Below are 57671 nucleotides of genomic sequence, written 5' to 3'. Positions count from 1 at the left end.
CGTCAAGAAAATCGCCACGCGCGTAAGCTACGGCGAGGCCCTCGTCGAGCTCGCCAACGAGCACGATGACTTTGTGGTCCTCGACGCCGACCTGGCCGCCGCCACGCAGACCGGTAAGTTTAAGGCCGCCTGCCCCGACCGTTTCTTCGATGTGGGTATCGCCGAGAGCAACCTGATGGGTGTTGCCGCCGGTATCGCAACCACCGGTCGCGTTGCCTTCGCGAGCACCTTTGCCATGTTCGCCGCCGGCCGCGCCTTTGAGCAGGTCCGTAACTCCATCGGCTACCCGCACCTCAACGTTAAGATCGGTGCCACGCACGCCGGTATCTCGGTGGGCGAGGACGGTGCTACGCATCAGTGCTGCGAGGATATCGCCCTGATGCGCGTCATCCCCGGCATGACCGTTATCGTTCCGGCCGACGATGTCGAGGCCCGCGCCGTGACGCGCGCCGCCTACGAGTGCGACGGCCCCGTGTACATGCGCTTTGCCCGTCTGGCCTCGCCGGTTATCAACGACCCCGAGACCTACAAGTTCGAGTTGGGTAAGGGCATTGTCATGCGCGAGGGCGCCGATGTGACCATCATCGCCTGCGGCCTGATGGTCGGCGAGGCTCTCGAGGCCGCCGAGCAGCTTGCTGCCGAGGGCATCGATGCCGAGGTCATCAACATGCACACCATCAAGCCCATCGATGCCGACCTGATCGTCAAGAGCGCCACCAAGACCGGCCACGTCGTGACCGTCGAGGAGCACTCTGTGATCGGTGGCCTGGGCAGCGCCGTTGCCGACGTCCTGTGCGAGCAGTGCCCGACGCCGCTCAAGAAGATCGGTGTCAACGACACCTTCGGCGAGTCCGGCCCGGGTGCCGAGCTCCTGCACAAGTACGGCCTGGACGCCGCCAACATCGTGGCGACCACCAAGGAGTTCTTGGCATAAGGCAAGACGAGGCAAAGTATCGTCTCAACAACCACATCCAAGCCAGAACAGGGGTATCCCCAAAGAGGGCGCCCCTGTTTTTGTTGAATTTAAATTAGAGTCCTGCCAAGCAAAGGTCCCATGGGGAAACGGGCCCATCCCAACAAAGTGCAATTCAGACCCTTCCAACTTTGTATGCGCAGCATCTCAAGTTGGTGCGTCGGCCCCATAGTAGCCGCAGGCCGGGCGCAGGGTTACCTCCCAAATCTTTCCGCAGCGCATGGCCGGCGTTTGTCCGCAGCTCCGCAGGAGCAGGACAAATGCCGGCCATGCGCGAGGACGATTTGGGAGGTAACCCTGCGCCCGGTCGGTGAGACCCAAACCCCGCCATGCTTCTTATGTGCAGCAAAGCTAATGCTGCTAAAATACAAAGCGCTCATGTAGTTTAAACGCACGACGATAAGGAGCACCAGTGGGTAACCACTTCCGTACCTCCGGTGCGGGCGATGATGCCCCCAAGACGCAGACAGGCGTCCAGGGCAGTCGTTTCGCCACTCCGGATTCAGAGGGCCAGCCTGTTGCTCAGGCCCCCGCTCAGCCGGCAGATCAGGCACAGCCGGCATCCGATCCCTTTGCCTACAATCCCACCAGCGATGTCGCGCTTTCCGGCACGGCGGGTTTTGAGCCCGTTCAGGCCGTGACCGCTCGCGTGGAGCAGCCTCAGGCTGGCGCCGCCACGCCGCAGCCTACCATGGCCGGCATTCCCGACCCCATGGCCCCTGCGACGCCGGTTCCTCAGCCTGCGCAGTCCGGTCTCTTTGCCGCTATTCCCGATCCCACGCAGCCTGCTGCCCCGGTGGTCGAGAGCGATCAGGCCGCCGAGGTCGCAAGCCTCGATAACGCGCTCAACAACCCCGATTTTACGTCGGTGTTTGCGCCCATCGATCCGCAAGCCAGCCGCAAGAAGATGGCCAAGCAGGCCGGTGTCGAGCCCGTCATCCTTATGGAGCATGTCACCAAGATCTATCCGGCACAGCCCAACAAGCCTGCACTCGACGACATCAACATCGAGATCTATCCGGGCGAGTTCGTCTTCCTGGTCGGTCATTCCGGCTCGGGTAAGACCACGCTGCTGTCGACGCTCAACCGCGACGTCAAGCCGACGAGCGGCCGCATCTTGGTTGCCGGTCAGGACCTCATGAAGATCAAGAACCGCAAGGTTCCGTTCCTGCGCCGTCAGATTGGCGCCGTGTTCCAGGACTTTAAGCTTCTGCCTCAAAAATCCGCCTACGAAAACGTGGCGTTTGCCCTGCAGTGCATCGGCAAGCCCAAGGGTGTCATTCGCAGCCAGGTTCCCGAGGTGCTGCGTCTGGTCGGCCTGGCCGATCAGATGGACTCGCTGCCCGATCAGCTTTCCGGTGGCGAGCAGCAGCGCGTTGCCGTTGCCCGCGCCATGGTCAACCGCCCGCCGCTGCTTATCTGCGACGAGCCCACGGGCAACCTCGACCCGGCGATCTCGCTGGGCATCATGAAGCTGCTCGAGCGTATTAACCGCACCGGCACCACCGTGATCGTCGCCACGCACGACCGCGAGATGGTCGATAGCATGCACCGTCGCGTGATCGCCCTCGAGGGCGGCCACGTTATCCGCGACCAGGAGAGGGGAGGTTACGGCAACTATGGCACCAACTAACGTGGGCTACTCCTTCAAAGAGGCAATCAGTCACTTCTTCCGTAACTGGACTACCTCGCTCGGCGCCGTCATCACGATCTTCCTTTCGCTGTTTATCATCGGCCTGTTCATCATGGGCTCCGCGATGCTGAACTCCGTGATCGGCACCGTCGAGGATCAGGTCGTCATCAACGCCTTTATTAGCGATGACGCCGATCAGGCCGATGTTCAGGCTTTTGAGGCTGAGCTCAAGACGTGGAGCAACGTCAAGTCCGTGACGTACAAGGACAAGGACGACGCGCTGGCCGAGTATACGAGCAAGATGTCGGGCAACGCCGACGCCACCATGAGCGCGCTCGATGGCCAGAACCCGCTGCCGGCTTCGTTTGCAATTGAGATGGACGATCCGTCCAAGGTCGAGAGCACGGCCCAGAAGCTCAAGAAGAACGCCGACTTCCAGAAGATCGCGGATGACGGCGACGTCAACGCGAGCGTGCTGTACGGCCAAGAGGAAGTGAGCCGCCTGTTCCAGGTGACCAACTACATCCGCATCGCCGCCGTGGTGCTCGTTGGCCTTTTGACCTTTATCGCATTCATCTTCATCAACAACACGATTCGCCTGTCCATCACGGCGCGTCGTCGTGAGATTGCGATTATGCGTCTGGTCGGCGCCAGCAACGGCTTCATTCGCGGCCCGTTTATCACCGAGGGCGTACTGCAGGCCATTTTGGGCTCGCTGCTTTCCATCGGCGTTCTGGAGCTGCTGCGCAATCTGATGATTCCGCGTTTGCAGGAGAGCATCGGCTGGATGTCGTTTGCCCTGCCGATGCAGTACTACCTGGTGACCTATGCTGCGCTGATTCTGGTCGGTGTGATTATCGGTCTCTTTGGTTCTGCCATAGCCATGCGCCGCTACCTGCGCGTGTAGGCATGCCTGGAATTCATCCCTTCCAACGGGTCGTCTCTTATGGGGCGGCCCGTTTTTTGATCTCTAGGGGACGGCAGGAAAGCGAATCATTTGGGTAGACTCTTTGGAGTTCGTCATCGATAGCAAGGAGGCGCCATGGGGCGCAATAACAAGCATAAGCGCGGTGCTCGCAATAAGCGTGGGCCGGTGCGCAGCGAACGCCGTCCGAGCCTGACCGGGCGCGTGCAGCTCCATGAGCATGGCGCCTATGTCATAACCGAGAGCGGCGACTACAAGGTTATGGGCCGCGGTAAGCGCGAGATCATGGACGGCGACACCGTTGCCGTGAGCATTAAGAACAGCCCGCACGGTGAGCGGCGCGCCGTGATCGAAGGCGTGGTTGAGCGCGCAGCCATAAGCGTGGTGGGTACGTACCAGACCGCTGGTCCGCTCGGTGTGATCGAGCCGCTCGATTCGCGCCTGAAGGCCGACTTCTTCATTCTGCCCGAGGATACCTCGGCGGATCGTCTGGGCGTCCACCCGGGTGATGCCGTTGTCGCGCGCATTTTGACCTACCCGACGCGCCTGGAATCGGGCACCGTGACGATCGAACGCCGCATTGGCGGAGATGACGCGCCCGATTTGGGCGTTCAATACGTGATGGCGCGTTACGGCTATACCGATAGCTATCCCGAGGCCGCGCTGGACGAGGCCGAGGGGCTTTCGCTCGATGTGTCCGCGGCGCTTAAGGACCCGCTCCGCCGCGATCTGCGCGACCGCTTTGTCATCACGATCGACCCGGTCGACGCGCGCGACTTTGACGATGCCATTTCGCTTGAGCGCACGCCCGAGGGTGGCTACAAGCTGGGTGTGCATATCGCTGACGTTTCTCACTATGTGGCTTGGGACGGGCATATCGATCTTGAGGCTCGCCATCGTACGACATCGGTGTATCTGGCCGATCGCGTGCTTCCCATGCTGCCCGAACGCCTGTCCTGTGACCTATGCTCTCTTCGCCCTGACGAGGACCGTCTTGCGTTTACCGTTGACATTGAGCTCGATGCGCAGGGTCGCGTGCGGCATTACGATCCGTACCCCAGCGTGATTCGCTCGCGTGTGCGTATGGACTATGACGGCGCCGAGGCGCTGCTGGTGCGTGCCGACGCTGTTGAGTATTCGGTGCTGGAAGGCGCCGCTGAGGATGTTGCGGCTGCTGAGGCCTCGCGCGAGGAGGCGCTTGAGCGCGGTCTTGCGTGCGAGGAAACTGCTCGCGGCTATAACGTCGACCTCGGCGATTTCCTTGTCGCCGCCAACGAACTCGCCGAACTTCGCCGTCGTATTCGTCGTGCCCGCGGCTCAGTCGATTTTGACACGGCCGAGATTCGCGCTCTATTGGATGAGGACGGAGTGCCCGTGCAGATTGTGGCGCGCGAGCGTTCGTGTGCCACGTCGCTTATCGAGGAAGCCATGCTACTCGCCAACGAGTGCGTTGCAGAGTGGCTGGCAGACCGTGATATCGAGGCCTGCTATCGCGTGCATGAGGATCCGAGCCCCGATAGCCTGCACGGTGCCGCCGTTGCGCTGGCGCAGCTAGGCATCATCGACGATCGCCGTGCTGCCGGTATCGCCCTGGGGAGTCCCGATGAGCTACAGGCTGCAGTTGATGCTGCCGCCGGTACGGCCAACGCACCGCTCGTCAACACGCTGCTTCTGCGCAGCATGCAGCGCGCACTGTACAAGCCGCGCAACGAGGGTCACTTTGCGCTCGCCGCGCCGTGCTACTGTCACTTTACGAGTCCCATCCGTCGCTACCCCGATCTGGTGGTGCACCGCGTGCTCAAACTGCAGTTGGCCTATGAACAGCTCGGCGGCAAGGACGCCCTGGTCCGTACGCCGCGGCTGATCGGCAAGGGGCGCGAGTCGCTGCCGCGCATTCTGCCGCAGATCTGCCGCGCATGCAGCGATGCGGAGCGTGCGGCCGATGCCGCCAGCCATGCGACGCAAAAGATCAAGATTGCCCAGTACTATGAGGACCGTCTGGGCGAGCGCTATGCCGGAACCGTCTCGTGGGTTAGCAGCATGGGCCTCTTTGTGCGCTTGGACCTGACGCAGGTCGAAGGCTTGGTTTCGATCAAGAGCCTGGGCAACGAGTGGTTCGAGTTCGACGAGGATGCGCTTACGCTGACGGGCGCCGACACGGGGACTCGCTATGAACTGGGCCAGCGCGTGATTATCGAGGTCTCGCGCGTCAATACCACGCGTGGGCACTTGGACTTTAAGCTTATCCATTAGCCAAATCTCGACTCATGGCGGGAGAGCGGAGGGCGGTCTTTCGGGGCCGCCCTCCGCATTTGGATCATGGCTACCTTGCCGTCTGCTCGGCCGCCCGCTTACCTGCTATTTGAGAGGTAAAACCTACCAAAATAAACCTGTCCCTTTTTGGCAGGTTTACAAGAAAGCGGGGATGAGATGGCGACGGTGTATGGTTATGCGCGGGTGAGTTCGCGCGATCAGAATCTTAATCGGCAGCTGGATGCGCTGGGCGCCTATGGCGTGGGCTCGGCGAATATTTATGCCGACCATGCGAGCGGCAAGGACTTCGATCGACCGCGCTATCGCGAGCTGCTGCACGTCCTGGGAGACGGGGACGTGCTGGTGGTGCTTTCTATCGACCGACTTGGTCGTAATTACTCCGAGATTCTTGAGGAATGGCGACGCATTACCAAGGAGCTCGGGGTTGCCATTGTGGTGTTGGACATGCCATTGCTTGACACGCGCGCCAGGGCAAGCGGCACGCCGGATGTGACCAATACCCTGATTGCCGATATTGTGCTGCAACTGCTGAGCTACGTGGCGCAGGTGGAGCGCGAGAATATCCATCGGCGCCAGGCGGAGGGAATTGCAGCGGCGCGGGCGCGAGGGGTTCGTTTCGGTCGACCTCGCAAGCCGTGCCCTCCTCAGTTTGATCTGGTACGCGATAGCTATGAGGCGGGCGATATTACCCGCAGCCAGGCAGCAAAGTGCCTGGGCGTGTGCGTGGGGACGTTCGATCGCTGGATGCGCGAGGCGGGGTAGGGGTTTGCGTCGCTTTGTCGCTTCCTGTTGCGATTCAAATTTTGATACGGTGGCGATGTCATTCGGGGCTACACTCGCTGATATTCAAAAAAGGAGGTAGGCCCTTGGCGCGCGTAAAACAAATAATCGGATGGACCGCGATCGTTCTGTTCGCTGCAACGCTGGCGGGCATCTGGGTGCTGACGGAGCAAAATGCGGTGGAGACGTCGTTGCTGAGCGAGTCCACCGCGCGTGTGGTGGAGGGTCAGGCTACGGGCGTACAGGCTGCCGATGTCGCGGGTGAAGCTCAGGCCGAGAACGGGATGACAGGGGGCACCGATTCGGCTGCTTCGAATGTCCGGTCTGGCCGACTTGCTTCCATTCGCATGTGGGTGGGCACGAACGTCCGTCGCGTTGCCCATACCGTAGAGTTTTTCTTCGTCGGATTGTTCGCCTCGGTGGTCGTGGTTTGCTTTTCCAGGCGTCCGTGGAGCGTATGCTCCCGTTGCGTGCCCGTGTTGCTCTTTTGCGCCGTCTGCTCCGTTGGCGATCAGGTACATAAGATCTTTGTTCCCGGCAGGCATTTCGACGTTATCGATTTAGGATTCGATGCTGCGGGCTATGTCACCGCCATGCTGTTGGTATTGCTGGTCTCCGCATGGGTGCACCACGAGACGCGCCCCATCGGCGCCCATGCGAGGCGCTAGCCGGTAACAAACCCGTTTCTGATCATGCGACCTTGTTGAATTATTTTGTGTCGCGCGTATTTCCGAGCGGTCGGATTTGAGGGGCGAGCGGTAGAACGCTCGTCCTTTGTGCGCCACGATGCGGCACAATGTACCGTAAAAGCTGTTTGTATCCGGTACGAATCGTTCGTTGGTCTTTAATTCTTCTCAACGGAGGTGTTTGAGATGGCAAACGGATTGCTTTTGCGGCTTCGCGAGCGTGAGCTCAGCGCGAGCCCGGCGGAACGCAATGTCATCGCATATGTGAGCGCTCATCCGCACGAGGTGGTCGGGCTGTCCGTCCGCGGTCTTGCCGATGCCACGTTCTCCTCGCCCTCGAGCATTTTGCGCTTTTGCAAGCGTTTGGGTTTTGCGGGCTACAAGGAGTTCCAGCGCGAACTGATTGCCGAGCTGGCGCTCTTAGGTGACAAGAAAGACGTAGCCCTCGAGGACATCTCCATGGATGACAGCGTCGAACGTATCGTGGGGAAGGTGATGAAAAGCAACGTGCGCACGATCGAAGCGACGGCGCGAACGCTCGATTACACCGTCTTGGAGCGATGCGCGGCCTATCTTAAGCGGGCACGCGCAGTCAATCTGTTCGGTATCGGTGCCTCTCGTTTGGTCGCGCACGATCTGGCGCAAAAGCTCATGCGTGTCGACAAAGAGTGCCATCTGTACGACGACTGGCATGATCAGCTCTTGTGTGCCAAGAACATGCATGAGGGCGATATGGCAATCGCCTTTAGCTACTCGGGCTTGACGCAAGAGGTGCTGGACTGCACCGCCGAGGCCCAACGTCACAACTGTCCCGTTGTGGCCGTGACCAAAGTAGATGGATCATCCAAGCTTGCCACCATGGCCGATGCCGTGCTCGGCGTCGCTGCGAGTGAGCCCTTGGTCCGCAGCGGTGCCATGGCTTCGCGTATGGCCCAGCTTATGGTTGTCGATGCCCTGTACGCTGCTTACGTTGCCAGCGACTACGAACGGGCGACGCATGTCATTAAGCAAAACTACATCGAGAAACAGGAAAGATGAGGTGAATGAAATGCTCGATTTAACAAAATTCACGACCGAAAAGCGTAATCAAAGGTCTATGGACCTCGATACGATGACATCGCTGCAAATCGTTACGACGATGAACGATGAGGATCTTCGTGCCGTCCAGTCGGTCACAAAAGTGTTGCCCCAGGTTGCCACAGCAATCGACTGGGCTGCTGAGGCACTCGAGCGCGGCGGGCGCGTCTTTTACATGGGCGCAGGCACCAGCGGTCGTCTGGGCGTACTCGACGCTTCGGAGTGTCCGCCCACGTTTAGCGTGTCACCCGATCTGATTGTCGGGCTCATTGCCGGAGGCGAGACGGCGTTTATCAAGGCTGTCGAAGGTGCCGAAGACAGTGAGGAGCTCGGCGCGAGCGACCTGCGGGGGCGTGGACTCTCGGACAAGGATCTTGTCGTTGGCCTGGCGGCAAGCGGTCGTACTCCCTATGTGGTGGGCGGCCTTGTATACGCCAAGGCAACTGGGTGCAAGACGATCGCAATTGCCTGCAACCAAGGGTCGAAGATCGGGGAGAGCGCAGATCTTGCCATTGAACCCGTGCCCGGTCCCGAGGTACTGACCGGCTCAACGAGGCTCAAGGCGGGAACGGTTCAAAAGCTCATTCTCAACATGATTTCGACCGGTGCCATGGTCAAGATCGGCAAGGTATACCAAAACCTGATGGTCGATGTGCAGCAGACGAACGAGAAGTTGGTGGTGCGCGGCCAGAACATCGTGATGGAGGCGACCGGCTGCACGCGCGAGCGCGCTATTCAGGCGCTTGCAGATGCCGGCGGCCACGTAAAAACCGCTATTGTCTCGGTACTGCTGGACTGCGATGCCGAGCAGGCTGCGGTAGCTCTTGAGCGAGCGCGAGGCCATGTCCGTGCTGCGGTGAGTGGCCATGAGAAGAGCGATGCCGATGCCCAATAGGTGTGCGGCGTGAGCTGATATGACATCCAGACGAGATACCCAATACAAGGAGGAGTTATGACGAACAAAGAGCTGGCTCAAAAGCTGCTGGACCTTTTGGGCGGTAAAGACAACGTGCTCGCAAACGCGGCGTGCATGACGCGCCTGCGCGTGACCGTCAAAGACGCGGGCAACGTCGACACGGAGGGTATTAAGGCACTCGACGGCGTGATGGGCCTGGTCGAGGACGACACGATGCAGATCGTGCTGGGGCCGGGCAAGGTGAATAAGGTGCTCGAGGAGTTCTCCAAGCTCACTGGCCTTGCGAAAGGCGTTGCCGACGAGAGCGTGGTTGACGCTGCGGCCACAAACAAGGCCGCGCAGAAGGCCAAGTACGAGTCTAAGCCGGTTCAGGCCTTCCTCAAGAAGATTTCCAATGTCTTCGTCGCCCTGCTTCCCGGCATCATTGCGGCTGGCCTCATCAACGGTATCTGCAACGTCATCAACGTCTCGACGGCAGGCGCGCTTGCAGGCGAGTGGTGGTACCAGGGCATTCGTTCCATGGGCTGGGCCCTGTTTGCCTATCTGCCCATCTTGGTGGGCTATAACGCGGCACGTGAGTTTGGTGGCTCCGCTGCGCTGGGCGGCATCGCCGGCATGATGTGTATCGCCAACAGTGCCATGCCCCTGCTTGCGCCTGGCGCGGCCGATCCTGCCACTGCCATTCTGCTGCCGCTCACCAATGCGCAGTACAACCCCGCAGCGGGCGGCATGATCGCGGCTCTTATCGCCGGCGCATTTTTTGCCTGGATGGAGCGTCAGATTCGCAAGGTTATGCCCAACGCACTCGACACGTTCTTGTCCCCGCTGCTGGTGCTCATCATCGGCGCCTTTGCTCTGATGCTCGTCATCCAGCCGGTTGGCGCATGGCTGACGACTGCCATCTTTAGCGTTTTGACCTTTATCTTCGAGAAGCTGGGCGTCCTGGGCGGCTATATCCTGTCGGCAGGTTTCTTGCCACTGGTGTCTGTCGGCCTGCATCAGGCGCTCACGCCGATCCACGCTATGCTCAACGATCCCGACGGCGCTACCAAGGGCATCAATTACCTGCTTCCCATCCTTATGATGGCTGGCGGCGGTCAGGTCGGTGCCGGTCTGGCGCTGTACTTTAAGACCAAGAACGCCAAGCTCAAGAAGTACGTCGCCGAGTCCATTCCCGTTGGAATCCTGGGTGTGGGCGAGCCTCTGATGTATGCTGTTGCGCTGCCGCTCGTTCGCCCGTTTGTGACGGCCTGCCTGGGTGCCGGATTTGGCGGCGCGCTCGCGGCGCTGCTTCACATCGGCACGGTTTCTCAGGGCGTTTCCGGTCTGTTTGGCTTGCTGATCGTCGTTCCTGGCCAGCAGCTCGGCTACGTTGCCGCTATGCTGCTTGCCTATGCCGCCGGCTTTGTCCTGACGTGGTTCTTTGGCGTCGACGAGCAGAAGATCAACGAGTTCTTTGGCGAGTAGTTTGATATCGCGAGCCGTGTTGCTCAGAGCTCGCGGCGCGCAGCAGATTTCTTGATGCTATGGTTGTGCCGGCGGGGCTAACTGCTCCGCCGGCCTTTTTTAAAGGAGCGTTGAAGCGTGAAAACGGGTATTTCGATTTATCTTTCCAGCCCTCTGCAGGATATTGAGCGAACGATTGAGCGTGGCGCCGCGGCGGGTGCACGCTATGCGTTCACCTCGCTGCATATTCCCGAGGATGGGGGAGCGGCGTATGCCGATAAGGTCCGTCATGTACTGTCGCTGCTTTCCGCCCGCGGCATTGCGCTCATTGCCGATGTGGGACCGCGCACGTGCGATTTGCTCGGGCTTGAGCGCATCGAGGACCTGCGCGATCTGGGGTTGGAATACCTTCGTTTGGACTATGGCTTTAGCGCCCGGCGGGTCGCGGAGCTGTCCGGTGTATTTCGCATTGTGGTCAATGCATCGACGGTGAGTTCTGATGAAATCGCATCGTGGCGTGAGGCCGGTGCCGATGTGACTCGTTTTGCCGCCTGCCACAATTTTTACCCTAAGCCTTATACCGGTTTAGCTCTGGAGGACATTGCTCGGACGAATCTTCGTCTTGCGGCGCTTGGATTCGAAATCATGGCTTTTGTGCCGGGTGATGCCAACGTTCGCGGGCCGGTATTCGAGGGACTTCCGACGGTCGAGGCACATCGCGGTCGCGCGTCAAAGGTTGCCCTCAACATGCTTGAGCTCGCACATGGCGCCGATTGCGACATTGTGTTGGTCGGCGACCCCGATCTTTCCGATGCGGGCTGGGCGCAGTTTGCTCAAGTTTCCGCCGGATACGTGGACCTGCAATGCGAGCTTGAGTCCGGTTATGCCTATGTACGTGGGCAGATTCATCACGACCGGCCCGATTCGAGCGTCCTCATCTTTAGGTCTCAGGAGTCGCGCACGACGCTTAAGCCGGATTCCGTGCCGACGGATGCCGGAGCCGGCCTGCCGCGAAAGGCGGGGTCGATCGCTGTGAGTAATAGCGGCTATGGGCGCTACGAAGGCGAGCTTGAGATTGCGCGGGTCGATCTTCCCGGTGGCGAGCGCATGAACGTTGCGGGCCATATCACGCCCGAGGCAATGGAGCTGCTGCCGTTCATCAAACGCGGATTCGGGGTACGGTTCGTTTAGCGTGTGACCCGTGGGCTACAATTGGCCCATCATACGAAGGCGCCTCGTGTGGCGTGTGCCTGCGTTGGCCGATCTATATTCGGAGGATTCCCATGACCGTACTGTTTGTTGAATATCCCAAGTGCTCGACCTGCAAGAAGGCCAAGGCATGGCTGGACGAACACGGGGTAGAGTATATCGACCGCGATATCGTTTTGGACAATCCCACGGCTGATGAGCTTGCGACCTGGATTGCTCGTTCGGGGCTGCCGGTGCGGCGCTTCTTTAATTCGTCGGGCATGAAATATCGAGAGCTGGGTCTGAAGGCGCGTCTGGATGCGGGCATGACGGATCAGGAGTGCTACGAGCTGCTGGCGACCGACGGCATGCTGGTTAAGCGCCCACTGCTGGTGGGCGACGACTTTGCGATTCCCGGCTTTAGGGAATCGGCTTGGGCCGAGGCGTTGCTGTAGCGGCTGCGGAAAGCGCGACCCGTTTTGAGTGCTCAGGGTGGGACGTGTTTTCCATCGGCGGGCTCGCTCGGCTCAATCCTCGAGCTGTGCCCATTCGTGCGGATTGTAGACCTTTACGTGCTTGTTGGGCTTGCCGCTCCAGTACTCCTCGTCCATAAAGGGCAGATATGCCTGAACACCGGGGCAGATAAAGGGAATCCGCTGCTGTTGCAGTCGCTCGCGCTGTCGCTGCTCCAGGTGCGCCTCGGATATGACAGTCGGCATACCGGACAGCTCGACGAGGCTTGCCTGGATTCGCTTAAGGTCGGGGAGTCCCGCGTGCCATGACATCCGCATGATCAAAAAGGATGCACGGCGGTATTTTGCCTGCATCACCGTGATGGCGGGGCGCAGGGTGGGATGGATTTTGTCCCGTTCGGGCCAAAGGTCAGCAGTGATCTCGAGGCCCAGGGTCTCCCATAGGTAATCAAGCTCTTCGTCCATGGCGCCTCGATATCTACGTGATCATTGATACTTCGATTGTGTTGCCTGGTGCTATCGTTTTCGCGGTAGAATCTGCCAACGGTTGACGGCTACCGCTCGCGGCGTTTTGCCCTTCGTGTGCAGCGGTCGACTTCACAGGTCCTTCACGTGTCGGCCGTATTTGACTGAATTTCAAAAAATTCAAAATTGGGGCTTGCGTCACGGCCGGACTTCCCGTATATTTCTTTCTTGCGCAAAGGCACAGCCGAGCGCAGCGATGCAGTCATTGGGATGTCGTCTAATGGCAGGACAGCGGATTCTGGTTCCGTCAATGGGGGTTCGACTCCCTCCATCCCAGCCATTGCATTTGCTACATATGGCCCGTTCGTCTAGCGGTTTAGGACGCCGCCCTCTCAAGGCGGAGATCACCAGTTCGAATCTGGTACGGGCTACCAAAATTGAACGCCCGGGCCTCGTAAGAGACCCGGGTTTTGTGTATTGACCGATATTTAAGGCGCGCGTTGAGTCTGCCGCCCGGACCGAGGAGTTGTCATGGACCTGCCTATCAGCTTGGAAGACATCACGTATGCCGAGAACTATCTGGCGCAGGGCGACCTGGCTACGGCGACGCCGCTGCTTGAGCGTCTGGTGGAGCTCGCCGAGGAGTATATCGACGCTGAGTGCAAGACGGAGGAGAAGCGCCAGTACTTTAGCTTCGACAGCAAGTTTGAGCGCCTGGCCTATCGCCGCGTGGAGAAGGATCCGCGCGAGCTGGTGCAGGTCGAGGTTCCCTTTGACCGCCTGTACTCCGACATGGCGTTTGCCTACATCCGCCAGCAGGATTATGTGAGTGCTCGGAATGCCCTGATGCAGGCCGTGCGTTGGGATCCCATGAACTGCAACTATCGCTTGGACTTGGCCGAGCTGTTCCGCGCGCTCGAGGACAAGCAGGAGTGGGCATCGCTCTCGTTCTCGGTGCTGGAGCGCGCGAGCGACGGTAAGTGCGCCGCACGCGCCTACACCAACTTGGGTCAGTACTTCTTGGAGCCCGAGACCGAGAACATTTCGGCTGCCGTGGGCTGCGCGCGTCTGGCGCTGCGCCTGGCGCCCAACGATGCGCATACGACGCGCCTGCTCAACAAGATCCATACCACCTATCCGGATGCCGCGGACGAGAGTGACGACCATGTGATGGGTGAGCTCGCCCTGCAGGGCGTGCCGACCTCGCCTTCGGCCGAGATTGCCATCTGCCTGATCATGTGTGCGACCGACGCTGCGAGCGACGGCGACAAGCAGGAGGCTACGCGCCTGACGGTCCGTGCCCGCGACCTGGTGGGCGAAGAGGCGTGCGCGGCGATTATCAAGCTGGTGCGCGAGAGTGATGCCGAGCTTAACGCCGAGCGCAAGGCAAAGCGCGAGGCTGCGGGCTCAAACGCCGATGGCGCCAAGGAGGCCGGCGATGCCCAGTAAGCGCGAGCGCAAGCTCATTTCCAAGAATCGCTCGGCTCATCACGAGTACTTTATCGATGAGACGTTTGAGTGCGGTATTGAGCTGAGCGGTACCGAGGTCAAGTCGATTCGCGAGCGCGCGTGCCAGATTACCGATACCTTTGCACTGATTCGTGGCGGCGAGTGCTGGCTCGTGGGCCTGCATATCCACCCTTATAGCCATGGTGGCGTGTGGAACCGCGACCCTGATCGCCGCCGTCGTCTGCTGCTGCACCGCAAGGAGATTGACTTTCTCGACGGTAAGCTGCGCAACCGCGGCTATGCGCTGGTGCCGCTGGAGCTCTACTTTAATACCGACGGCCGCGTAAAGCTGCTGCTGGGCCTAGGCCGCGGCAAGAAGCTTTACGACAAGCGCGAGGATATGGCCAAGCGCGATGTCCAGCGCGAGATCGACCGCGCCCTCAAGGAGCACAATCGCTAGGCGTTCTGTATAAGTTGCGGTGGAATACGGACTGTTTTGCCTGTTTGAGGGGCTATTCAGTCCCTATTTCACCGCAACTGCGGGCGTCTCATCTTTCTTACTGTTCTGACACATATGTCTCAAAGGCGGCATCCGTTATGGGCGCCGCCTTTTTTGTGGGTACATACATCCATGAGGTTCCAACCCGGGTTAGGGGAGTGATCGTTATGGACAAAACTGCGTTCTTTACCATGCCGAGCGGTCTGTACGTGGTGAGCGCCGCGGCAGACGGGCTGCGCGCCGGCTGCGTCATCAACACTGCGGTGCAGGTGACGTCCATGCCGCCGCGCATTTCGGTTGCCGTGAACAAGGACAACGTCACCTCGGGCGTCATCGCATCGGCCAAAGCGTTCGCGCTGACCGTGATCGATCAGACCGCCGACATGCTCTACATCGGTAACTTTGGGTTCCGCACCAGCAGCGATTATGACAAGTTTGCCAAATACGAGACCCGCGAGACGGCTCTGGGCATGCCCTATGTGCCCGAGCACGCGACGGCCCTGTTTAGCTGCCGTTTGATCGACACTGTGGATGTGGGCACGCATCTACTGTTTATCGGCGAGGTCGAGGATGCCGAGCACCTGAGCGACGAGACGCCGCTCACCTACGATTACTACCATAAGGTCCTGAAGGGCAAGACGCCTCCGAAGGCGTCCTCGTATCAAGGCTAGAAATGTTCTAAAAATACTTGCATTATATTATTGATAACATATACTAATAAGCGAAGTACATCACCAGTCGCGTTCGAGAGGAGAACATCATGGCTGAGGAGAAGAAGACGTATAAGTTCGTGTGCATCGTTTGTGGCTACGAGGTTGAGGTCGACACGCCCGAGCTGCCCGAGGACTACGTGTGCCCGGTCTGCGGCGTCGGTCCCGATCAGTTTGAGCTCGTCGAGGAGTAGCTCGCAGACACACGGCGAAAGCCGAACATAGCTCTGTCCAAGGGCCTCGGTCGAATTCTCGCCCGGGGCCCTTTTCCTCCGCCCCCAAGGGATCGCGGTTGCTGTTGGCCGATCCTGTCTGTTGTGAGTCCGGCCGACCTTTTGTCTCAATCTGTAACATCTAACGGTGGAAATTTGGCCCACTTGTTACAGATTGAGACAAACGGAGCTGACCCTCGGAATGATCTCGATCTGTAACATCTAGACATCAAAAGCGGGTCTAGATGTTACAGATCGAGACGTTTGCCTGAGTAGGTGCCCCGCCCCATTACATCCCTGTCAACAACACGACATCGAGAATCGTCACGATGGCACCGATCCCTACGAGCAGCGCGTTGAGTGGACGCGAATTGGCGTATTTGCCCATGACGCGGGGTGAACTGGTGAGCCGTATGAGCACAAAGACCGTAATCGGTAGCTGAAGCGACAGCAGTGCCTGACTCCAGATGAGACCTTCAAAAGGATTTGGGACGACCAGGCACGCCGTCACTGCGCCGACGAAACAGGCCGCCACCCCGATCGAGGAATGTCGGTCGTGGATATCGTATTCCTCGTCGAACATGCCCGCAGTGATGGTCCCCGCCGCCATGCCCGCTGTCACGCTGCTCGATAGTCCCGCGAACAGCAGCGCTACCGCAAAGATGGTCGAGCTCGCCGGGCCCAGAATGGGGGAGAGCGTGGCCGCTGCGACGGCGAGGTCGTCTACGACCTTGCCGTGCGCAAAGAAGGTCGTTGCGGCCAGGATGACCATGGCCGAGTTGATTGCCCAGCCCACGCCCATCGAAATGAGCGTGTCGAAGAGCTCGTAGCGCAGACGCTCTTCGATAACCTGCTCGCCTTGGCCTTCGAAGTGCATGGATTGGATGACCTCGGAGTGCAGAAAAAGGTTGTGTGGCATAACGACCGCACCCAGGACACTCACGATAATCGCGGCAGAGCCAGTGGGCATACTGGGCGTGATCCAGCTTGCGGCGGCTTGCGGCCAGTCGACCTTGACTAGTGCAAGCTCGGCCAAAAACGAGAGTCCTACCACGCCTACGAAGGCGATGATCCAGCGTTCGGCTCGCTTGTAGGAGTTCGTCATGAGCATCGCCATCGATACTGCCGCCACGATGACGCAGCCCGCACGCACGGGCAGCCCAAAGAGCATTTGAAGGGCAATCGCGCCGCCCAGGACTTCGGCCATGGCGGTGGCGATGGTCGCGAGATAGGCGCTGCCGAGCACCGCGCGTCCCACGATGCGGGGGAGAAAGCGGGTCGTGGCCTCGGCAAGGCAGGCGCCCGTGGCGATGCCCAAGTGCGCCGCGTTGTGCTGCAGCACGATGAGCATAATCGTGGACAGCGTGACGATCCACAGCAGCGCGTAGCCAAACTGCGAGCCCGCGGCCATATTGGAGGCCCAGTTGCCCGGGTCGATAAAGCCGACGGTCACGAGCAGCCCGGGGCCGATATGCCGCGCAATGTCTAGGCCTCCGTGACCACCGGTGCGTCGGGAGCCAAAGTGCTGTTTGAGATGGTTGAGCATGGTGCGCTCCTGCGTATGGGCGGCGTGACGTCGCATCTGGGTCGTGCGGCGCCACGCGTCGGATTTGGGTTGGGGCTACTTGTGCGCTTTGCCCTGATTGGCCACGGCGTCGATCTTGGCGGCGATGGTCGCCGGGTCGCCGATGTAGCGCTTGTCGAGGACATTGAAATCGGTATCGAAGGTGTAGACGAGCGGCACGCCGGTGGGGATGTTGACCTTGAGGATCTCCTCGGGCGTGAGGTGCTCGAGCTTCATGACGAGTGAGCGCAGGGAGTTGCCGTGTGCGGCGATGAGTACGCGCTTGCCGGCGAGCATCTGGGGGCGAATCTCGTCTTCGAAATAGGGCCAGGCGCGGGCGATCGTGTCCTTGAGGCACTCGGTATAGGGCAGCTGATCGGGCGCGACATCACGGTATTGCTCCTGGGTGTGGGGATCGCGCGCGTCGTCCGGCTCGAGTGCCGGCGGGCAGACATCGAAGGAGCGGCGCCAGATGAGCACCTGCTCGTCGCCGTGCTCCGCTGCGGCATCGGCCTTGTTGAGACCCTGCAACGCTCCGTAGTGGCGCTCGTTGAGCTTCCAGGATTTGATGACGGGCAACCACTCGCGATCCATTTGGCCGAGCACGATGTCGAGGGTGTGAATTGCGCGCTTGAGACGCGAGGTGTAGCAGACGTCGAAGTCGAAGCCCGCTTCTTTGAGGGCTCGACCGCCTGCGGCGGCTTCTTCGCGGCCCGTGTCGGTGAGCTCAACATCGGTCCAGCCGGTGAACAGGTTGAGTTTGTTCCACTCGGATTCTCCGTGACGGATAAGGACAAGTTGCATTGCCTGTCGGTCTGCTCGGTGCGCCATAGGGGCCTCCTTGATCTGGCACGGTGTGCGTGCCGTTTGCTTGACGCCGCAAAGGATACCCGTTTTAAGCTTAAAAGTTAACCAAGACTAACAAAATTGTTGTATTTGAATAGGGTGATGAAGGGGGGCTGCGAACTGTCTTGATCTGTAACAACTAGGGATGGAAATTGGGCCTAGGTGTTACGGATCGAGACAGGAAGAAATGGTCCTATGGAAAATCTCGATCTGTAACAGCTGACCGCCAAAGCCGGCCCTTCGTGTTACAGATTGAGACATTCGGAACCGTCTCTCAAAAACATCTCAATCTGTAACAGTTAGTCGTCGTAATTGGGCCTTCCTGTTACAGATTGAGATGTTTGAAGTGGTGAGCTAACAGGCCGAACTTGGGGCCTATGTTGTCGCCCTTGAGGTCGGCGGTGTCCACTCGTAGGGCGTGCGTTACGCGATTGTTTCGAAACGGGCGGGAAACACAACGATGCCCTGATGCTCCTACTATGCCTATTCAACTGACTGTCTAAATATCTAGGGGAGGATCGCGATGCAGGCAGATTCCGCTCAGCAGCAGGGCCTTTATCGCCCCGAATTCGACCACGATGCATGTGGCATCGGCGCGCTTGCCGATATCAACGGTGAGCGCCATCACCAGATTCTGGACGACGCACTGTCCATTCTGGTCAACTTGGAGCACCGCGGCGGCACGGGACTCGAGAAGAACACCGGCGACGGTGCCGGTATCCTGTTCCAGGTTCCGCATCACTTTTTCCGTAAAGAGGCTCAAAAGTGCGGTCAGATTCTGCCGGCAGAGGGCGACTATGGCGTGGCCATGCTGTTCTTCCCGCAGGACGACAAGGGCGTAGAGGATGCCCGCCGCGTGTTTGAGGAGGGCTGTGCCGAGGCCGGCGTGCCGCTGCTCTTTTGGCGCGAGGTGCCCGTCGACCCGCACGACCTGGGCGAGACGGCCCGCGCCTGCATGCCCACTATCCTGCAGGCCTTCCTGGGCCGTCCGGACGACACGCCCGTCGGCGATGCCTTTGAGCGTCGCCTGTACGTGTGCCGCCGCACCATCGAAAAGAAGGCCGATGCCGAGTTTGCCCTGCGAGACAAGATCTTCTACGTGTGCTCCATGAGCTCGCGCACCATCGTGTACAAGGGCATGCTGGTCGCCACGCAGATGCGCCGCTTCTTCATCGACCTCAACGACGCCGCCGTCAAAACGGCCGTGGCGCTCGTCCACTCGCGCTACTCCACCAACACCACGCCCAGCTGGGAGCGTGCGCACCCCAACCGCTTTATCATCCATAACGGCGAGATCAACACCCTCAAGGGCAACGTCAACTGGATTCGCGCCCGCGAACCCAACCTGTACAGCCCCGTGCTGCAGCACGATCTTGAGCGCGTGATGCCCATCATCAACCGCGAGGGTTCCGACTCCGCGATTCTGGACAACGTGCTCGAATTCTTGGTCATGAACGGTCGCCCGCTCACGCGTGCCGCGTCCATGTTGCTGCCCGAGCCGTGGGACCACAACGATAGCCTGAGTGAGGAGCGCCGCGCCTACGACGCTTACCAGTCCATGCTCATGGAGCCCTGGGACGGCCCGGCGGCCATCGCCTTTACCGACGGTCGCACGCTGGGCGCCGCCCTCGACCGCAACGGCTTGCGCCCCGCCCGCTACTACGTGACGCGCGATGGCCGCTTTATGCTGGCAAGCGAGGTGGGCACCATCGAGGTGAGCCCCGAGAACATCCTGACGAGCGGCTGCCTGGGACCGGGCCAGATGCTCGAGGTCGATTTTGCCCGCGGCCGCGTGATCTACAACGACGAGCTGCGCGCCCGCTATGCCAAGGAGAAGCCCTACCGCGACTGGATTGCCGAGGAGACACTGACCGTCGACGCGCTCGATGAGCCCGCCGCGCCCGCGCCCGCCGAGGATGCCGAGGTGCCCGCCGCCGTGCGCATGGCCAAGCTCGGCTATCACTGGGATGATGTTGACGAGGTCGTGCGCCCCATGGCCCAGCAGGGCAAGGCCCCGCTCGCCTCGATGGGTATCGATACGCCGTTGGCCTGCCTGTCCAAGAAGACGCGTTCGTTCTTTGACTACTTCTATCAGCTGTTCGCTCAGGTCACGAATCCTCCGATCGATGCCCTGCGCGAGCACATGGTGACTTCGACCACGCTCTACCTGGGCAACCACGGCAACCTGCTCGAGGATTCCCGCACGGCCTGTCAGCTGGTGCGCTTGGAGCGCCCATTGCTCAACGAGGAAGAGCTCGAGCATATCTGTGCCATCGACCGTGTTGGCTTTAAGACCCGTCGTTTCCGTGCCGTCTACCGCCGCGATGCCGGCGAGGGCGCGCTGCAGGCTGCGCTCAAACAGCTTGCCGAGGACGTTGAGGCTGCGGTCCGCGACGGCGTGAACATTGTGGTGTTGAGCGATCGTGCCGCTGCGGGCGAGGTGCCCGTGCCGTCGCTGCTCGCCGTGGGCTGTGTGCACAACCACCTGATTCGCGCTGGCGTGCGTACCTTTGCCGACATCGTGGTGGAGTGCGGCGACGCCGTGTCCCCGCACGACTTTGCGGCACTGGTGGGCTACTCCGCGAGCGGCATCTATCCGTACAACGCACATGCGTGCATCCGCGATCTGGCGGCACGCGGCGACCTGGACGTGACGGCCGAGCAGGGCATCGCCAACTACAACAAGGCTGCGACCGCCGGTATCGTCTCCATCATGTCCAAGATGGGCATCTCCACGGTGCAGAGCTACCATTCGGCGCAGATCTTCGAGGCCGTGGGCTTTACGCCGGAGTTCGTCAACGCGTACTTCGCCGGCACGGTGAGCCGTGTGGGCGGTATGGGTGTCGAGGACGTTGAGTGCGAGCAAAACGAGCGCTACGACGCCGCGCTCGCTATCCTTAAGAGCCCGGCTCCCGATCAGCTGCCCACACTGGGTCTGACCAAGTGGCGCCCGCTCGGCGGCGAGGATCACCTCATCGATCCGCAGACTGTCTACTTGCTGCAGACCGCCTGCCGTGAGGACAGCTACGACACCTTTAAGGAGTACAGCGCCCGCCTGCACCGCACCGGCCGCGCCGTGCGCCTGCGCGACCTGCTGGACTTTGATGCCAGCGGTCGCACTCCGGTGGCACTCGACGAGGTCGAACCCGCACTCAACATCGTCCGCCGCTTTAACACCGGCGCCATGTCGTATGGCTCCATCAGCAAAGAGGCGCACGAGTGCATGGCCATCGCCATGAACCGCCTGCACGGCCGTTCCAACTCCGGCGAGGGCGGTGAGGACCCGCGTCGCGAGACCCCGCTGGCTAACGGTGATTCCAAGAACTCCGCGATCAAGCAGGTGGCAAGTGCGCGCTTTGGCGTGACGAGCCGCTACCTGTGCAGCGCCTTCGAGATTCAGATCAAGATGGCCCAGGGCGCCAAGCCCGGCGAGGGTGGCCACCTGCCCGGCAAGAAGGTCTACCCCTGGATTGCCGAGGTCCGTCAGTCTACGCCCGGCATCGGCCTGATCTCGCCTCCGCCGCATCACGACATCTACTCCATCGAAGACCTGGCCGAGCTCATCTTTGACCTTAAGAACGCCAACCCTGGCGCACGCGTGTCGGTCAAGCTGGTCAGCGAGGCCGGCGTCGGCACCATCGCCACCGGTGTGGCCAAGGGCGCTGCCGACAAGATCTTGATCAGCGGCCACAATGGCGGCTCGGGTGCCGCTGCTCGCGATTCGATCTGGCACGCCGGTCTGCCGCTGGAGCTTGGCCTTGCCGAGGCCCAGCAGACGCTGCTGCAAAACGGCCTGCGCTCGCGCGTGGTGCTCGAGGCCGACGGCAAGCTCATGGACGGCACCGATGTTGCCGTCGCCTGCCTGCTGGGCGCCGAGGAGTTTGGCTTTGCGACCATGCCGCTCATCTCGATGGGCTGCCTCATGCAGCGCGACTGCCAGCAGGATACCTGCCCCGCCGGCATCGCCACGCAAAACTGCCGCCTGCGTCGCGGCTTCCGCGGCAAGCCCGAACACGTCGAGCACTTTATGCTCTTTGTTGCCGAGCAACTGCGCGAGGTCATGGCGAGCCTGGGCTTCCGCACCGTCGACGAGATGGTCGGCCATCCCGAGTGCTTGCGCCAGATTGAGGTCCCGGGCAACCGTAAGGCCAACCTGCTCGATCTGTCGCCCGTGCTGGCGAGCGCGACCTGCGAGTTCGGTGCCCATATCCCGGGTGCCGACGGTCGTCACTTCCTGCCGCAGATGGCCGCGGACAGCGAGCTCGACAAGACGCTCGACTCCACGCTGTTCGTGCCCTATACGGCCGATGCCCGTGCGCACCTGCGTCCGATTCGCTTCCGCGCCGATATAGCCAACGTCAACCGTTGCGTGGGCACCATCCTGGGCAACGCGGTGACCAAGGCACATCCCGAGGGCTTGCCCGCCGGCTCCATCACCGTCGATTGCGATGGTTCGGCCGGTCAGAGCTTTGGCGCGTTCCTGCCGCGCGGCATTACGCTCAACGTGTGCGGCGACGCCAACGACTACTTTGGAAAGGGCCTTTCGGGCGGCGAGGTGTCGGTGCGCCCCAACCCGCATGCGACCTACAAGTTCGACGAGAACATCATCGTGGGCAACGTTGCGTTCTTTGGCGCCACGAGCGGCCGCGGCTTCATTAACGGTCTGGCAGGCCAGCGCTTTGGCGTGCGCAACTCCGGTGCCACCGTGGTGGTCGAGGGCTGCGGCAACCATGGCTGCGAGTACATGACGGGCGGTCTGGCGCTCATCTTGGGCGAGGTCGGGCAGAACTTCGCCGCCGGTATGACGGGTGGCGTGGCCTATGTCTTTGACCAGTACGGCACGCTCAGTGCCCGCGTGAACCACGAGAGCGTGGAGCTCAAGGCCCCGACGGCCGGCGAGCTGGCACAGATTCGCGAGCTCATCCAGGAGCACGTGGACGCGACGCAGAGCCCGCGCGGCATCAAGCTGCTCTACAGCTTTGAGACGATGAGCAAGCACTTCGTGAAGGTCATTCCGACCGAGTACGAGCGTGTGCTGGCGATTGTCGCCGCCGCCGAGGCCGTCGGCAAGACGCATGCGCAGGCAGAGGAGCTGGCGTTTGACATCGTGACCGGTCGCGCGAGCGCTGCGGATCTCGCTCGCTTCGATGCTGCGGGCGGTGCTGCGGGCGCTGCGTCCGTGGCTGCCAGCCCTGTTGCTTCGACCAAGAAGGAGGCGTAAGTGCCATGGGTAAGCCCGGTGCTTTTCTTGATATCGATCGCGTGACCCACGAGCTGCGTCCCGTGGAGGAGCGCAGTCATGATTTTGATCCCCTGTATGTGGAGCTCGATGACGACGCACGTCGCGCCCAGGCGAGCCGCTGCATGATGTGCGGCGTGGCGTTTTGCCAGATGGGCGCGAGCTTTGGCAAGGCACGTCCGAGCGGCTGCCCGCTGCACAACTTGATTCCCGAGTGGAACGAGCTGGTGTACCGCGGCCGCTGGGACGAGGCTGCCGAGCGTCTGTCGCTCACCTCGCCCATGCCCGAGTTCACGAGTCGTGTGTGCCCGGCGCTGTGCGAGGCCGCGTGCAACCTGGGTTCGGTCGATGGCCAGCCCACGACGATCCATGACAACGAACGTGCGATCAGCGACCACGAATGGGCAAATGGCGGTCCGCGTCGCTTTGAGCCGGCGGGGGAGGACGCGCCCTCGGTCGCCGTGGTTGGTTCTGGCCCGGCTGGCCTGGTGGCTGCGTGGGAGCTCGCGCGTCGCGGTGCCCGCGTGACGGTGTTTGAGCGTGACGACCGCCCGGGCGGCCTGCTCATGTACGGCATTCCCAACATGAAGCTCGAGAAGTCCGTGGTCGAGCGTCGCGTGGCGCTCATGCGCGAGCTGGGTATCGTCTTTGAGCTGAGCGCCGATGTGACGGACCCTGCGGTGGCAGCCAAGCTCAATGGCTTTGACGCCGTTGTGGTGGCTGCTGGTGCTCGTGCGCCCCGCGGTCTTTCGGCTACGAATGTGGATGCCCCGGGCGTGGTGTATGCCGTGGATTACCTGACGGCTTCGACTGTGTCGGTACTCGACGGCGGCGAGCCCGCTATTGACGCGCGCGGCCTGGACGTTGTGGTCATTGGCGGTGGCGATACGGGCAACGACTGCGTGGGTACCGCCGCACGTCAGGGCGCGCGCAGCGTGCGTCAGTTTGAGTTCTTGCCGGCGGCGCCCGATAAGCGTACGGCGAGCAACCCCTGGCCGCAGTGGCCCAATGTGAAGAAGACCGACTATGGCCAGCAAGAGGCCATTGCCGCCATGGGTGGCGAGATGCGCGCCTGGGGTGTGGATACCCTCGAGGTGTTGCTGGACAAGAAGGGCGCGGCCGCGGGTCTGCGCGTAGTCGATCTAGATTGGTCGGCCGGCAAGCCCGAACGCATTGCGGGCTCCGAGCACGAGGTGCCGGCGCAGCTGGTGCTCATCGCCTGTGGCTTTACGGGTCCCGAGCATGGCGTGTTCGATGTGGTGAGCGTGCCTGTTGCCACCGCTGGTCGTCCGCTGCCGGTGATGGCTGCCGAGGGCTCGCACCTCGCGGCCCGCGTGGATGGCGTTGCTGCGGATGCCGCGCCGGTGTATGTGGCCGGCGACGCCCGCAACGGCAGCTCGCTCGTGGTGAGTGCCATGGCCGATGCCCTGGCCTGCGCTGCCGAGGTTGCCGAGGCACTGGAACTGTAAAGTAGTCACGGAGATATTCAACAATCGAATCGGCAAGGGCTGTCCCTAACTGCCGGCACAAAAGGAACGTCCCTAAGTGCCGACAGTTAGGGACGTTCCTTTTGTGCCGGCATTCGGGGACACTCCTTGCGGATTTGCGAGCAGTTTGCTCGTTTGTCGACGTGCGGGTGTTCATTTGTCGACTTCTTGGGCTGTGGTCACCTGTTGTTTCTGTGGTGGCTGCGGGCATCTGGCTCAAAAGGGCGGGTTGGCCGTCTATGTTTGCCTGCGGTTTTGTTGCGGTGCGCATTTTCGGTCAAGCTTTTCGTCAAGTGTTTGGTCAGCATCTGGTTTGCAGCCGGAGGCCTATTTTGCCCGCGCTGGTCGTGGCTGCCCACCCTCCTCGTAAGCTCAAATTGAGGTCCATCAGTTTGAGGAGGATGCCATGACTGACCACGCTTTTGACCGAGCAGAGCTTGCTGAAGCCGTCGGCAACGATATTGCCGACATGGCTCACTTTTGGATGCTGCGGAAGTTTCAATTCCTGGAGCCGGCACGCGAACAGTTCGAGGTCATTGTCGACCCGTGGCTCAGCTATTGCGAGGGGCCTTCTCAAAACGAAATCATGGCCTACAACATGGCGTTTACCGATTGGCTGCTGTTTGAGCGCCCCTATCGCCATGGCAAAACGCTGCTCGAGCTATATGTTGACGAGCCGCCGGCATCGCTTTCGCCTGCCTCGCTCAAGCGGCTCGAGCAGGTACGCGACACGCAGTATTTCTCGCGCTTTGGCATTTTGGACAAGAATCCTGCGTCCGGCATGGTCGTGCTGAAGGACACGCGCACCGATCATCGCTTTGATGTCTACGACCCGCATATCGTGCAGAAGGAGCATTGGAACGACGGCGCGATTGCGGTGCGCCTCGCCTGCGTCGACGATGTCTGGCTTACGGCGGGACAGCTCTACCTGTATGACATCGCGCGCCTGAACGACACGGCGGTCGACGGACCGGGTGCGGTGCATCCCGAGGATCTGCAGGACGGCTTTGACACCTCGTGCATCAGCTTCTTCTTGCGTCTGGTCCGCGACATCATGGGCGCCCAGGGGCGGTACGTAAAGTCCCTCAACATCTACGAACAGGAATGGGGGTAGAGGATGGGCGGTTGTCGCCTGCCTTGCCTTCTGCCCTTTTGTCTCGATCTGTAACGTTTGGGGACAAAAACCAGTCTATCTGTTACAGATCGAGACGAATGCTTGGGCGCCGCTGGTTTGTCTAAATCTGTAACGTTTAGGGGCCTGGAGAACGTCTTACTGGTACAGATCGAGACGTTTGGCACCTGGCTGGGGGGGGGGATGTCTCAATCTGTAACATCTACAGTCCAAAAATCGGTCTTCCTGTTACAGGTCGAAACGTTTGTCGGCGGAGGCAACGGTGACGATGGTCCATTTGTCCGATGTGGTGGTGATGGAAGTGTCTAATACCGTTTTCAAGCACAAGCATACGACTCGCAACACGTTGGCGCGGAATAGGATGCTCGCGCGACTCACGGAGGCGACCGAGCAAGGTGCGCTGCTCGCAACGCATGACAATGCCGAGCTCATGTGGCTGCGGCGTCATGTTGGAACCGACGATATCGCGGAACCCGAGCCGTATTTGTTCTGCTTTCAACATGATTGGGGTGTGCTGACGCCGGCGGAGCGAACGCTGCGTACCATCAAAGGGCTTGCAGAGTTTCATCCCGATTGGGCGTTTTGGGGCTATGACGCGGCGCTTTTGTGGGGTCTGGAGGTGCCGAATGATCTGCTTGGGTCGCGTTTTCTTGTTAAGACGGGTTGTTCGGTGGCGTTGAGCGGCGGGTGCAGGTTGTTGCGTCCGCAGATGGCGGGCGCACTCGAGCATGTTGATGGCGTGCGGGTGACGTCGTTTTGGCGCACGGTGGAGGATTGTCTACTGCGTGCGCCGTTCTCCTACGGGTTGGCGATTGCCGATTCTGCACTGCGGGCGAAAGGCGTATCACGTGGGGATTTGTGCGAGCGCCTCCGCGCCGATTGCGAGGGCAGGCGAGGGTATCGCAGGGCACAGGTGATTGCGTCGTATGCGGACGGGCTGTTTGAAAACGGCGGCGAGTCTCGGTTCCGAGCATTCTTTATTGCGTACGGCTTTCCGGTTCCGGAGCTGCAGGTGGAGTTTCGCGACCCGCTCGATCCGAGCCAGGTGTTTCGCGTCGACTATTTTTGGCGGCTCGAGGACGGGACGTGTGTCATCGGCGAGCTCGACGGAAAGGGGAAGTACACCTTGCAGAGCGGCGAGGGTCGGGAGTCGGTTGACCCATTCGTGGCAGAGCGTCAGCGGGAATCTCATCTGACAATGCTCGGGCATAAGGTGCTTCGGTTTACGTTTAACGAACTCAAGAACCCGGGGAACCTAGTCGAGAAAATGAGGCTGGCGGGTATTCCTCGGCAGGTTGAATTGGCTGAGGAGTGGAGATGCCAGTGGTATGGGCGCTGAGAGGTTTTGTCTCGATCTGTAACGTTTAGAGGTTGTTTGAGCTCGTAATTGTTACAGATCGAGACAAGCCGGTGAAACGTCGACCGAATGTCTCGATCTGTAACATCAGGGGGCCCAATAACCCTGTACCTGTTATAGATCGAGAGATTTCCCTAGTGCCGCTGGGATGGGACTGCAACGTATTCCGTCCCCCACATCCTCTCTTCCTTCCGTTAACCGATGCGTCTGCAGCAATCCAGCGGGACTAGGTGATAATGGACAAATGTTCAAGTTAATCGTGAGGGAGGAGCTCGATATGGCATCTGCCGATCGTTCCACGTTGTTTATCAATGCGACCATTCTGGATGGTTCGGAGCATATGGAGCCGCAACCCGATATGGCCGTGACTGTTGAGCGCGGCGTCATCACCTGGATGGGGCCGAGTGCTGTGGCGCAGGCGCCTGCAGGTGCCGAGGTTATCGACCTGGGTGGTGCGTATCTCATGCCCGGTCTCATCAATATGCACGTGCACCTGTGCGGTTCGGGCAAGCCTGTCTCGGCCGGCGATGCGGGAGCGCTGATGAAGAAACTCGATAATCCCGTGGGCCGTGCCATCGTCCGCCGCATCCTCAAGGGCAGTGCCCAGCAGCAGCTGGCAAGCGGCGTGACCACGGTGCGCGGCGCGGGCGACCCGCTGTTTGCCGACATTGCCGTGCGCGACGCTATCGACGCCGGCAAGTATCAGGGTCCGCGCCTGGTAGCGCCGGGAACGGGCGTCACGGTGCCGGGCGGCCATGGCGCGGGCTTGTTCGCCCAGGTGGCCAACAGCCCCGTCGAGGCAGCCGAGCAGGTGCGAGACCTGTATGCGCGCGGTGCCGATGTCATTAAACTGTTCGTAACGGGCGGCGTGTTCGATGCGACTGAGGTGGGCGAGCCGGGCGTGCTGCGCATGTCGGTCGATGTCGCCGCGGCGGCGTGCAAGGCGGCGCACGAGGTTGGGCTTCCTGTTATGGCTCATGTCGAGAGCACCGAGGGCGTGAAGGCCGCGCTTGAGGCCGGCGTTGACACGATTGAGCACGGCGCTCCGTTGACGCCCGAGACCCTGGAGCTGTACCGCGGCGCCGCGGGTACACAGCTTGAGGGGCGTGCGCCCAGCGTGACCTGCACCATCAGCCCCGCACTGCCGTTTGTATTGCTCGATCCGGAGAAGACTCATTCGACTGACACGCAAAAGAAGAACGGCGACATCGTATGCTCGGGCATTATCGAGAGTGCGCGTGCGGCGCTGGAAGCCGGTATCAAGGTAGGCCTGGGCACGGATTCGAGCTGCCCGTTCGTGACCCAGTACGACATGTGGCGCGAGGTGGCCTATTTTGCCAAGTACGTGGGCGTGAGCAATGCGTTTGCGCTGCATACGGCCACGCAGGTCAATGCCGAGCTGCTGGGCCTGGGCGGCGAGACCGGCACAATCGAGTGCGGTAAGGCCGCCGATATCCTGGTGACGCGCGAGAACCCGCTCGATGACCTGTGCGCTCTGCGTGAGCCAATGCACGTGATGTGCCGCGGTGATCTGGTGCGCAAGCTCAAGGTGAAGCGTATCCCCGAGGTTGATAACGAGCTCGACACGATTATAGCCATGCCGGCTGAGGTGCTGGCCGAGGAGCTCGCCCGCGACGGCGTAGCTTAGGCGCTGGCGCGACGGGGCGACAGCTTTATCGAATGATGTCGCCCCATGCAAAAAGCCGAGGTCTCAGTGTGAGGCCTCGGCTTTTATTTTGTCCTATGGTGTAGCGGCTAGGAGCGCGTTTCCATCTTGGCGTGGCACTTGGGGCAGGTGACGCGGATCTTGCCCTTGCCCTTGGGGACGGACAGCATCTGGCCGCAGTTGGGGCACTTGAGGTACGCCGTGGTCTTGCGGCCCTTCCACATCTTCTTGGCCGTTCGCTTGGCGCGCTCAAAGTCTTCCTTGCTGGTGCCGGCCGCGCGCGAGGCGTTGGAAGCCGCAGTCCCGCCGCCTAAGCTGGCGACGAATTTGCCCAGGCAGGGGACGTTGGCAGTCGCGGCAACGAAGGAATCATTTTCCTTGCGGCGGGCGTCGATGTTTTTGGACAGGCCACGCAGCACGCCGAGTACGATGACGGCGATGGCGATCCAGCTGAGCCACTGGATGCGGGCTATCGATCCGATCATCGCGATGATGATGCCGGCAAAACCCATTACGATGGTGAGTTCATCGGCGCCATTGCGACCCTTCATAAAGTCATTCATGCAAATTGCCTTTCGTTCGATATGCTGCACGCCTTTATACCCGATTTAGAGCAAGGGGGACAGGTTAATCTGCACCAATGTGGTGCAAACATACCTGTCCCCGGAACACCAAGACGGTGCAAAGAAGTCTGTTTCCAATGCCCCAATTACTTGGAGAGCTTGTCGACGACGCGTTCGATCTCGGCGAGCTTGGCGGCTTTGAGGTCTTCGTCGCCCGATTCGATTGCCGAAGTCACGCAGCCCTCGATATGTGCCTTGAGCACATCGGCGTTAATGCGCGCGAGGAGCGCCTGTGTGGCCATGAGCTGCGTGGAAATATCGACGCAATAGCGGTCCTCATCGACCATCCGCAAGATGCCGTCGATCTGGCCGCGTGCCGTCTTGAGCATGCGGGTCACCGATTTGTGGTCTGCCATCATGGCGGGTCCTCGTTTCTGGTCGATGGGGTCGAGTGCTTCTGGTAGCTGCTACGCGGCGGTCACGGACAGGGCGTGGAACTTCTCGCCCGCGGCCTCGACGGCGGCGGCGAGCTGCTCGGCGGTCACGGTGTCGGCGCACTCCACCTGGACGGTCTGGGTCTCGTGATCGGCGTCGGCGTCGGTCACGCCGACCACGTTGAGCAGTGCCGTCTCGACAGTGGCGTCGCAGTGGCCGCACATGAGGCCGGAAGTTTTGATTGTGTAACGCATGGGTATTCCTCTCTGTTGTGTCGGCTTTCCCAGGCACCCGACCTTGACCTTCAAACCGTCGATCGCGTACCAAAGTACGCGTCGCTCCTCTTTCGGGCCAATCTCGGGCACCTGGAAAACCCGTTCTAAATGGACTTAGTGGTGAGCCTATTTTGCCACTTTAGGCTTAAAGGATTTCAGGCGCAGCGCGTTGCTTACGACGCAGACACTCGACAGGCTCATGGCCGCGGCGCCAAACATCGGCGAGAGTTGCCAACCGGTGAGGGGGAAGAACACGCCCGCGGCGAGCGGAATGCCGATGCCGTTGTAGAACAGTGCCCAGAACAGGTCCTGCTTGATGTTGCGGATCGTGGCGCGCGAAAGCTCGATGGCGCGTGCGACGTCCATGAGGTCACTGCGCATGAGCACCACATCTGCCCCTTCTTTGGCGATGTCGGCGCCGGTGCCGATGGCAAGGCCCACGTCGGCGCGCGCCAGGGCGGGGGAGTCGTTGATGCCGTCGCCCACCATGGCGACCTTGCCGCCCGCATCCTGCAGCTCGCGGACGTGGTGCTCCTTGTCAGCGGGCAGGACGTCGGCGATGACCTGCTTGCTGTTCAGTCCCACGCGGCGGGCGATTGCCTCGGCTGTCACGCGGTTGTCGCCGGTGAGCATGCGCACGTCGACGCCGAGCGAACGCAGCGCGGCGATGGCCTCGGCGCCCGCCTCGTCCGCCTCGTCGGCCACGGCGATGGTACCGACGAGCTCGCTGTTCTTGGCAAAGAACAGCGGTGTTTTGCCCTCGGCGGCGAACTGTTCGGCAAGGCCGGCGGGCACCTTCGCGCCTAACTCGTCCATCAGACGCACGTTGCCGGCGGCGATGACATTTTGACCCTCGCGCGCCGTAACGCCACGACCGGGCACGGCAGCAAAGTCCTCGACCATGCGCGCGACAATTCCGCGCATCTCGCACTCGGCCATAATCGCCTCGGCCAGCGGGTGCTCGCTTGAGCGCTCCAATGCGGCGGCCAGCTTGAGCAGCGCCTTTTCGCTCATGGCGGGCGAGCCGTCGGTGCGCGTGGCTACCACGATATCGGTCACGGCAGGCTTGCCGCGGGTGACCGTGCCTGTCTTATCGAGCACCACGGTGCCCACGCTGCGCAGGTTCTCCAGCGCCTCGGCGCTCTTAAACAGAATGCCCATCTCGGCGCCCTTGCCGGTGCCGACCATAATGGCGACGGGCGTGGCCAGGCCGAGCGCGCACGGACAACTGATCACCAGCACGGCCACGGCAGAAGTGAGTGCCTCGTTCACGCTGCCGGTCAGTGCCATCCAGACTGCAAAGGTCACGGCCGAGATCGCGAACACCACGGGCACGAACACACCGGCGACCTTGTCGGCCATGCGGGCGATGGGCGCCTTGGTGGCGTTGGCGTCCTCGACGAGCTGGATAATTTTGGCGAGCGATGTCTCGGCGCCCACACGCGTGGCGCGGAAGGTAAACGAGCCGGTGCGGTTGACAGTGGCGGCGTTGACGGTGTCGCCGGCGGTCTTTTCCACGGGGATGGACTCGCCGGTGAGCGCACTCTCGTCCACGGCCGAGCTGCCTTCGAGCACCACGCCATCGACGGGGATGGACTCGCCGGGGCGCACGCGCAGGACCTGGCCGGGAAGGATGCTGTCGACGTCGACGGTGGTCTCACTGCCGTCCTCCGCCACGACGGTCGCGGTCTTGGGCGCCAGGTCGATCAGCGCTTCGATGGCGCCGCCGGTTTTGGACTTGCTGCGCGTCTCGAGATATTTGCCTACGGTGACGAGCGACAGGATCGTGCCCGCGCTCTCAAAATACAGATTGTCCATGCCTGTCATCATGGCCTCGTGCACCTGACCTGCGGTTAGCTGGTCGGCCATGATGAACATGGCGTAGAGCGACCAGGCGATGGACGCGGTGGCCCCGACGGCGATGAGGGCGTCCATGGTGGGCGCGCCGTGCGCGAGTGATTTGAAGCCATTGATAAAGTACGCGTCGTTGACATAGATGATGGGGATGAGTAGGACGAGCTCGGTGAGGGCGAGCGTCATGCTGTGGGTATGGTCGGTGAAAATGCTGGGCAGCGGCCAGCCAAGCATGTGCCCCATGCCTATGTAGAACAGTGGGATAAGGAATACGATCGAGATGATGAGGCGGGTTCGCATGGCAGAGGCGGCGGCCTCCAGCTTTTTGGTTGGCGACTCCATGTGGGCGGCGCCGGACCTGGCTTGCGCGTTGCCGTTTGAGCCGGCGGCACCGGCGCTCGCATCGACGGGCGAGGCCGAGTAGCCGGCACGATCGACGGCGGTGCAGATATCGTCGGGGGAGACCTGCGCGGGGTCGTAGTCGACCATCATGGAACCGGCGAGCAGGTTGACCGCGACGCTTTGGACGCCGTCGAGCTTGCTCACGGCGCGGTCCACGTGCGCCTGGCAGGCGGCGCATGTCATGCCGCCCACGTCGAACTTATCTTGAGCCATGGCTTCTCCTTTCTGTGGTTCGGTGTTGGAATTGTTAACCTGCCGATACTATACACCCATACCCCCTGGGGGTGTCCAGTAATAGTTGGAATGTATGACTTTTCATTACAGATGAGGGCGGCTGCTCAATCGGTGGCCGTCTCTGCCAAACATCTCAATCTGTAACGTCTGAACCGGTTTTTGAGCCGTAACTGTTACAGATTTAGACAAACAGTTGACGGGAAACTTAATGTCTCAATCTGTAACATCTAGCAGCAAATATGACCTCTAACTGTTACAGATCGAGACAGAGCGTCCGCGGTCAACTCAAATGTCTTGATCTGTAACATCTAGAGAGTTTTTTGACCCCTTACTGTTACAGATTGAGATGTTGTCTCGCGGGGTTGGGTTTTGTCTCGTTCTGTAACATCTAGATCTGTATCTGCCGAGCTAGTGTTACAGAACGAGACAATTGCCGGGGAGGGGTCCCGTCACGGCAAGACGCCCGCTCCCTAGATGCAGAACCCGGGGATCACGCAGGTTCGCTTGCTTGGCTTTTCCGCAGGCGTTGCGTACGTAAAGACGTCGCCGTCGTGCCCCACGCGGTTCATATAGAGCGTGCCTTCGCTCTCCGATGTGTCGGGGCTCACCGTGCGCTCCCACCAACAAGTGTCCTTGCCCTTCCACTGGCGGACCATCGTCTCGTTCGTGGAATACGGGCTCACCTTGAGCTCGCGGAAGAGTTGGTACTCCTTGCCCTCGCCGTTGTAGATGTCTGCCAGGTAGTGATAGTCCTCGGCAAACGAATCGGGCGGTTGCGTACCGCACAGCTCGACCATGGCGGGCAGCCAAAGGGTTGCGGGCAACTCGCTCAGACACGATGCACTGTTGGCGGCGCCAACGTTATTTGAGATCTTTTTGACGGATTTGATGAGTGCGCGCAACTCGTTGGGCAGCAGCTTAAGGCCGTCGCCGTTGAGCCATTCCCGCAGCTCGCAATCTGCCCAGCCGGCGCTCGGCGGTTCAGCCGCAGCGTTGCGCTCGGCAATACCCGCATCGAACATAAACGTCAGTCCGGCCTTGCCTGTACCGTCCAGAAGTTCGTCGTGGCGGATGCCCACAAGCTGAGCGCCGACCTCCAGCCCGTTGGCGAGCTTCACACGCTTAGTGCACGGATAGGGGATATGCCCATCAGCGTCGAGCAGGTGGTAGCGCTTGGCAATCTCGCGTGCCTCGCTACGGGTCTCGGCGGCCTTAATCTTGAGCGAAATCTCCTGCAGCTGGTCCCAAGTGTAGTCGTCAAGCGAACCGCGGATGCCGTCCAGGTAGTCGGGGATGCCAAAGCCATGGGTTGCCGCGCCAACGACGCCGAGCCCCGCAACGACCGCAACGACGCCGCCGATAATAAAGCGACGGCGGGTCATGGCGTCGTGCCGGGCCTGCTCCAGGATCTCTCGCGCGCGCTCGCCGGCGACGTCGACCTTAAGGTGCGTGCCAGAATCGATATCAATTGCGGCCTCGTCTCCTGCACCCTCGCGGTCCTCAGATTCTGCAGCGGGGAGGTATGTCGAGAGCACCTCGAGCATCTGCTGCTCGGTAGGGCGATCGCCCTGTTCGACCGAAATGCCTTTCATGATGATCTGGACAAGCGCTTTGTCGCCCTCGCAGCGCGGCTCGAGCGGCGCCGGCTTGGTCTTGGTCTTTATGAGGTAGAACGAGCCGGTCGCCGCGGCACCCGTCGACTCAACATCGAACGGCTTGCGACCGCTGTAGAGCTGGTACAGAATGCTCGAAAGCGCATAGACGTCGATCGCGGGCGAGCGGCGAAGGGCCGCGATGCCTTCGATATCCTGCGTGAGCATTTCGGGCGCGGCGTATGCGGGCGTGGCAAAGCGCCAGATGTCGGCGCGCCGGGTGATCGTGTCGTCGCCGAGGGCCATGGTCGCGGAGCCCATGTCGATGAGGCAGGGGTCAAAGGAGCAATCGGCAATCTGCTGCTCGAGCGTTCGGCTGGTGGTGCGGAACATGATATTGGCAGGCGACAGGTCGCGATGGATGACCGGATTCACGAGGCCTTGGGTCATCAAGAGCGCGCGAAGTACGGCGTTTCCGACGGCGGCGACCATCTGGGTGGTCAGCCCGCCCGAGGCGTCGTGCGGAAGCAAGGGCAGCGCCTGCTTGAGCGAGGTGCCCTCGACCCACTCCATGAGGATGAGCGGGTCGTTCTCGCACGATCCGTAGCCATAGACGCGCGGAAATCCGCGCAGGTACGAGACGGTACACAGATGACGGTACTCCTCGAACAGCGCGGCGGTGCTGGCCAGGTGCGCAGCCGCTTGCTCGGCAGAGCGATCGGGCGTCTGGTCGGAAAGGATGGCGTTGTCCTTGAGCAGCTTGACGGCAAAGACCTCGCCGCTCGTGTTGGTCGCGCGCAGCACGTGCCCGATATTGCCGCCGTCACGGTATGCCGTCTGAAGAATAAGCGTCATAAACCGGCGCTTGGCGTCGTCCTCGGCACTGGGGTCGACTGCCACGGCGGTATCGAACGTGTCGAGACGGATGAGTTTGTCGCCATAGGCGCTATCGGTAGTATCCATGGCGTTCCTTTGTCTGGCATGGGTTGCCGCGCGTATACGTGAGCAGTGCGGATATCGGTAAAGTACCATGATAACCGCACTGCCCACGTATACCGCTGAGTATTGTCGTTTACGACGCAGAAGGTAGAAGACAAAAGACGGACGGCGGCCGTCTTTCGATCGCCGTCCGCGCTAGTCCACAATGACAAGGAATGTCGTATAGAGACCCAGATGGAGCCTGTCGCTGTTTTCGATTTCCACCGGGGGATAGATCTTGCCGGGCTCGCGTTGGTCGCGCGGCGGCTCAATCACAATATCGCCGTCGCCTGCACCCGATTCGAGCGCTGTGCCGTTGGTCGACCCAAGGCCCTGGGCGTACCAGCGTCCGCCTTCGAGCCAAATGCGGAGATGCTCGCGCGATGCGTCGGCGCCTACATCGGTGATGCTGGGCGAGGTTTTGGGCAAGGACCCAATTACCGTGCCGCGCGGGTCACGCGTAAGGGGGTGGATCTGCATGTCAACGCAGTTGTCGGCATGTGTCCTGAGCAGACCGAGGTTGGGGGCGACGGTGCGCGGCTGCTCCAGGCTGCCAGTAAAGCCACGTCCGACGGTAGTTTCGGTGGTGCCAAAGTGCCCGCCTGTCTTGCTGTCGCAAAAGCGCTCGACGGTAGCCACGCCTTGGATGGGGTCGGCGAGCGCCCCCGTTGCCACAAAGAGCATAAGGTAAAGCGTACTCTTCTCGCGCACGGCATTGCCGTCAAAGTTGTCGATGTGATTGAGGGCATTTGCATATAGGCGGCTGTCCAACTTGTAGCTGGCGAGAGCCGACATCATTTCGTTGGCGGCCGGGCCGCGATAGTGCTCGGCGATTGCCTGATAGGCGGACTCGCCGCCGCCGAGCTTGCTGCAGATTGCCGCGGAAAGATTGAGCGTGGTGACGGCAAAGTCGCTGTAGATGGCGGGCGCGCACTGGTCAGGCTCGCGATGGACGATGTAACGGGTGAGATACGAGCGGTTGGAAGAGCATTTCTCGAGCAGGGTACTGCCGAGATAAGAGTTTCCATTGATGAGCATTCGGGCGATCTCGAGATGTTTAAGACCGCCGAACGAGCGAATATCGTTATAGAGGACCGAGCAAGGCGTCTCTGCTGCCACGGATACCTCCTTTGATTGCTTCCTGGCCAATAAGGCGATAGGAATTAATGGCCCCCGGTGGGCGACGTATTAAATGGCTGCGCAATATGTAGCGTAACCAAAGCAACATTATAGGCCACATGTTCGAAATTGCAGGAAGAGCGAGAGATTTGGTTTGGACTGGACGGAAATCCCCCTCTGTCTTGATCTATAACAATTGGGACCGATTTTGCTCCGTAACTGTTACAGATTGAGACGTTTGTGAACCGTGCCGACCGTTTGTCTCGATCCGTAACATGTAGACCCGGTTTTGCTCCGTAATTGTTACAGATTGAGACAATCGGTCCGGGCCCGCCCCGTCATCTGTGGTTTACGTGGGGGCATGCGAAGCGCGGGTATACTAACCGGCGGCGAATCTGCTCCATCGCTTAGGGCCGCTGCGTCTGGACGGCGCGTGATAGGGCTGCCAAAGCGATCGCCAGCGTGCTGAGCAACGTCCTCTCTGTGCGCACCTGTTTTTGTATGTATTAGCGCACTACCAAGCACGCTCGCGCGGCCGCATGCCGTGCCCATAACGCGTGCAGATAAGGAACAACAACATATGCGTAATTCTGTATCCGACGTCACGGACGCCGAGATTCTGGACGAGGCCCGCGAGGCCATGACCCAGGCTGCCTTCGATGCTGCCGACGAGGCCAGCGCCGCCGAGACCGTTGAGTCCGCGACCGAGAGCCTGCCCGCCTTTGACGAGCTGGGACTTTCGGACGAGATGCTTCGTGCCATCGAGAACCTTGGCTACACGGCGCCCACGCCTGTCCAGGCTGGCTCGATTCCCGTTGTGCTCGAGGGCCGCGACCTGCTTGCCGCCGCTCAGACCGGCACCGGCAAGACGGCTGCCTTTTTGCTGCCGACCATGAACAACCTGGAGCACATCGCTCCGCCCAAGCCCGTGCGCGAGCGCGGAGGCCGCAACCGCCGTCGCGGCGCCAAGAAGCCCGAGGGCAACGGTCGCGGTCCCTTGATGCTCGTCATCACCCCCACGCGCGAGCTTGCCCAGCAGATCGACGAGGTCGCGAGCAAGATCGCCGACGTTACCGGCCATGTTGCCGTGACCGTCGTGGGCGGCGTGAGCTACAAGCCCCAGACCGCGGCGCTCAAGTACGGCTGCGACATCCTGGTCGCCACGCCGGGCCGTCTGGTCGACCTGATCGAGCAGGGCGCCTGCCACCTGGACGAGGTCAAGGTGCTGGTGCTCGACGAGGCCGATCGCATGCTCGATATGGGCTTTTTACCCGCCGTCCGCCGCATCGTGCGCGAGACGCCGGCCGAGCGCCAGACGCTGCTGTTCTCGGCTACGCTCGACGAGGAGGCCGTGGGCGAGATCACCGACCTGGTGAGCGACCCGGCCCGCGTGGAGATCGCGCCCGCTACATCGACCGCCGACACCGTCGACCAGTTTGTGTTCCCGGTGTCCATCGAGGCCAAGAACAACCTGCTGCCCGAGTTCCTCAAAAAGGAGGGCCCGGAGCGCACTATCGTCTTTATGCGCACCAAGCACCGCGCCGACAGCTGCTGCCGTCGCTTGGAGCGTAAGGGCATCAAGGCCGCCGCGATTCACGGCAACCGCAGCCAGGCGCAGCGCGAGCGCGCGCTTTCGGCCTTCCGCGACGGCACCGTCGACGTACTGGTGGCGACCGACGTGCTCGCCCGCGGCATCGACATCAGCGACGTGCGCTACGTCGTGAACTTTGATGTGCCGGCCGAGCCGACCGACTATATCCACCGCATTGGCCGTACGGGCCGCGCCGGCGAGCTGGGGTGGGCCATCACGTTTGTGACCGAGCAGGATGTCGATGAGTTCTACGAGATCGAGAAGCTCATGGACAAGACGGCCGACATCTACGGGGCCGGCGACCTGCATGTGGGTCCCAACCCGCCCGCGGTTGACCCCGAGCGCGACCCTGCCGCCTTTAAGGTGAAGAAGAAGACCAAGCGCGGCAAGTCCAAGAGCAAGAAGAAGCTTGAGCAGGCGCGTCGCGACGGCAAGCGCAACGGCGACGATTACGGCGATGTTGCCGGTCGTTCCAACCGCGGTCGCGACGAGCGCCGCAGCGACGGCGAGCGTCCGGGCCGTCCCAAGCGCGGCGGCAAGACCCGCGTGCGCGAGGGCGTTCAGGCTCGCGTGGACGAGGCTGTGGAGAGCGTGGCCCGCGAGGTAGCTGCCGAGGAGCGCGGGGGTGCTGCTGCCGTCGAGCAGACCCCACGCGGCAACCGTGCCGAGCGCCGTGCCAAGCAGTTCCAGGGCGAGGCGCATCGCCGTCGCCGCGAGGACGAGGACCGTGGTGGCCGTCGTCGTGTTGAGCGCGAGGACGAGGGCCGCGGTTCGCGCGGCGGCAAGCGCGGCTCGGGTGACCGTCGTCGTTCCGGTCGCAATGACGAGCGCAGTGGCCGTGGCGGCGAAGGCCGTGGTTCGCGTGACGAGCGCGGCGTCCGTGGCGGCGAGCGTCGCGAGGGTGCTCGTGGCAACGGTGGCCGCAGCGGCGCCGGTCGTTCGAATGAGTCGCGCGATCGTCGCGACCCGCGTGCCAGCCGCGATCGTCGCGATGATTGGCGCAACTACGACGACACCCGCGAGGAGCGCCGTGGCGGCTACCGCGGCGGGCGTGGTGACAACCAGGCCGGTTCCCGCGGCGGTCGCGCCGGCGGTCGCGATAACCGTGGCAGCTATGGTAACAATCGTGGCGGCAATCGCGGCGGCAGCTCCCGTCGTCCCGGCGACGGCGGCGGCAAGCGCAGATAACATACGCATCGCACGCTAGCGTGAGACAAACAAAAGGGCCCGAGCAAACAACGCTCGGGCCCTTTTGTTTACCGTGTCCATCGCTAATCCAAACGCGATTTTCTCGGGAATGCATCTGGGGGATGCCGAGGACCTATTTTCTGTCATGCGGCAATGGGTCCCATGGGGTGCGTCGTGCATTTTTTGGAGTATTCAGCAGCTCTAGTTGGTTGCATACGATTCGGTATTGCCAACGGCGGCCTTCGGATATCCCTAGCGAGCGTTCCGAGTCAGATTTCGCCGTTTTCCGGAGCAGGGGCGCGTCATTCTCGCCATGTCGGGACTTAGAATGATACGGCGCCCTACAGTTTTGCCCACCCGCGGCGGTGCTGGCGCGGTCACGTTGCAGAATACTCCGTTTTTTGCACGGGCCAGGATGGGGTACCTCAGGAGAACACGGCGGTATCCCGTAAATATATACAATCTGTACCGTAATTAATACAAAACGAAGAGGCAGACAGCGTAGGGTGGGTGCATTGGGGTGTTTGGTGCACCAAAACGTGGATCCCACGTACCGTATACTCTGGCTGGATGTGAAAACGGCTTGACGCGTCGCCAGGCGTAGGGGGAGGGTGCCTCGATGGACGTATTCGAAATTGTGTTTAGTCCGACGGGTGGAACGCGGAAGGTGTCTGGCCTTGTGGCCGGGGCGCTGGACAAAAATACCGTTACCGTCGATCTGACCGATAGCGGGCTAGATTTCAGCGCCGTCTCGATGACTGAGGACGACGTGGCCGTAATCTCTGTGCCGGCGTATGCCGGTAGAATCCCGGCTGTGGTGGCTGACCGGTTGGGCATAGTGCGCGGCAACGGGGCTCGGACTGTTTTGGTTTGTGTATACGGAAACCGCGCGTTTGAGGACACGCTCGTAGAGTTGGAGGACGTTGCGAAGCGCGCCGGATTTAGGGTGGTCGCAGCGGTTTCTGCTATTGCTGAGCATTCCGTTGCTCGTCAGTTTGCTGCTGGGCGACCGGATGCGCAGGATGCGGCGCAGCTCGCAGAGTTTGCGCAGCAAATTCAGCAGAAGCTGTTGGCTGAGGATGCATCCGAGCCCTCTATTCCCGGCAATCGTCCTTATAAACAAGCTGGAGGTCACCGCATGGCACCCGAGGCAACAGAGGATTGCGTCTCCTGCGGTGCATGCGCCGCGGCGTGCCCCGTTTGCGCTATCGACAAGGGCGACCCCAAGCGAGCAGCTGACGAGGCGTGTATCTCCTGCATGCGCTGCATCGCCGTATGTCCGCGAGGCGCTCGCAAGCTTGATCCCAACAAGCTATCCGCTGTTTCCCAGATGCTGAGCAAGGTTTGCGTCGTGCGGAAGGAATGCGAACTCTTCATCTAGCGCATACGAAATTGGTGCAATGGGGCCAGAGCAAGGAGTGTCCCTGGGTGCCGGCAGAAAAGGAACGTCCCCAAGTGCCGCTTAAATACCGTTTATCGAAGAAAAAATACCGCTCACCGGTCATAATGATTGTTCTGGCTTTGGGCTTGTCTACAATAGCTCCCGTAAAAAGAAATGCGGAAGGTTACCGAGTCCCTCGGACGTGGGCCTAACCAAAGTCTTTGAACGGATGTGTCTCTATGGACGCATTCGCTTGATTTTGGTTGGGCTATATTTATGAAGGGACATGCCACCATGGGTTTCTTTTCTCGCCTGATGGGCGGTTCGGATGAGCAGAAGACTGCAACTTCCGAGTTCGAAATCCTCGCTCCCGTTTCCGGCGAGCTTGTTCATCTGGAAAAAACCAATGACCCCGCTTTTAGCAGCCGTGCCGTGGGCGATGGCGTTGCCGTGGTTCCCCAAGAGGGAACGGTGTGCGCTCCTGTCTCCGGTACCGTCGCGGCGCTGTTCCCGACCGAGCACGCGCTGGGTATCATGTCCGACGACAGCTCTGCTCAGGTGATGCTGCATATCGGAATCGACACTGTTAAACTTGAGGGCAAGGGCTTCCATGCGCTTGTTGCTCAGGGTGACCATGTCGACGCGGGCCAGCCCCTCGTCGAGGTCGATTTCGACGCGGTCCGCGCCGCCGGCTTCGATCCCACGGTCTTCGTTATCGTGTGCGAGCGTTCGGAGAACTCGACTCTTCGTGAGCACGCTTCCGGCCCTGTTGCTGTTAAAGAGCCTGTCGTCTGGCTTTCCGAGTAAATTCTTGTGGTGGGTACCGTGGTTATCAAGCGAGTTTTTAACAACAACGTCGCAATGGTCACTTCGGACGATGGCTCCGAGCTCATCGTCATCGGTCGAGGTCTCTGCTTTGGCCGTCATGTCGGTGATGCCATCGACGAGGCGTCGATCGAAAAGACCTACGCGTTGCAGGAGGGAACTTCTCAGGATTCGCGTACGATTGACCGCTTGGCACATCTTTTGGAGTCCATCCCCACCGTCAACCTCGTGATTTCCGAGGACATTGTTCAGATGCTCCGTCGAGAGCTCAATGTTGATATCAACGACAAGATTCTCATTGCTCTCGCAGACCATATCAGTCTTGCTTTGGAGCGCGAGCGTAAGGGCGTCCCCTGCGAGAATCCGTTGCTGCTCGAGATCCAGCAGTTCTATCGCAAGGAGTACGCGCTTGCGGGCCGTGCGCTGCAGATTATCAAGGAGTATATGGGCATCCAGATGAGCGAAGAAGAGCAGGGTTTCATTACGCTGCATATCGTCAACGCCACTATGCCGCAGCGCTCTGACCGTCTGATTGTTTCGGTCCAGCTTGTTCGCGACGTGCTCGCGATTGTTTCCGAGCACTATGCCACGACCCTTGACGTCACCTCGTTGCCGTACGAGCGTTTCGTTCGCCATCTGCAGTTTTTTGCGCAGCGAGCGCTCGATCCCGCGGCGGGGCAGGTCAATGGCGACGCGCTGTTCCGTATCGATGAAACGGCGTATCCGAGGGCGTTCTCGTGCGCGGAGTCAATTGCCGACCACTTGGCGTCTACCTATAACGTTGTCGTTACCGATGCCGAGAAGAGTTATCTCGCATATCACATTGTTAACCTGCTTGGAGAACCTGGTCTCTAGGCATAACGTGCCCACACATCGATTGATATAAGGCAAGGCTCACGGTCTTGTCTAGGGCACACCTATCTCAATTTGCGGAAAAGGAAGGGGAGTACCGCTATGACCGCAAAAAAGAAGTTCAATTTCAAAGCGCCGTTGGAGGTGTTCGCGAAGTCGATCGTTCAGCCGATGATGTATCTCTCGGTTGCCGGCATCCTGCTCATCGTGGGCATCATTCTGACCAACAAGACCATCTGCGCCGTGGTCCCCGTGCTGGGCTCCGGTCCGTTCCAGCTTGTGGGCGCCGTTGTCTATCAGTCGCTGATGTTTATCATCAACAACCTCTCGATTCTGTTCTGCGTGGGCATCGCCGGCGCCATGGCAAAGAAGAACAAGGGCCATGCTTCGCTGATCGCCCTGATGTCGTTCTTCCTGTTCCTGCAGGCTAACAACATCGTGCTCAACGCCACCGGCTCTCTTGCCGAAGCGAGCGGCATGCTCGGTCTTACCGGAACCGGTCAGAGCACCGTTATGGGCATTCAGGTGCTCGACACCGGCGTGTTTGGCGGCATCATTCTTGGTTGCATCACCGGTGCCGTGTTCAACAAGTACTCGAACAAGCAGTTCCCCATTGCCCTTTCGATGTTCTCGGGCGTTCGTTTTCCGTTCCTGATCATGATCATCATTTCCTGGATCATGGGTGCTGGCTTCTGCATCGTTTGGCCTCCGGTTCAGGGTGCCATCTCCTCCGTTGCCGGCATCATTAAGGAGTCGGGCAACATCGGTCTGTTTATCTACGGCATGCTCAACAAGCTGCTCGTTCCTACCGGTCTGCATCACCTCATCTACACCCCGTTCCAGTTCTCCGATGTGGGCGGCACCCTGACGCTGGGCGATCAGGTTATCGCCGGCGCCTATCCCATCCGTGTCGCCGAGATGGCAATGACGGGCCAGCCCTTCTCCGATAGCACCTACTTCAACAGCTACACCTTCAACAACCTGTGGCCCTACATCGGTATCGGTCTCGCCTTTATCTTCACCGCTTACAAGGGGAACAAGGATAAGACCAAGGCCGTTATCATCCCGCTGATCATCACCGCCGTGCTCTCCTGTGTCACCGAGCCCATGGACTTCCTCTTTGTCTTTGCCGCTCCCGTGCTCTTTGTCGTTCACTCGGTTCTTTCCGGTATCTTCCTGGTCCTGCTCAAGGTCCTCTCCGTGCCCGCTTCGACTGCAGGCGGCATCATCAACATCGTGGTTTCCAACCTGGTTCTTGGTGTCGATAAGACCAACTGGCCGATGATGCTCGTGCTCGGAGTCGTCAACGCCGCGCTGTACTTCTTCCTCTTCACCTTCCTTATTAAGAAGCTCAACCTCCACACGCCTGGTCGCGAGGAAGAGTCCGAGCTCGCCGAGTCCGTTGCCGAGGGCGAGGCCGCCGCGTCTGTCGCGGTGAAGCAGGGCGCTGTTGCCGCAGCTCCCGCAGAGGGCGTCGATGCAGGTATTGCCGACCTGGTCGCAGGTCTTGGCGGCAAGGACAACATCGAGGAGCTCGAGAACTGCTTTACACGTCTTCGCGTGAACGTTAAGAACCCGGACCTCATCGATGAGAGCCTCATCAACCACGTGCCCAACAGCGGCATCAACCGCAACGGCAACAATATCCAGATCATCTTTGGCATGAAGGTTGCCGAGATGCGCGACAAGGTCGAAAACGCAATTGAGAAGGAGCAGTAAACAATGATCATTACTCTGTGTGGTGGCGGATCCACCTTTACCCCCGGCATCGTCAAGTCCATCGCTCTGCGCAAGGACGAGCTCGACGTTGACGAGATTCGTCTGTACGACATCAACGAGGAGCGCCAGCGCAAGATCGGCGTGCTCGTGGACTGGATTCTGCACGAGGACCTCGGCCTGGACATCAAGCTCACGGTGACCACCGACAAGGAGACTGCCTTTACGGATGCCAGCTTCGTGTTTGCCCAGATGCGCGTGGGCGGCTACGCCATGCGCGAGCAGGACGAGAAGATTCCGCTGCGTCACGGCTGCGTGGGCCAGGAGACCTGCGGTTGCGGCGGCCTTGCCTACGGCATGCGCACCATCTTCCCCATGGTCGAGCTGATCGATGACGTTGAGAAGTACGCTAAGAAGGACTACTGGATTCTCAACTACTCCAACCCTGCTGCCATCGTGTCCGAGGGCTGCCGCGTGCTGCGTCCCAACGCTCGCATCATCAACATCTGCGACATGCCGATCGCGATCATCGACGTGGTTTGCGCCGCACTCGATATCGACAAGAAGGATGTCGAGTACGATTACTTTGGCCTCAACCACTTTGGTTGGTTCACCTCGATCCGCCACAAGGGCGAGGAGGTGCTCCCGCAGCTGCGCGAGTACATCAAGGAGCATGAGATTCTGCTGCCCGACTCCTACCTCAAGGGCATGGGCTCGCTCATGGCAAAGAAGCCCGAGGAGGCCACTGACGAGCACCCCGAGCAGAACCGCCACACCAAGGGCAGCTGGTACTACGTCTGGAAGGGCGAGTACGAGATCATGGAGTGCTTCCCGGAGTACCTGCCCAACACGTATCTGAACTACTACCTGCAGCAGAAGGAGTTCGTCGAGCATTCCAACCCCGAGCGCACCCGTGCTAACGAGGTTGAGGAGACGCGTGAGAAGAACCTCTTCGACGGCATCGACCACTACGAGAAGACGGGCGAGATCGACGAGAGCACGTTCTATGCGGGCAGCCACGGCGACTGGATTGCCGATTTGGCTATCGCTCTGAAGAACGACACCAAGCAGCGCTTCCTGGTCATTTGCGAGAACAAGGGCGCTATCCCCAACATGCCCTACGACGCTATGGTCGAGCTGCCTGCCTACATTGGCAAGAATGGCCCCGAGGTCATCAGCCGCGACAACATTCCTCTGTTCCAGCAGGGCCTCATGATGCAGCAGCTGAACTCCGAGAAGCTCGTGGTCGAGGCTACGATCGAGGGTTCTTACGAGAAGGCGCTCAAGGCCTTTACGCTGAACAAGACCGTGCCTTCGATGAAGGTCGCCAAGGAGGTTCTCGACGACATGATCGAGGCCAACAAGGGCTACTGGCCCGAGCTTAAGTAAAAGCAACAGGGTCGCTGGCCGCATACCTGGAGCAATGCCCCGTCCACGTGATTGCGTGGGCGGGGCATTGTCATTTGGTAACGCGTTTTATCAAATATGGCATTTATCTGCGGTAATGTTCTATTTCACCGCCGAGGGTGACATTTCATACCGCCTGCCGAACTGCGTGGAGACCTAACAACTTTTTAGGTCAGTGTTGTGCGTGTAGCAACTTCGCCCGGCCTCGCCTCCGGGCTGCCATGTGAGAGGGGATCTTATGGCTCGACTGCACGTAATGGAACGCAGCCACGCTCAGGCCGTCATGGACGACCTGCACGATGCGCTCGGACGCCGTCTGGCGGTGAGTTCGCTCGCCCCGTGCCCCGTTGAGTTTACGGCAGCGCTCGTCAATCTGTGCTCCACCCAGAGCTGCGGCAAGTGCACGCCCTGCCGCGTGGGCCTGAGCGCGCTGAGCGACCTGCTCGCCGATGTGCTCGAGGGCCGCGCCGACGAGTCCACGCTCAACTTGATTGAGCGCACCGCCCGCACCATCTACCTTTCGAGCGACTGCGCCATCGGCTACGAAGCTGGCGCCATGGCACTCACGGCCATTCGCGGCTTCCGCGACGATTTTGAGCATCACATCCGCGAGCACTCCTGCGGCTTTGACCGCGAGGCCCGCGTCCCGTGCGTTTCGGGCTGCCCGGCGCACGTCGACATTCCCGGGTACATTTCGCTGGTCGAGGCCGGCCGCTATGCCGACGCCGTCAAGGTCATCCGCAAGAACAATCCGCTGCCGCTCGTCTGCGGCCTGGTGTGCGAGCATCCCTGCGAGATGCACTGCCGCCGTGGCATGGTCGACGACCCCATGAACATCCTCGCCCTCAAGCGTTTTGCCGTCGAGCACAGTGACCTCAACGACCACAAGCCGCATGTAGTGGACAACACCGGCAAGCGCGTCGCCGTGATCGGCGGCGGCCCGGCCGGCCTTTCCTGCGCCTACTACCTGGCCGTGATGGGCCATAAGGTGACCATCTTTGAGCAGCGCCACCACCTGGGCGGCATGCTGCGCTATGGCATCCCCAGCTATCGTCTGCCGCGCGAGCGCCTGCAGGCCGAGATCGACTGGATCTTGAGCGCCGGCATCGACGTTGAGCTCGATCACTCCGTCAACGGCGAGGAACTTGCCCGCCTGCGCGACGAGTTCGATGCCGTCTACCTGGCCATTGGCGCCCACAGCGATAAGAAGCTCGGCCTTCCGGGCGAGGAAGCGCTCGGCGTGGAGTCGGCCGTCAAGATGCTGCGCGCCATCGGCGACGACGAGCTGCCCGACCTGAGCGGCCAGCGCGTGTGCGTCATCGGCGGCGGCAACGTGGCCATGGACGTGGCGCGCTCCGCCGTGCGCTGCCGTGCCGAAAAGGTGAGCATCGTCTACCGCCGTCGCATCTGCGACATGACGGCCCAGGACGCCGAGATCGCCGGCGCCCAGGCCGAGGGCTGCGAGGTGCTGGAGTTGACCGCCCCGCTCGCTATCGAGACGGGCGAGGAAGGTCGCGTGAGTGGCCTGCGCGTGCAGCCGCAGATTATCGGCGAGCCCCGTCGTGGGCGTCCGGCCCCGCGTGCCGCCGCCACGCCCGAGCGCGTCATTCCCTGCGAGCGCGTGTTTGTGGCCATTGGCCAGGACATCGATTCCAGGCCGTTTGAGGACATGGGCATCGCTTGTAAGTGGGGCTGCGTGGTCACCGATTCGGATGGCGCCGTGCCCAACTTCGATGGCCTCTTTAGCGGCGGTGACTGCCAGACCGGTCCCGCCACCGTCATCCGTGCCATCAACGCCGGCCGCGTGGCTTCGGCAAATATCGACCGCTACCTGGGCTTTGACCACAAGATCAAGCTCGAGGTCGAGCTGCCGACCGTCCAGTTTAAGGGCAAGCATGAGTGCGGCCGCTGCGAGCTGGGCGAGCGCGAGGCCGGCGAGCGTATTCACGATTGGGATCTGGTCGAGCAGGGTCTCACCGAGCAGGAGGCGCGCCAGGAGGCGAGCCGCTGCCTGCGTTGCGATCACTTTGGCTTTGGCGCGTTCCGCGGAGGGAGGAACCTGGAATGGTAGAGCCCAACAACACCACCGTCAGCGACAACACCGAAAACGGAGCGCATAACATGGTCAAGCTCACTATCGATAATTGCGAGGTCGTGGTTCCCGAGCACACCACGATCCTGGATGCGGCCAAGTCCGTCAGCATCCAGATTCCCACCCTGTGCTACCTGCGCGATCTAAACGAGATCGGCGGCTGCCGCGTATGCGTGGTCGAGGTTGAGGGCTGCGACCAGCTGGTTGCCGCCTGCAACAACTACGTGCTCGACGGCATGGTGGTCCACACCAACAGCCCCAAGGCCCGCGAGGCGCGTCGCACCAACGTGCAGCTGCTGCTGTCCCAGCACGACTCGCGCTGTACGAGCTGCGTGCGCAGTGGTAACTGCAACCTGCAGACCATCGCCAACGACCTGGGTATCTTCTATCTGCCGTACGAGCAGCACCTGGCGCGCGAGGGCTGGGACTTCGATTTCCCCATCATACGCGATAACGACAAGTGCATCAAATGCATGCGCTGCATCAAGGTGTGCGAGAGCGTGCAGGGCTTAGGGATTTGGGACCTGACCAACCGCGCCACGCATACCGCCGTGGGCACCCGCGGGCGTGCGCCGATCGGCAAGACCGATTGCGTCGCGTGCGGTCAGTGCATCACGCATTGCCCGACGGGCGCCCTGCGCGAGCGTGACGATACCGAGACCGTGTTCGACGCCATCGCCGATCCCGACAAGATCGTACTGGTGCAGATTGCGCCGGCCGTGCGTAGCGCCTGGGGCGAGGAGCTCGGCATTCCGCGCGAGGAGGCCACCGTTGAGCGCCTGGCTTGCGCCCTGCGCCGCGTTGGCTTTGAGTACGTGTTCGACACCGATTTCTCGGCCGACCTCACCATTATAGAGGAGGGCTCCGAACTGCTCGAGCGCCTAGGGAAGGCCGTCAAGGGCGAGGGCGACACCCACGGCTGGCCCATGTTCACGAGCTGCTGCCCGGGCTGGGTACGCTTTGTGAAGGCACGTTACCCCGAGTTTGTCGACAGCCTGTCCACGTCAAAGTCGCCGCAGCAGATGTTCGGCGCCATCGCCAAGACCTACTACGCCAAGGTGCTGGGCGTGGAGCCCGAGCGTCTGTTCGTGGTGTCCGTTATGCCGTGCACGGCCAAGAAGGCCGAGCGTGCGCTGCCGAGCATGATGGGCGAGGGCGGCGCGCCCGACGTGGACGTTGCACTGACGGTGCGCGAGATGGTGCGCATGATCCGCGCGAGCCACGTGAGCGTGGACACGCTTACCGAGGAGCCGCTTGATACGCCGCTGGGCTTTGGCACGGGCGCGGGTGTGATCTTTGGCGCCACGGGCGGCGTGATGGAGGCCGCCGTGCGCTCGGCCTATTACCTGGTGACGGGCAAGAACCCCGACGCCGACTTCTTCACCGACGTGCGCGGTCTGGACGGCTGGAAGGAAGCAGTGGCCGATATCGAGGGCACCAGGGTGCGCGTCGCCGTGGCGCACGGACTGGGCAATGCCGCCCGCCTGCTCGACGCGATTCGCGACGGTTGCGTGAGCTATGACTTTGTCGAGGTCATGGCGTGTCCTGGCGGCTGCGTCGGTGGCGGCGGTCAGCCCATCCACGACGGCTGCGAGCTGGCAGCTGAGCGCGGCCAGGTGCTGTGGGGCCTGGATGCCGCTGCGGACATTCGCTTCTCGCACGAGAATCCCGATGTCCAGGCGTGCTACCGCGAGTTCTTGGGCGAGCCACTCTCGCCGCTGGCCGAGGAGCTGCTGCACACCGACCATCACGCATGGACGATGCCTAACGAAGGGACGTGCTAACGATGCGCGCGTTTACTGTTGAGATGACGCGCCGGGGGTTTGCCTCGGCGCTTGCCGCGGGTGCGTTGTCGCTTGCGCTGGTTGGCTGTGGTGGCGGGTCTGCCGGTGCCGGGTCCGCCGCGGGCTCGGCTGCCGGCGGGGCTGCGGGCGCCGCGGGGCCGGTCGAGGTGCACGTCGCCTCGCTCAAGGGCCCGACGTCGATCGGTCTGGTGAGGTTTATGGACCAGGCGGCGAGCGGCGAGACGGACAACGAGTTCGACTTTGCGATCAACACCGCCGCCGACGAGATCGTGCCCAAGGTCATTCAGGGCGATATCGACATTGCCCTGGTGCCAGCCAACGTGGCGAGCGCGCTCTACAACAAGACCGAGGGCGCGGTGCAGGTCATCGACATCAACACGCTGGGCGTGCTGAACGTTGTGACGGGCGATGCGAGTGTGGCCTCGTTTGGCGACCTGGCGGGTCGCACCGTCTACATGACGGGCAAGGGCACGACGCCGGAGTACGTCATGAACTACCTGCTGGAGCGCGCGGGCCTGACCGGCCAGGTGACGCTCGAGTTTAAGAGCGAGCCCACCGAGGTGCTGTCGGCGTTGCTTGCCGATCCGTCTGCCGTGGGCGTGCTGCCGGAGCCGTTCAAGACCGCTGCTATCGCCAAGAGCGAGGGCAAGCTGTCGGCACCGGTGAGCCTGACCGATGTGTGGGACGAGCTGGCAGGAGACACGGGCTCGCGCTTGCTGACGGGTGTGACCGTGGTGCGCCGCGCGTTTGCCGAGGAACATCCCGAGGCCGTGGCGGAATTCCTGAGCTGCCACGAGGCGAGCGTGAAGGCTGTCAATGCGGCGCCGTCAGACTGGGCGCAGGCCGTGGTCGATGCCGGCATCGTGGACAATGCCAAGATCGCCGAGAAGGCGATTCCCGGGTGCATGCTTGTCTGCCAGACGGGCAAGGATATGAAGGCGGCACTTAGCGGGTATCTGCAGGTGCTGTCCGACGCGGACGCGAGTGCCGTGGGTGGTAAACTTCCGGCTGACGATTTCTGCTACTTGGAGTAGCCCGTGCGTGCGTTTGCTCGACAAATGACAGAGCGTATGAAGGCGGTGGCGGCAGCAGGTGCCGTCGCCGCCTTTTGGCTTGCCGTGTGGATCTTTGCGGCGTCGCTGGTGGCGCAGCCGCTGATCTTGCCGGGGCCGGGTGCTGTTGCCTTGGCGCTTCTGCGCCTGGTGTGCGATGGCGGTACCTGGGCGATTTTGGCGGGCTCGGGCGCGCGGATACTGGGCGGGCTGGCGCTTGCCGCGGTGTGTGGTGGTGTGCTTGCCGGGATTTCGTCACGTTCGCGGGCGTTTGCGCACCTGGTGGCTCCGGCGCTGTCGTTTGTAAAGGCGACACCGGTCGCCTGCGTGGTGGTCCTGTTGCTAATCTGGCTGGGGTCGGCGCGCGTGAGCATCGCGGCAGTCTTTTTGATGGCGCTGCCGGGCGTGTATTTTTCGCTGGCCGAGGGCTTGGCACAGGTGAATAAACCGCTGGAGCAGATGTTCCGTCTGCATGGCGTGCGCGGCTGGCGACTGTTTTGCGCCCATACCTGGCGCGAAGTCCTGCCGTTTGTGCTTTCGTGTGCGCGTGCCGTGATTGGCATGAGCTGGAAGGCCGGCGTGGCAGCCGAGCTCATCGGCATGGCGGTGGGCACCGTGGGTGAGCGCATCTATCAGGCGAAGCTTTTGATCGAGACGGCTGATCTGCTGGCGTGGACCGTGCTGGTCGTTGCCGTCTCGTGGGCGTGTGAGCGCGTGCTGGTGTGGCTGCTGCGGGTTTCGGGACCCGTGGCGTGGCGCGTGGCCGTGCGGGCGCATGGGCGCGGCGCTCGCGGGCGTGCGGGGGCTGCCGGGGGCGGCGCTGCGGCGGAGCTTGCGCTCGCCGTGGGCGAGCGGGCGCCCTGGGCTCCGGCGCTCGACGGACTGACACTCCGTGTGCCCGCCGGTGGGCGCGCCTGCGTGATGGGCGCCTCGGGTGTGGGCAAGTCGACGTTGCTTGCGCTGGCTGCGGGGGAGTGCGCGCCGTGCTCCATGGTGTTTCAGGACGTGCGCTTGGTTGAGGACGTTTCGGCTTTGGAAAACGTGCTGGTGTGCGCCGACGCGCGCGTGGACGCCTCGGGTGCCGCGGCCCTGCTGCGCCTGTTGGTGCCGGGGGTCGATTTGCATGCTCGCGTGGCCGAGCTCTCGGGTGGGCAGCGTCGTCGCGTCGAGATTGCCCGAGCACTGCTGTGCCCGGGCGGCGCGGTGATTCTGGACGAGCCCTTTACCGGCCTGGATGTCGTCGCGCGCGATGCGACGGCCGAGGTCGTGCTCGATCTGCTCGACGGTCGCACGCTCCTACTCGCCACACACGATGCCGCTGACGCTCGGGCCCTCAATATCTCGGACATCATCACGCTCTAAATACTTACTCAGCAACATAATAATCCGTTTTTCTCCGTCCCCATGGGGCGGGTGTGGTATTCTATCTGCGGGGTAATACTTAGGAATACCAAGTAATACCAATGCCGTAGAAACAAACTCAGGATGCGGGCCAATCGGGTTGCCTTCACAGTCCGTCGCCCAGCCGCGTGGCCCGCATCTATCCGCACCACCGTCGTTTCAAAAAGGAAGCGCCATGGCAGAACACATGACCCCGGTTGTCGCGAAGGTCTTGCCCGAGGAAAAGGCGGCCTTCGCGGCGGCAACTCAGCTCGTGGGCACCACGCCGTCCAACGCCATCCGCATGTTTATCGCCGCGTTCAATCGCTGCGGCACCTTCCCGTTCGACATTTCGCCCAACGGGGCTTTTGGCGCTGCGCCCGATTCTCATCAACAATGACTGTCCCCAAGTGCCGGGTTTTGAGGAGGTTGGCATGCTCAATGCGCTGGTTTGGGCGCTTGCCTGTTTTGGTGTCGTCGCTGCCGATATTGCCCTGAGCATTGTTTTGTTCTCCGCGCTGGACATCGTGTCGGCACTGACGGGTTTCCCGATCGACAATCTCGATATTCAATGGTTTCAGGCCGCCGCTCAGACGGCGTCGTTTTTGATGGCGCTGCTGTGGTGGCGCTATCTGTGGCCCCGCTCCTTCATGGCGCGCCGGCAAGGTGAGCGCCCGCTCGGCGGGGGAGCAAATGCTGCATGGAAGCGCATCGCATGCGTTGTCGTGATCGGCCTATCCATGCAGGTGGTCATTAGCTACCTATGCGACGGCGTGCTGTCGCTGCTGCCCGAGGTTGCGGCAGACTATAGCGAGCTCGTCGAGGAAACAGGCATGGGCGATACCAACCTTCTTGCCGTCCTGACCACGGTGCTTGGTGCGCCGTTTTGTGAAGAGCTCCTGGTACGCGGCGTCATCTTTGAGTTTTCACTCCGGGCGTTTAACTCCCAATGTCGCCCACTTTGGAAGCGGCGGCGTCATGCGAGCGCGCAGGACGGCGCCATGGTGCCCTGGGCGGCCCCGAGCACGTGGGGTATCGCCGCGGCGGTCGTGCTGCAGGCGGCGATCTTCGGTTTTATGCACATGAACTGGGTGCAGGGCTGCTATGCGGGCGCTGCCGGCCTCATTTTTGGCTGGGTGCTCGTGACGACCGGGAAGCTCCGCTACACGATCCTGCTACACTTTGCCTTTAATGCCGGGTCGTATCTCATGACGTTGCTCTGGTTTGTGAACACGCCGTTCGACGTGGTAATCACGGTCACCATCGCCGGCATCATCCTCGTGGAGGCGATGCGCTCACTGCGCCACGCATGCGAGATGGGCATAGCGACAGCACCGCTGCCCTAATTGCGGCGTCCGCCTCCGTTGGCGCCCTGACGCCCCTGAGCTGCACGGTTGCGGCCGGCGGTGTTCTGCGCACGCGACATGCCGCCGTGCCCCTTGCTGCCCTTGGGGCCCTTGCCGGCGCCACCGTGGGCCTTGCCGCCCTTCTTGCCGGTGCCATGCCCGCCGCCGGCAGAGGTCTCGCCCGGGCGTGGCGGCACGGGGCGAATCAGGCAATGCTTGGTGTAGCCGATCAGATCGCGACGGCCAGCCTTTTCCAGTGCCTCGCGCACGAGCTTGTAGTTCTCGGGCTTGCGATATTGGATGAGCGCGCGCTGCATAGCCTTCTCGTGCGGGTCGCGCGCCACATAGATCGACTGCATGGTGCGCGGGTCAACGCCGGTGTAGTACATGCAGGTGCTCATCGTGGACGGGGTGGGGTAGAAGTCCTGTACCTGCTCGGGCATGTAGCCCATGTCGCGCACAGCCTCGGCAAGCTCCACCGCTTCCTTCATCGTCGAGCCGGGGTGGCTCGAGATCAGATACGGTACTACGTACTGCTTGAGTCCGTATTCGCGGTTCAAGCGTTCAAATTTACGACAGAACGCATCGTAGACGGCGCGGCTCGGTTTGCCCATTACGGAGAGCACCGCATCGCTCACGTGCTCGGGTGCCACGCGTAGCTGGCCCGAGACATGGTGCTCCAACAGCTCGCGCAAAAACTCGTCCGAGGCGTCGGCCATGGTGTAGTCAAAGCGGATGCCGCTGCGGACGAAGACCTTTTTGACGCCCGGCAACTGGCGCAGATCGCGCAACAGCTGCGTGTAGCCGCTTTCGTCGACCACCATGTTCTTGCACACGCTCGGCCATAGGCAGCGCTTGTTCTTGCACACGCCGTGCTTGAGCTGCTTGTCACAGGCCGGGCGGCTAAAGTTAGCCGTCGGTCCGCCAACGTCGTTGATGTAGCCCTTAAACTCGGGATTGCGCGTGAGCAGCTCGGCCTCGCGCATGATCGAGTCGTGGCTGCGCATCTGCAGCACGCGGCCCTGGTGGAAGGTGAGCGCGCAAAACGAGCACTCGCCAAAGCAGCCGCGGTTAGAGCTGATGGAAAACTTGATCTCGGCAAAGGCCGGCACGCCGCCCGCGGCGTCGTAGTCGGGGTGCCAATCGCGTGCGTAGGGGAGTTCGGCGACCTCGTCCATCTCGTCGGTGGTGAGTGTCGCCGACGGCGGGTTTTGCACCACATAGACGCTGTTGGGGTAGGGTTCTACCAGGCGATGCCCGGTGATGGGATCCATGTTCTGCTGCTGCACGTTAAAGCTGCGGGCGTAGTTGAGCTTGTCGGCAGCAAGGTCGTCCCAGCTGGGCAGCAGGTCGTAGTCGTAGACCTCGTCGAGCGAGTTGGTACGGTAGACGGTGCCGTTGATATAGGTGATCTGGTCGACGGGCAGTCCCGCGTCGAGCGCGTCGGCGATCTCGACGATCGCGTGCTCGCCCATGCCGTAGATGAGGATGTCGGCGCCCGAGTCGAGCAGTACCGAGCGCTTGAGCTTGTCCTGCCAGTAGTCGTAGTGGGCCAGACGACGCAGGCTCGCCTCGATGCCGCCGATGATGATGGGCGCGTCCTTGAACGTTTGGCGGATGAGGTTGCCGTAGACCGTGACGGCGCGGTTGGGGCGGTGCCCCTCTTTACCGCCAGGGGTGTAGGCATCGGTGTGGCGACGATGCTTGGTCACCGAGTAGTGGTTGACCATGGAGTCCATGTTGCCGGCACTGACGAGAAAGCCCAGGCGCGGCTCGCCGAGCACGGTGATGCTGGCGGGGTCGGTCCAGTCGGGCTGACAGATAATGCCCACTTTGTAGCCGTGCGCGTCGAGCACGCGGCTGACGATGGCCATGCCAAAGCTGGGATGGTCCACGTAGGCGTCGCCGCAGATGTAGACAAAGTCGCACTGGTCCCAGCCGCGCGCATCCATGTCGGCGCGACTGACGGGGAGAAACTTATCGCGGCCCGGACGCCAGGGGCGGGCGGGCGTCGCTTGGGAATGCTTGGTGCGGGCGACCGTGGCCTGCGCCTTACCGCCGCGCTTTTGCTGCTGGCCCTGTTTGCCCTGCTGACTGCGCTGGTTGTTCTGAGCGTGCTGAGGCTTTTTTGCCACGATCCCTCCCGGTGTTTGTATGCTGCACGTAATTGTAACCAGTCTTTTTGGGACGGGGCTAAAAAGACTGGTGGAGTACATGGGTTGGCGGATCGGCGTATCGATGCGGGTGCCGTTTGTTTCCAGACTGTGTATCTGCGCGTTGGGGAGCCCGTCTCGCGCGCATGCCATGTTGTCAATGGGTTACAGTATGAACGGCGGCTATGTTTCCGCCAACGCACGAGAGAGTCGTCAACAAGGAGGATGCACGACGATGCAGCGTGCCAAACAGATATCGGAGTCCATCGAGCTGGGCATCATCTTGGCGCTCGCCGGTGGCTTTATGGACGTTTATTCGTACATTGGGCGCGATCATGTTTTCGCAAACGCGCAGACGGGCAATATCCTGCTCGTGGGCGTGAGCATCTCGGAGGGCAACTGGGCGCTGGCGGGGCGCTACTTCTTCCCTGTGGTGTCGTTTGCTGTGGGTATTATGCTTGCCGACCTGGTTCACGAGCGGTTTGGCAGTGTGATTCACTGGCGCCAGGTGACGGTGTTTTTTGAAGCCGTTATCTTGCTGGGCGTGAGCTTTATCCCGGGCGGCGGTTACAACCTGCTCGCCAACTGCCTCACTTCGTTTGCCTGCGGTATGCAGGTAGAGAGCTTCCGCAAGATCCACGGTCACGGCATCGCTACGACCATGTGCATCGGCAACTTGCGCAACGCGCTACAAAACGTGGATGATTACATCATCACCCACAGGCGCGGCTTTTTGGAAAACGGCCTGCTGTACTTTGGCGTGATCTTTACCTTTGTGTTTGGCGCCGTGTTGGGCAACTGGTGCATTGAGCGCATGGGCCTGCACGCCATCGTCGTGGCGAGCTTGCTGCTGTTTGTCGCGTTTGCCATCATGTTCATCGACCGCGAGCGCGACTTGCGCTTACGCTGGAAGGTTGCGGCCGAGGCTTGGAAAGAGGGCTGCCGAAAGTAACCGAATGCGGCAAAGGGGCTGTCCCTTCGCCGCATTATTTTTCATCATATGTTGAAACGCTTTAACACTTTTGATGTTCTCGCGTGTTTTTTGTTACAAAAGCGTTAGGATGGGACTCATAGCGCGGGGCGTAATGGGTGCCCCGCACACGATAGGAGGCTATCAATGGCTAATCGTTTCGTTCTCAATACCATCTCTTATCATGGTTCCGGCGCCATCAAGGAGATCCCCGGCGAGCTCCAGCGTCGCGGCTACAAGAAGATCTTCGTCTGCTCTGATCCCGACCTGGTCAAGTTTGGCGTTACCTCTAAGGTGACCGACGAGCTCGACGCCGCCGGCATCGCTTGGAGCCTCTACTCCGAGATCAAGCCCAACCCCACCATCCAGAACGTCAAGGACGGCGTCGAGGCCTTCAAGGCCGCCGAGGCTGACGCTATCGTGACCATCGGTGGCGGCTCTTCCATGGACACCGCCAAGGCCATCGGCATCATCATCAACAACCCTGAGTTCGCCGATGTCCGCAGCCTCGAGGGCGTTGCTCCCACCAAGAACCATGCCGTGTTCACTATCGCCGTGCCGACGACCGCCGGTACCGCTGCTGAGGTGACCATCAACTACGTCATCACCGACCCCGAGAAGGTCCGCAAGTTCGTGTGCGTCGACACCAACGACGCCCCCGAGGTCGCCGTCGTCGACCCCGACATGATGGCTTCCATGCCCGCCGGCCTTACCGCTTCCACTGGCATGGACGCCCTGACCCACGCCATCGAGGGCTACACCACCAAGGGCGCTTGGGAGCTCTCCGACATGTTCCACTTTGAGGCTATTAAGCTGATCAGCGAGAACCTGCGCGACTCCGTCGCCGAGGCCAAGTCCGGCCAGCCCGGCTCCGGCCGCGAGGGCATGGCTCTTGGCCAGTATGTCGCCGGCATGGGCTTCTCCAATGTCGGCTTGGGCATCGATCACGCCATGGCCCACACCCTGTCCGCTCACTACGATACCCCGCACGGCGTCGCTTGCGCCATGCTGCTGCCGATCGCCATGGAGTTCAACAAGCCGGTTTGCGCCGAGCGTCTGGCCAAGGTTGCCGTCGCCATGGGCGTTGACACCACGGGCATGAGCACCGACGAGGCCGCCGACGCCGCCATCGCCGCCGTCAAGCAGCTCTCTGCCGACGTGAACATCCCGCACGTCTGCGAGGCCATGAAGGCTGACGAGATCGAGGTCCTGGCCAAGGACGCCATGGCTGACGCCTGCTTCCCGGGTAACCCGCGCGAGGCGACGCTCGACGACGTCATCGAGCTCTTCAAGAAGATCTGCCCGGCTGCCTAACTTGGTTCGGCGGGCCCCTGCCCGTTAGCCCCACAATCGTCCTCGGACATGTCGGAAGCCCCCGCTGCGCACTTGAACTGCGTCCCAAATCTTGGACGCCCTAAATAGCGACTAGGCCGCGAGGGCCTGATTCCGGAACTCCTCCGGGGT

44 protein-coding genes and 2 tRNA genes (1 of these 46 running past the window's edge) are annotated in these 57671 nt (G+C 61.4%); 36 read left to right on the top strand and 10 right to left on the bottom strand.

Annotated features, from left to right (window positions below):
* The 11 genes from ACRX4W_RS00230 to ACRX4W_RS00180 form a co-directional block, all read left to right on the top strand.
* Nucleotides 1-934, top strand: the 3' portion of a protein-coding gene (locus ACRX4W_RS00230) for a transketolase family protein (RefSeq protein ID WP_006235309.1). Its footprint begins 8 nt before the window's first position; 934 of the gene's 942 nt are visible here — the last part of the coding sequence; its start codon lies beyond the left edge, outside the window; its stop codon occupies nucleotides 932-934.
* A 451-nt stretch (nucleotides 935-1385) separates the two neighbouring features.
* Nucleotides 1386-2606, top strand: coding sequence for a cell division ATP-binding protein FtsE (gene ftsE, locus ACRX4W_RS00225; RefSeq protein ID WP_117773345.1), 1221 nt, complete (start codon nucleotides 1386-1388; stop codon nucleotides 2604-2606).
* Nucleotides 2593-3513: a permease-like cell division protein FtsX gene (gene ftsX, locus ACRX4W_RS00220; protein ID WP_099432018.1), complete on the top strand. Its 921-nt coding sequence runs from the start codon at nucleotides 2593-2595 to the stop codon at nucleotides 3511-3513. The genes ftsE and ftsX overlap by 14 nt, the downstream gene beginning before the upstream one ends.
* A 135-nt stretch (nucleotides 3514-3648) precedes the next feature.
* On the top strand, nucleotides 3649-5784 hold the full coding sequence (locus ACRX4W_RS00215; RefSeq protein ID WP_117735979.1) for a ribonuclease R family protein: 2136 nt from the start codon (nucleotides 3649-3651) through the stop codon (nucleotides 5782-5784).
* 177 nt (nucleotides 5785-5961) lie between these two features.
* Nucleotides 5962-6567: a recombinase family protein gene (locus ACRX4W_RS00210; RefSeq protein ID WP_117773343.1), complete on the top strand. Its 606-nt coding sequence runs from the start codon at nucleotides 5962-5964 to the stop codon at nucleotides 6565-6567.
* A 104-nt stretch (nucleotides 6568-6671) separates the two neighbouring features.
* On the top strand, nucleotides 6672-7253 hold the full coding sequence (locus tag ACRX4W_RS00205; protein WP_164473284.1) for a VanZ family protein: 582 nt from the start codon (nucleotides 6672-6674) through the stop codon (nucleotides 7251-7253).
* Nucleotides 7254-7457: 204 nt separating this feature from the next.
* The gene (locus ACRX4W_RS00200) at nucleotides 7458-8309 is read left to right on the top strand and encodes a MurR/RpiR family transcriptional regulator (RefSeq protein ID WP_099432014.1); all 852 of its coding nucleotides are present in this window, start codon (nucleotides 7458-7460) and stop codon (nucleotides 8307-8309) included.
* Between the two features lie 10 nt (nucleotides 8310-8319).
* On the top strand, nucleotides 8320-9243 hold the full coding sequence (murQ, locus tag ACRX4W_RS00195; protein WP_432298868.1) for an N-acetylmuramic acid 6-phosphate etherase: 924 nt from the start codon (nucleotides 8320-8322) through the stop codon (nucleotides 9241-9243).
* A gap of 57 nt (nucleotides 9244-9300) precedes the next feature.
* A complete protein-coding gene (locus ACRX4W_RS00190) occupies nucleotides 9301-10731 on the top strand; it encodes a PTS transporter subunit EIIC (RefSeq protein ID WP_117773337.1) in 1431 nt (476 codons plus the stop codon).
* 117 nt (nucleotides 10732-10848) lie between these two features.
* Nucleotides 10849-11901, top strand: coding sequence for a MupG family TIM beta-alpha barrel fold protein (locus tag ACRX4W_RS00185; protein ID WP_161194478.1), 1053 nt, complete (start codon nucleotides 10849-10851; stop codon nucleotides 11899-11901).
* A gap of 92 nt (nucleotides 11902-11993) precedes the next feature.
* Nucleotides 11994-12353, top strand: coding sequence for an arsenate reductase family protein (locus ACRX4W_RS00180; protein WP_124786017.1), 360 nt, complete (start codon nucleotides 11994-11996; stop codon nucleotides 12351-12353).
* A gap of 72 nt (nucleotides 12354-12425) precedes the next feature.
* Here ACRX4W_RS00180 and ACRX4W_RS00175 read toward each other — a convergent pair whose 3' ends face one another.
* A complete protein-coding gene (locus ACRX4W_RS00175; protein ID WP_124786018.1) occupies nucleotides 12426-12836 on the bottom strand; it encodes a hypothetical protein in 411 nt (136 codons plus the stop codon).
* Between the two features lie 266 nt (nucleotides 12837-13102).
* On the opposite strand from ACRX4W_RS00175, the gene ACRX4W_RS00170 reads away from it, so the two are divergent.
* The 6 genes from ACRX4W_RS00170 to ACRX4W_RS00145 all read left to right on the top strand — a co-directional run bounded on the left by ACRX4W_RS00170 (nucleotide 13103) and on the right by ACRX4W_RS00145 (nucleotide 15688).
* Nucleotides 13103-13176, top strand: a tRNA-Gln gene (locus ACRX4W_RS00170).
* Nucleotides 13177-13193: 17 nt separating this feature from the next.
* Nucleotides 13194-13270, top strand: a tRNA-Glu gene (locus ACRX4W_RS00165).
* A gap of 97 nt (nucleotides 13271-13367) precedes the next feature.
* Nucleotides 13368-14285 carry a tetratricopeptide repeat protein gene (locus tag ACRX4W_RS00160; RefSeq protein WP_117634813.1) on the top strand — a complete coding sequence of 306 codons (918 nt, stop codon included), beginning with the start codon at nucleotides 13368-13370 and terminating at the stop codon, nucleotides 14283-14285.
* Nucleotides 14275-14745 carry an SsrA-binding protein SmpB gene (smpB, locus tag ACRX4W_RS00155; RefSeq protein ID WP_124786019.1) on the top strand — a complete coding sequence of 157 codons (471 nt, stop codon included), beginning with the start codon at nucleotides 14275-14277 and terminating at the stop codon, nucleotides 14743-14745. The genes ACRX4W_RS00160 and smpB overlap by 11 nt, the downstream gene beginning before the upstream one ends.
* A gap of 206 nt (nucleotides 14746-14951) precedes the next feature.
* Nucleotides 14952-15455 carry a flavin reductase family protein gene (locus ACRX4W_RS00150; RefSeq protein WP_124786020.1) on the top strand — a complete coding sequence of 168 codons (504 nt, stop codon included), beginning with the start codon at nucleotides 14952-14954 and terminating at the stop codon, nucleotides 15453-15455.
* A gap of 89 nt (nucleotides 15456-15544) precedes the next feature.
* A complete protein-coding gene (locus ACRX4W_RS00145; RefSeq protein WP_117638060.1) occupies nucleotides 15545-15688 on the top strand; it encodes a rubredoxin-like domain-containing protein in 144 nt (47 codons plus the stop codon).
* Nucleotides 15689-15995: 307 nt separating this feature from the next.
* Here the strand turns inward: ACRX4W_RS00145 and ACRX4W_RS00140 are convergent, their stop codons facing one another.
* Together ACRX4W_RS00140 and gpmA are read right to left on the bottom strand one after the other, a co-directional pair.
* Nucleotides 15996-17252 carry an Nramp family divalent metal transporter gene (locus tag ACRX4W_RS00140; RefSeq protein ID WP_432298867.1) on the bottom strand — a complete coding sequence of 419 codons (1257 nt, stop codon included), beginning with the start codon at nucleotides 17250-17252 and terminating at the stop codon, nucleotides 15996-15998.
* 75 nt (nucleotides 17253-17327) lie between these two features.
* On the bottom strand, nucleotides 17328-18101 hold the full coding sequence (gene gpmA, locus ACRX4W_RS00135; RefSeq protein WP_432298866.1) for a 2,3-diphosphoglycerate-dependent phosphoglycerate mutase: 774 nt from the start codon (nucleotides 18099-18101) through the stop codon (nucleotides 17328-17330).
* A 538-nt stretch (nucleotides 18102-18639) separates the two neighbouring features.
* On the opposite strand from gpmA, the gene gltB reads away from it, so the two are divergent.
* The 5 genes from gltB to ACRX4W_RS00110 all read left to right on the top strand — a co-directional run bounded on the left by gltB (nucleotide 18640) and on the right by ACRX4W_RS00110 (nucleotide 28979).
* On the top strand, nucleotides 18640-23337 hold the full coding sequence (gltB, locus tag ACRX4W_RS00130; RefSeq protein WP_432298865.1) for a glutamate synthase large subunit: 4698 nt from the start codon (nucleotides 18640-18642) through the stop codon (nucleotides 23335-23337).
* Nucleotides 23338-23342: 5 nt separating this feature from the next.
* Entirely contained in the window at nucleotides 23343-24824 is a 1482-nt protein-coding gene (locus tag ACRX4W_RS00125; RefSeq protein ID WP_432298864.1) for a glutamate synthase subunit beta, read from the top strand.
* A 424-nt stretch (nucleotides 24825-25248) separates the two neighbouring features.
* On the top strand, nucleotides 25249-25956 hold the full coding sequence (locus tag ACRX4W_RS00120) for a hypothetical protein (protein ID WP_117639818.1): 708 nt from the start codon (nucleotides 25249-25251) through the stop codon (nucleotides 25954-25956).
* A gap of 280 nt (nucleotides 25957-26236) precedes the next feature.
* Entirely contained in the window at nucleotides 26237-27313 is a 1077-nt protein-coding gene (locus tag ACRX4W_RS00115; RefSeq protein ID WP_432298863.1) for a hypothetical protein, read from the top strand.
* A gap of 295 nt (nucleotides 27314-27608) precedes the next feature.
* Nucleotides 27609-28979 carry an amidohydrolase family protein gene (locus tag ACRX4W_RS00110; RefSeq protein ID WP_432298862.1) on the top strand — a complete coding sequence of 457 codons (1371 nt, stop codon included), beginning with the start codon at nucleotides 27609-27611 and terminating at the stop codon, nucleotides 28977-28979.
* 107 nt (nucleotides 28980-29086) lie between these two features.
* Here the strand turns inward: ACRX4W_RS00110 and ACRX4W_RS00105 are convergent, their stop codons facing one another.
* From ACRX4W_RS00105 to ACRX4W_RS00080, 6 genes are all read right to left on the bottom strand, one after another.
* Complete coding sequence (locus tag ACRX4W_RS00105; protein ID WP_432298861.1) at nucleotides 29087-29560, bottom strand: hypothetical protein; 474 nt, start codon at nucleotides 29558-29560, stop codon at nucleotides 29087-29089.
* A gap of 146 nt (nucleotides 29561-29706) precedes the next feature.
* Nucleotides 29707-29976: a metal-sensing transcriptional repressor gene (locus ACRX4W_RS00100; protein WP_229066831.1), complete on the bottom strand. Its 270-nt coding sequence runs from the start codon at nucleotides 29974-29976 to the stop codon at nucleotides 29707-29709.
* 51 nt (nucleotides 29977-30027) lie between these two features.
* A complete protein-coding gene (locus ACRX4W_RS00095; protein WP_055285700.1) occupies nucleotides 30028-30249 on the bottom strand; it encodes a heavy-metal-associated domain-containing protein in 222 nt (73 codons plus the stop codon).
* A 147-nt stretch (nucleotides 30250-30396) separates the two neighbouring features.
* Nucleotides 30397-32739: a heavy metal translocating P-type ATPase gene (locus ACRX4W_RS00090; RefSeq protein WP_432298860.1), complete on the bottom strand. Its 2343-nt coding sequence runs from the start codon at nucleotides 32737-32739 to the stop codon at nucleotides 30397-30399.
* A 491-nt stretch (nucleotides 32740-33230) separates the two neighbouring features.
* Nucleotides 33231-35315, bottom strand: a complete 2085-nt coding sequence (locus ACRX4W_RS00085; RefSeq protein WP_432298859.1) for a protein kinase domain-containing protein — start codon at nucleotides 35313-35315, stop codon at nucleotides 33231-33233.
* 171 nt (nucleotides 35316-35486) lie between these two features.
* Nucleotides 35487-36449, bottom strand: a complete 963-nt coding sequence (locus ACRX4W_RS00080) for an FHA domain-containing protein (RefSeq protein WP_432298858.1) — start codon at nucleotides 36447-36449, stop codon at nucleotides 35487-35489.
* A gap of 580 nt (nucleotides 36450-37029) precedes the next feature.
* On the opposite strand from ACRX4W_RS00080, the gene ACRX4W_RS00075 reads away from it, so the two are divergent.
* The 12 genes from ACRX4W_RS00075 to ACRX4W_RS00020 all read left to right on the top strand — a co-directional run bounded on the left by ACRX4W_RS00075 (nucleotide 37030) and on the right by ACRX4W_RS00020 (nucleotide 53084).
* Nucleotides 37030-39228 carry a DEAD/DEAH box helicase gene (locus tag ACRX4W_RS00075; protein ID WP_192934500.1) on the top strand — a complete coding sequence of 733 codons (2199 nt, stop codon included), beginning with the start codon at nucleotides 37030-37032 and terminating at the stop codon, nucleotides 39226-39228.
* 619 nt (nucleotides 39229-39847) lie between these two features.
* Nucleotides 39848-40609: a 4Fe-4S binding protein gene (locus tag ACRX4W_RS00070; protein ID WP_161156345.1), complete on the top strand. Its 762-nt coding sequence runs from the start codon at nucleotides 39848-39850 to the stop codon at nucleotides 40607-40609.
* Nucleotides 40610-40903: 294 nt separating this feature from the next.
* The gene (locus ACRX4W_RS00065; protein WP_158563755.1) at nucleotides 40904-41416 is read left to right on the top strand and encodes a PTS sugar transporter subunit IIA; all 513 of its coding nucleotides are present in this window, start codon (nucleotides 40904-40906) and stop codon (nucleotides 41414-41416) included.
* Between the two features lie 18 nt (nucleotides 41417-41434).
* Entirely contained in the window at nucleotides 41435-42289 is an 855-nt protein-coding gene (locus ACRX4W_RS00060) for a PRD domain-containing protein (protein ID WP_118377164.1), read from the top strand.
* Between the two features lie 99 nt (nucleotides 42290-42388).
* Nucleotides 42389-44005, top strand: coding sequence for a PTS transporter subunit EIIC (locus ACRX4W_RS00055; RefSeq protein WP_271807610.1), 1617 nt, complete (start codon nucleotides 42389-42391; stop codon nucleotides 44003-44005).
* Nucleotides 44006-44008: 3 nt separating this feature from the next.
* Nucleotides 44009-45391, top strand: coding sequence for a 6-phospho-alpha-glucosidase (locus ACRX4W_RS00050; protein WP_055310193.1), 1383 nt, complete (start codon nucleotides 44009-44011; stop codon nucleotides 45389-45391).
* 256 nt (nucleotides 45392-45647) lie between these two features.
* Nucleotides 45648-47480: an NAD(P)-binding protein gene (locus ACRX4W_RS00045; protein WP_161156351.1), complete on the top strand. Its 1833-nt coding sequence runs from the start codon at nucleotides 45648-45650 to the stop codon at nucleotides 47478-47480.
* The gene (locus ACRX4W_RS00040; protein ID WP_432298857.1) at nucleotides 47474-49285 is read left to right on the top strand and encodes a [FeFe] hydrogenase, group A; all 1812 of its coding nucleotides are present in this window, start codon (nucleotides 47474-47476) and stop codon (nucleotides 49283-49285) included. The genes ACRX4W_RS00045 and ACRX4W_RS00040 overlap by 7 nt, the downstream gene beginning before the upstream one ends.
* A gap of 2 nt (nucleotides 49286-49287) precedes the next feature.
* On the top strand, nucleotides 49288-50340 hold the full coding sequence (locus ACRX4W_RS00035) for an ABC transporter substrate-binding protein (RefSeq protein WP_124786036.1): 1053 nt from the start codon (nucleotides 49288-49290) through the stop codon (nucleotides 50338-50340).
* Between the two features lie 3 nt (nucleotides 50341-50343).
* Nucleotides 50344-51720 carry an ATP-binding cassette domain-containing protein gene (locus tag ACRX4W_RS00030; protein WP_161194833.1) on the top strand — a complete coding sequence of 459 codons (1377 nt, stop codon included), beginning with the start codon at nucleotides 50344-50346 and terminating at the stop codon, nucleotides 51718-51720.
* A gap of 214 nt (nucleotides 51721-51934) precedes the next feature.
* Complete coding sequence (locus tag ACRX4W_RS00025) at nucleotides 51935-52138, top strand: type II toxin-antitoxin system RelB/DinJ family antitoxin (protein ID WP_055252556.1); 204 nt, start codon at nucleotides 51935-51937, stop codon at nucleotides 52136-52138.
* Between the two features lie 34 nt (nucleotides 52139-52172).
* A complete protein-coding gene (locus tag ACRX4W_RS00020) occupies nucleotides 52173-53084 on the top strand; it encodes a CPBP family intramembrane glutamic endopeptidase (RefSeq protein WP_161194834.1) in 912 nt (303 codons plus the stop codon).
* Here the strand turns inward: ACRX4W_RS00020 and ACRX4W_RS00015 are convergent.
* Nucleotides 53081-55219, bottom strand: a complete 2139-nt coding sequence (locus tag ACRX4W_RS00015; protein WP_432298856.1) for a YgiQ family radical SAM protein — start codon at nucleotides 55217-55219, stop codon at nucleotides 53081-53083. The genes ACRX4W_RS00020 and ACRX4W_RS00015 overlap by 4 nt on opposite strands.
* A 253-nt stretch (nucleotides 55220-55472) precedes the next feature.
* Between ACRX4W_RS00015 and ACRX4W_RS00010 the strand changes: the two genes are divergently transcribed.
* Both ACRX4W_RS00010 and fucO read left to right on the top strand, forming a co-directional pair.
* Nucleotides 55473-56189, top strand: a complete 717-nt coding sequence (locus ACRX4W_RS00010; protein WP_118377270.1) for a YoaK family protein — start codon at nucleotides 55473-55475, stop codon at nucleotides 56187-56189.
* Nucleotides 56190-56354: 165 nt separating this feature from the next.
* Nucleotides 56355-57521, top strand: coding sequence for a lactaldehyde reductase (gene fucO, locus ACRX4W_RS00005; protein WP_161194836.1), 1167 nt, complete (start codon nucleotides 56355-56357; stop codon nucleotides 57519-57521).
* The last annotated feature ends 150 nt before the right edge of the window (nucleotides 57522-57671 follow it).

The organism is Collinsella aerofaciens, assembly GCF_964283865.1.
In the GTDB taxonomy this organism is placed as follows: Bacteria; Actinomycetota; Coriobacteriia; order Coriobacteriales; family Coriobacteriaceae; genus Collinsella.
This window is presented reverse-complemented; position numbering and strand designations above follow the sequence as displayed.

Coding starts and splice junctions, on each gene's coding strand:
- ftsX (WP_099432018.1), top strand. CDS start 2,593: ATGGCACCAACTAACGTGGGCTACTCCTTCAAAGAGGCAATCAGTCAC.
- ACRX4W_RS00215 (WP_117735979.1), top strand. CDS start 3,649: ATGGGGCGCAATAACAAGCATAAGCGCGGTGCTCGCAATAAGCGTGGG.
- ACRX4W_RS00210 (WP_117773343.1), top strand. CDS start 5,962: ATGGCGACGGTGTATGGTTATGCGCGGGTGAGTTCGCGCGATCAGAAT.
- ACRX4W_RS00200 (WP_099432014.1), top strand. CDS start 7,458: ATGGCAAACGGATTGCTTTTGCGGCTTCGCGAGCGTGAGCTCAGCGCG.
- murQ (WP_432298868.1), top strand. CDS start 8,320: ATGCTCGATTTAACAAAATTCACGACCGAAAAGCGTAATCAAAGGTCT.
- ACRX4W_RS00190 (WP_117773337.1), top strand. CDS start 9,301: ATGACGAACAAAGAGCTGGCTCAAAAGCTGCTGGACCTTTTGGGCGGT.
- ACRX4W_RS00180 (WP_124786017.1), top strand. CDS start 11,994: ATGACCGTACTGTTTGTTGAATATCCCAAGTGCTCGACCTGCAAGAAG.
- ACRX4W_RS00175 (WP_124786018.1), bottom strand. CDS start 12,836: ATGGACGAAGAGCTTGATTACCTATGGGAGACCCTGGGCCTCGAGATC.
- ACRX4W_RS00160 (WP_117634813.1), top strand. CDS start 13,368: ATGGACCTGCCTATCAGCTTGGAAGACATCACGTATGCCGAGAACTAT.
- smpB (WP_124786019.1), top strand. CDS start 14,275: ATGCCCAGTAAGCGCGAGCGCAAGCTCATTTCCAAGAATCGCTCGGCT.
- ACRX4W_RS00150 (WP_124786020.1), top strand. CDS start 14,952: ATGGACAAAACTGCGTTCTTTACCATGCCGAGCGGTCTGTACGTGGTG.
- ACRX4W_RS00145 (WP_117638060.1), top strand. CDS start 15,545: ATGGCTGAGGAGAAGAAGACGTATAAGTTCGTGTGCATCGTTTGTGGC.
- ACRX4W_RS00140 (WP_432298867.1), bottom strand. CDS start 17,252: ATGCTCAACCATCTCAAACAGCACTTTGGCTCCCGACGCACCGGTGGT.
- gpmA (WP_432298866.1), bottom strand. CDS start 18,101: ATGGCGCACCGAGCAGACCGACAGGCAATGCAACTTGTCCTTATCCGT.
- gltB (WP_432298865.1), top strand. CDS start 18,640: ATGCAGGCAGATTCCGCTCAGCAGCAGGGCCTTTATCGCCCCGAATTC.
- ACRX4W_RS00125 (WP_432298864.1), top strand. CDS start 23,343: ATGGGTAAGCCCGGTGCTTTTCTTGATATCGATCGCGTGACCCACGAG.
- ACRX4W_RS00120 (WP_117639818.1), top strand. CDS start 25,249: ATGACTGACCACGCTTTTGACCGAGCAGAGCTTGCTGAAGCCGTCGGC.
- ACRX4W_RS00110 (WP_432298862.1), top strand. CDS start 27,609: ATGGCATCTGCCGATCGTTCCACGTTGTTTATCAATGCGACCATTCTG.
- ACRX4W_RS00105 (WP_432298861.1), bottom strand. CDS start 29,560: ATGAATGACTTTATGAAGGGTCGCAATGGCGCCGATGAACTCACCATC.
- ACRX4W_RS00100 (WP_229066831.1), bottom strand. CDS start 29,976: ATGGCAGACCACAAATCGGTGACCCGCATGCTCAAGACGGCACGCGGC.
- ACRX4W_RS00095 (WP_055285700.1), bottom strand. CDS start 30,249: ATGCGTTACACAATCAAAACTTCCGGCCTCATGTGCGGCCACTGCGAC.
- ACRX4W_RS00090 (WP_432298860.1), bottom strand. CDS start 32,739: ATGGCTCAAGATAAGTTCGACGTGGGCGGCATGACATGCGCCGCCTGC.
- ACRX4W_RS00085 (WP_432298859.1), bottom strand. CDS start 35,315: ATGGATACTACCGATAGCGCCTATGGCGACAAACTCATCCGTCTCGAC.
- ACRX4W_RS00075 (WP_192934500.1), top strand. CDS start 37,030: ATGCGTAATTCTGTATCCGACGTCACGGACGCCGAGATTCTGGACGAG.
- ACRX4W_RS00070 (WP_161156345.1), top strand. CDS start 39,848: ATGGACGTATTCGAAATTGTGTTTAGTCCGACGGGTGGAACGCGGAAG.
- ACRX4W_RS00065 (WP_158563755.1), top strand. CDS start 40,904: ATGGGTTTCTTTTCTCGCCTGATGGGCGGTTCGGATGAGCAGAAGACT.
- ACRX4W_RS00055 (WP_271807610.1), top strand. CDS start 42,389: ATGACCGCAAAAAAGAAGTTCAATTTCAAAGCGCCGTTGGAGGTGTTC.
- ACRX4W_RS00050 (WP_055310193.1), top strand. CDS start 44,009: ATGATCATTACTCTGTGTGGTGGCGGATCCACCTTTACCCCCGGCATC.
- ACRX4W_RS00045 (WP_161156351.1), top strand. CDS start 45,648: ATGGCTCGACTGCACGTAATGGAACGCAGCCACGCTCAGGCCGTCATG.
- ACRX4W_RS00040 (WP_432298857.1), top strand. CDS start 47,474: ATGGTAGAGCCCAACAACACCACCGTCAGCGACAACACCGAAAACGGA.
- ACRX4W_RS00035 (WP_124786036.1), top strand. CDS start 49,288: ATGCGCGCGTTTACTGTTGAGATGACGCGCCGGGGGTTTGCCTCGGCG.
- ACRX4W_RS00025 (WP_055252556.1), top strand. CDS start 51,935: ATGGCAGAACACATGACCCCGGTTGTCGCGAAGGTCTTGCCCGAGGAA.
- ACRX4W_RS00020 (WP_161194834.1), top strand. CDS start 52,173: ATGCTCAATGCGCTGGTTTGGGCGCTTGCCTGTTTTGGTGTCGTCGCT.
- ACRX4W_RS00010 (WP_118377270.1), top strand. CDS start 55,473: ATGCAGCGTGCCAAACAGATATCGGAGTCCATCGAGCTGGGCATCATC.
- fucO (WP_161194836.1), top strand. CDS start 56,355: ATGGCTAATCGTTTCGTTCTCAATACCATCTCTTATCATGGTTCCGGC.